The following is a 45,433-nucleotide window of genomic DNA, read 5'->3' as shown; positions in this document are numbered from 1 at the left end:
GCACCCAGTCGCAGCGCAACCACGACGCGCTCTCCGCAATTCTCAGGGCAGTCCTCGACGGCGGGCTGCTCGGCGCCAGTCATCGCGGACTTCCGCCACACCTCGTCGTACGCATCTCCGACACGCAGCTCCGTGAGTACGCGGGCTACGGACAGACCACTACCGGCGCCGACATCCCGATGCCCGACTTGATCCGGTTGGCCGCTCAATCGGTCATGCACCTGGCCGTGTTCTCCGAGCACACCGGCGCGCCTCTCTACTTCGGCACAGCCAACCGCCTCGCAAACGAGTCGCAGCGGTTCATGCTGTTCGCGCAGTACGGCGGATGCTCCATGCCCGACTGCCCCCGCCCCTTCAGTCACTCCGAAATCCATCACGCCGAACAGGATTGGGCAAAGGGCGGACGCACCGACATCGACGAGCTCGCACCGGCCTGCGGACCCCACAACCGCGCGGTCGGCGACGGCCCCGGGCAGTTCACCACAGAGAAGATCCCCGACGGCCCCGATCGCGGGAGATACGGTTGGCGATCCAACCCCGACCCGGCGTTCCCGGACAGAGAAAACACACTGCGCACCAACAACATTCACGATCTCGACGCGATCATCGACGAGAAACTCGAGCGATGGCGAGCCGAGCTGACGCCGCCAGTCGCGGTACCAAAATCCCCAACTCCACCGCCGGCAGACCCGCGACCCATCGACGACTACACCTACCCCGAGGACGTCGCCGACGAGATCGTGCGCATGCTGCACGACGGCAGCCTGATCACCGTCGGCGAACTCGAACCCGTCTGACGGCGGCGCCGATTGCGGCGCGGTTAAATCGCCGCGCTCCTGTTGCGGATTTCGAGCGAATCCCGCACATTTGTCGACAGTTGATCGTATGGTCAACTCGCACCGACAGATGACCAGGGGGATTCGTTGCGTCGAATGACTTTCGAGGACCGGCGGCAAGCGCTGGTCGATGCCGCAGTCCGCGTCATCGCACGAGATGGGCTTGCCGCTGCGACGACCAGGGCGATCGTCGGCGAGGCAGGGATGCCTCAGGGCGCGCTCTTCTACATCTTCTCCTCCCGCGATGCGCTGATCACCGAGGTCATCACGCACATCACCGAGCAGGAGCGCCTCACCGCGGTGTTGTCTGCCGACATGGTCGCCGAGGACGCGAGCCTCCACGAGGTGCTCAGCGAAGCCATGCTCGGCTACCTGCGCATGCTCGAAGAGGACCCAGCGCGTGAGCTCGCGCTCCTCGAGGTGGCGACACACGCGATCCGCCACGATCGCGCAGCCGTCAACAAGCAGTGGCAGACATACCGCAGCGCCGTCGCCGACGCACTGAGCTACCTGGCCGACCGCATGTCGATCACGTGGGAGCTACCGCTGACGCAGGTCGCCCATCTGGTGACCTCCGCGATCGACGGCCTGACGCTGTCGTGGCTGACCGACCGCGACACCGAGGCTGCGCGCCGCAATATCGACGTACTCGCCACCGCGATCGTCACGCTCGCCGCACCGACAGCGGGCTCCGCGGCGGCACCGGAAGCACAGTCGGAACCGGACACACATGCAGCACCGGAAGCACCGGAAGCACCCACAGCACCGGAGACCGACGCACGGTGACTCTCGATCACGACGCCCACCACAGTCCGACGACCCCGTGGCAACGCGTATCGTCGAAGTGGGTCGGCCTCTTCGGACTCTCCTGGCTCGGCATCTGGCTCGCGCAACTCGCGCCATTCCAGCTCACTCTTCCCAACCAGATCAACGACTGGCTCGATATCGGCACCAACGTCGACGAAAGCAATTGGCAGCGAAGCGTTCTCACATTCGGTGTGGTATCGGGTATCTCCGCGGTGTTCGCGCTCGTCGCATTCCCACTCACGGGTTCCCTATCAGATCGCACGACGAGCCGCTACGGACGACGTCGACCGTGGATCATCGGCGGCACCGCGTTGTTCGCAGCGGGGCTCATCGGACTTGGCTTCTCCGACAACATCATTGCGATAACCATCGGGTGGTGCGCGGCGCTGACCGGCTTCAGCGCCGTGTCGGCGGCCCTGACCGCTCTGATCAGCGACCAGGTTCCCGTCTTCCAACGCGGCGTCGTATCGAGTTGGGTGTCGGCCCCGCAGGCGATCGGCGTGATCATCGGTATCGCGCTGGTGTCGGCGTTCGGGCTCGGCTTCCTCCCGTCGTACGCGCTTTTCGCGGTCGTACTGATCGCCTGCGTCGCACCGTTCGTGATGTACCTCGACGATCCACCCATCCCGCGTCACGACAAAGGCAGGATCAGTCTGCGCGCCGTCGTATCCGAGCTGTGGGTCTCGCCACGCGAGCACCCCGATTTCGGGTGGACACTACTCGGCCGCGTGTTGGTGAATCTTGGTAACGCCCTTGGTACTTCGCTGCTCTTCTTCTTTCTGAAGTTCGGCATCCACTCCACCGACGCCGACAACGACATCCTGCTGGTGACAGCGGTCTACATGGTGTTCGTCGTCATCAGTGCGCTGGTGTCAGGCAAGCTGAGCGACATTGTCGGGAGACGAAAGCCGTTCGTCCTCGCCGCGGGCGTGTCGCAGGGTGCCGCGGCTGTCTGCATCGCAGTCGTCGCCGACCTCCCCATGACGATGGTCGCGGCCGCACTGCTCGGCGCTGGTTTCGGCGCGTTCCTCGGTGTCGACCAGGCGCTGGCAACACAGGTTCTCCCCGACGCCGAGCACAACGGTCAGGACCTGGGAATCATGAACATCGCGATGGCCGTTCCGCAGGCGCTCGGACCTCTGGTCGGCGCCGCAATCGTCGAGGTAACCGGCGGTTTCAGTGGATTGTTCGTCGCGTCAGCAGTTTTCGGAATCCTGGGCGGCGTGTCGGTTCTGCTGGTACGCAGCGTGCGATAGATCGCCCGGCGCCGCCGCCATACCCGTTGGCCCACAGCATTTCCCATTGGCCAACAGCATTTCCCATTCGCCCACACCACTCCGCACCCATTCACAACACTTAGCACTCATTCACAACGCATCCACGTCTCCACTCATCGACAACAGCCACTAATCCACAACGCATCCATCGTCCATGCAGTCGAACGTCCACATTTCACCAGGGGGTCGAGATGAGCACCAACGCATCCCGCGGAACGCCGCACCACACTTCACACGACGACGCCGCACCGAGCGAAGTGAGCCGCCGCGGATTCCTCGGCGCCTCCGCGGCGGCTGTCGGAGCAGGCGTGGTCGGGATCGCCGTGACAGGCTCACTCGGAGCCGGAACAGCAACGGCCGCACCGTCGTCGGGCTATCTCGTGGGGGCGGGCAAGGGCGATCTCACCGGCGCCATCGCAGGCCAGGGAATGATGGGCTACTCCGACCTCAGCCAGGTCGCCACCGGTCTGCTGCAACGCGTGTGGGCGCGCGCCTACATCATCGCCGACGCCGCGTCGGGCAAGCGCATAGTGTTCGTCAACGCCGATCTGGCCTGCCTGTTCGAGTCCCACCGCGTAGGCGTGATGGACGAACTGCGCCAACGATTCGGCAACCTCTACACCGAGGACAACGTCAATCTCAACGCCACTCACAACCACAACACGTGCGGCGGAACCGCCTGGGACTACGCGTATACGCTTGCAGCGTTGGGTCATCGGGAGAACTCCTACCGCGCTGAGGTGGCTGGCCTCGTCGACGCAATCGTGGCTGCCCACCACTCGCTCGCGCCGGGCACACTCGAACTCGGGCATTCCGAGCTACACGACGCCAGCGCCAACCGATCGCTGCAGGCGTTCGTCAACAATCCGACTCCCGATCGTCGACACTTCCCCGAGCACATCGATCCGCAGGTCACTTCGCTGCGACTTCGTCAGGGCGGCAACGTCATCGGCGAGATCACCTGGTTCGCCACACACGGCACGTCGTTGACCGACGCCAATACGTTGATCTCGATCGACAACAAGGGCTACGCGTCGTACCTCGCCGAGCAGAGCAACCCCGACGTCGTCGCATCGTTCCCGCAGACCAACGCAGGCGACATGACTCCGAATCTCGCTGTGCGCAAACTACATCCGTCCGGGCCGACCGAGGATCACCGCGCCAACTGCACGATCATCGGACAGCGACAGTTCAAGGCCGGCGAACGAGCATTCGCCGCGGCGCGCTCGCTGACCGGCGGGCTGTCCTACGCCTACCGTTTTCTGAACCTTTCCGACATCGCGATCGACGGCGCTTACACCCCTGATGGACGCGCGGCACGTACGAGCCCCGCCATCATGGGTGCCGCAGCGGCGGCGACGAGCACCGAAGACAACACGCGCAGCCAGCTCTCCTTCCTCAAGGAGGGCACCGTACTGCCCTTCGCCGCAGCGCTCGGCGCGACGTCGAAAGTCACTCCGCCCGAATGGGTTCAGCAGGTCCAAGCACCGAAGCTGCCGTTGTTCCCCCTCGGCTACATGCCGCCTCACCCGTGGATTCAGCAGATTCTGCCGATCCAGCTGATCCGCATCGGCGATCTGGTGCTCGCAGCAGCACCCGCCGAGTTCACCATCACCGCGGGGCTGCGCGTGCGTCGGATCGTGGCGGCGGCATTCTCGTTGCCACTGGAAAACGTTCTGCTGCAGGGATACTCGAACGGCTACAGCCAGTACGTCACCACTCCCGAGGAGTACCTCTCCCAGCAGTACGAGGGCGGCGAGACCCTCTTCGGTCGGTATACCCTGTGCGCATACATGCAGGAATTCGACAGGCTCGCACGCGAGATGGCAGCCGGGAAGCCGTCATCGCGCGGCCCGAAGCCGCCGGACCAGCGCGGACCTCAACCCGATCTGCTGACCCCGGTACCCGCCGATACCCCCATCAGTGGTCGACGCTTCGGCGACGTCGTGCGTGGACCGAAGACCTCATACCGGTCCGGTGAGACGGTGTCGGTCGAGTTCTGCGGCGCACACCCCTCCAACAAGGTGCACAGGGTGCGGCAGGGAAGCAGCGCGGCCAAGGACGGCTACTTCGTCGTCGAACGGTACGAGGCGGGTCGCTGGGTCGCGGCCGCCGACGACAACACCTGGGGCACCGAACTCGCCTGGAAGCGGCCGGCCGGCAGTTCGACGGCGTCGAGCGTGACCATCCGTTGGACGACCGGCTCCGGAGTTTCGGGGCGCCACCGCATCCGGTACTTCGGCGACGTCAAGCGGGCCGGCGGCGCGCTGTCGTCGTTCGTCGGGACGAGTCCCGCCTTTGACGTGAAGTGATGCCGTGGCCGCACAGCATGACCGGCCTGACTAGGTGACGGGCCTGACGAGATGACGGGTCCAGCGCGATGACAGGTCCGGCGCGATGACAGGTCCAGCGCGATGACAGGCCCGACGCGATGACAGGCCCGGCGCGATGACAGGCCCGGCGCGATGACAGGTCCGGCGCGATGACAGGTCCGGCGCGATGACGCACGGCCCGACAGGCCGAACCGTCGAACCTGTGGTTGGGTTGTGCGCGTGAATGCCCCCGACGTGACAGGCCCCGGCACGGCAGCGACTCCCGGTACCACAGCGACTCCCGGTACCGCAGCGAATCCCGGCACGGCACCGATTCGTGGCACGGCAGCACAACGTCGTGTCCATCGGGGACGCATCATGCACATCGCAGGCTCGCCGACGGTCTCCGACGCCGACTCTGCGCTCGTCGACATCCCCGACGGTGCGCTGGTCATCACCGCCGACGGGTTGATCGACTTCTGCGGCCCCTTCGACGAACTGTCCGCGCAGCCCGGGGACGTCGTCGTCGACCATGGCGATGCCTTCCTGCTTCCGGGATTCGTCGATGCCCACGTGCACTTTCCGCAGACCTACGAGCTCAACGCATACGGCGGCGGCCAGTTGCTGGAGTGGCTGAACAACTGCATCTTTCCCGCGGAGTCACGGCTGGCCGACCCCGTGTTCGCCCGCACGATCGCGCGCGACTTCACCCGCGCCAGGATCGCCGCGGGCACCACGGCCGCGATGGTGTTCGGTTCGGCCTTCCCCGTGGCGCAGGACGAACTATTCGAGGCGACCCGGCGCGCCGGGCTGCGCATCGTCAGCGGTCGCGGTATCCAGACCCAGGGTCCGGATTCGGCCGCCCCACTGATGACCTCGGAGTCAGACGCGATTGCACTGACCACCGCCGAGATCGAGCGGTGGCACGCGGCCGATACCGGAGACCCCGACACCGCTCGGCTACTGACCGCGATCGTGCCGCGCTTCACGCTGTCGGTGACAACGCAGACCCTCGCGGCGCTCGGCGAGCTGTACGCGCAGGTACGCGACCGCGGCGTCTACGTCCACACGCACCTCAACGAGAACAATCGGCCCGGCACCGGCGAGGTCGACCTGGTCAAGCAACTCTTCGACGTGGAGTGCTACCTCGACACCTACGACGGCAAATTCCTCCCCGGTTCGGCCGTCGGCGGCGAGAGCCTGCTCGGCAGGCGCACCATTCTGGCGCACTGCGTCCACTGCACCGACGCAGAGTTGGCCCGGATGGCAGAGACCGGCACGTCGATCGCGCATTGCCCGACGTCGCAGTTGTTCCTCGGCTCGGGCACCATGCCGTGGAACCGCACCGTCGACGCGGGCGTGACCATCGCGCTGGGCAGCGACTGCGGAGGTGGCGACGAATGGCTCATCTCGAAGGTCGCAGGCGACGCCTACAAGGTGCACATCTCCGAGCCCGGCGAGGCAAGCGTCGCAATGCATCCGGCGCAGATGTTGTTCAGCGGAACCCTCGCAGGCGCACGGGCCCTCGACGCCGAATCACGCTTCGGCAACTTCGACGTCGGCAAGGAGGCCGACTTCCTGGTGATCGACCCACAGCAATGGCCGCCGCTGGAACGGATGCTACGCAACGGAGTTCGCGACGACGACCCGCAAAGAGCGCGCGACCAAACACTTTTCGCGCTCCTGATGGGAATGCGCGAACCTGCGATCGCGGAGGTCTACGTCGGGGGCGACAAGGTCGACGCCGACGCAGTGTGACGGCTCAAGCGGTGTGAGTTTCTGCGCAGTGTGTGAGCTTTCGCGGCCCGGCGTAGCTCAGATCGGGTGGCCGTCCCATTCGTGGTCGTGCATGAAACCCTCGGCAAGACCGACGTGGTAGCGGCGGCAGTCACGCAGGATCGACGCGTAGGCGACCGGCAGCATGATTCCGGGTTTCATGTCTCCACGCTCGAAGATGACGTCCTCGTAGGAGTGAAAGTCCTTCCAGAACTGGCGCATCGACCGCCCCTGGCGTGATGCCTTTGTCCAGCCGTAGAGCAGCATGCCGAGGCCGATCATGCGGTCGACGTCGGAGTCGGGAACGATCAGGTCGTCGTTGTCGCCGAAGAACGCCGCGGGTACGTCGTTGTGGGGGCGGAACATCATGATCCCGCTCGTCGACCGCGGGTTGCACTCGATGCAGTAGATGCTGCCGTCGGCACCCTCGATGAAGTCGAACCCGGCCTGCCCGGTAAAGCTCTGCGCCGCAACGAATTCAGTGATCCAGTCGAGGATCGGTTGGTGTTCGATGGAGGTGAACGACAGACACGAGCTGCCGCCGATCGCGTAGCTGACGGGGTACGTGGCGTGCGCGTTGACCTTGCCATCGCGGCAGACCGAGTAGGTGCAGTAGCGCTTGCCTTCCATCCACTCCTGGGCCAGCCACGGATTCGTCGAATCGTATTCGACCCAATCGAGATTCTGTCCGGGAGTGATCTTGTGTACCTTCTGCGACCCGCGCGAGTAGCACTGCTTGAACGCGAACGGAACGTCGAAGTCGAGGGCTGCGGCGTCGTCGGGCCCCTCGACGACCGCGAACTTCAGTGTCGGGATGCCCAGGGAGACCAGCTCGCGCTGAAAGTCGTATTTGTTGTGCAGCTTGTTCTCGGTGTCGAAGTCGGACAGGAACACTTCGCACTCCGGGGGAAACAGTCCCACCATCATCGACAGGATGTCGGTTTCCTCGTGGATGGGAATGACCATGTCGACTTTCTCGTCGACGACGATGCGAGCGAGTTCGCGGCAGTAGTCGCGGGGCTCGAACTTCGGTGCGGGCACCTTGTGAAATGCGTCGACCGAGTTGGAGAAGCGGCTGACACCGATCGGAATGCTGTCGACGACGGTCACCCGATGACCTGCCGCCGACATCAGCCTCGCCAGGTTCAGCGTGAGGAAAGAGCGGCCGAAGGTGATCAGGACGTGCTTCTTCGGGGATGTCGCCACATCGCGAGTCTAGTCAGTTGTCCCAACCCTCCGACGCGGGCGGCATGACAGTCCTCGGATCGGCGGCGATAGACCTCGAGACGGGCGCCGATGGGATTGTCGGTACCTCAGTGGATACTGAGAGCGGAATAATAACTCGCTTGCCGACCGTTAACCGATGAGTTGTGGTTATCGGGGGAGTCTCTACTGCACGACCACTGGCGATCCACAACCGCTGTGATTACACGACCGCCAGCGATTGCACGAGCCTGTGCCAGACGACTCCTCAGCTCCCGTCCACGGGGCGCGAAGCGAGTGGACTGACCGGATAACGAATCGCGAACAGGACGAGAGGTAGGTCGCATGTTCCTCATCGGCGTCATCGCGGCGAGCCTCGCCGCGGTGGCTTACGGCATGTCGACGGTGCTGCGCGCCCTCGGGGCTCGTCGTGCCGCGCAGACCGAGCGTGATGAGGGGATCGAGACCACCAACGCCGCAGGTGGGCCGACACTTCGCTCCACGGCGTCGACCTTCGTCGACCCGGCGTTCATCCTCGGTACGGTCCTGGTGACTGTTGGATTCGCCGGCGGCGCTGTTGCGGCCCGCTACCTGCCGCTGTTCTTGTCGCAGACGATCGTCTCGGCCAACCTGGTGATCACCGCACTGCTGGGCACCATCATGCTCAACATTGCGCTGCACACCCGCGACTGGGTCGCCATCTGGCTCGTCGTGTTCTCGCTGTGCCTTCTCGGTATGTCGTCGTCGCATCAGACAGGCGATTCCGGGGGCTACTCATTCCACTGGCTGTTGTTCTTCGCCACCATCGTCCTGAGCGTGCTGGCGCTGCTGTCGGTGTACCGACTCGGCCGACACGGCGCTATCGCAGGCGGCGCTGCCGCAGGCCTGCTGTTCGGTGTCATCGCCATCGCGGTGCGCATCCTCGACGGCATCCACCCCTTCGACCCCGTCCGACTGCTCCTCGATCCCGCAGCGTGGACCATCGCGGTCGCGGGAGCCGTCGGATTCTTCGTGCAGACCGTCGCACTGCAGCTCGGCGCTGTCAATGGCGTCACCGCAGTGCTCGTGGTCGGCGAAACGGCAGGTCCGAGCCTTATCGGCGTCATGTTCCTCGGCGATCAGGCCAAGCCGGGCCTCGGTTGGCTTGCGCTGGTTGGTTTCGTCGGAGCTGTCGTGGGTGCGGTGCTTGTCGCCTGGTATGGGTCCGGAGATCCCGACCACTTCGGCGAGGCACCCCCGATGAAGGGCGGGTGGCGTCGCGGACGTGAAGACGATGAGTTCGACGACGAGTATGACGAGGGCGAGTTCGAAAGCGACCAGTTCGAGAGCGGCGAGCTGCGCTCAGATATGACCGCGTCCGATGAGATCGACTCCTTCGGATTCGCGCCCGCCGACTTCGACGACGATGACTTCGACGACCAGGACTTCGACGACGAGGACTTCGACGGCGCGGACTTCGACGACAAGGACCCCAGCGGTGACGAGGGCCGCAGCGTTACTCAGGGCCAGAGCATTGCCGCGGGCCGCAGCGCTACTCAGGATCACAGCGTCGGTGACAGCCAGAGCATCGACGGTGGCCGCGCTGGTGACGGCTCGGTCGCGAGGTCGGACATCGACTTCACCGATGTCGACCTCGACGATCGGCAGCACTCGCAGCGCTACTCGCGCTGATCGGTGTCCTCGACCTCCTGAACGTCTAGCTGCTTGCCGCCCGCCGCTTGGCCGTCTGTGTCCCGGGCGTCTGCCTCTTGGCCGTCGGCGTCCCGACCGCCCGCCTCCTGGCCGTCTGCGTCCCGAGCACCCGCCGCGAGAGCGATCTCGCCCGGCCCCCTGTCCCCCTGGCCGCTGTCCCCGTATCCCTGCCCGGTCTCGCCCTGGCCCGCCGCCACGCGCACGGCGGCCCGCAGATTGCGGATGGCGCCGAGTCGCCATGCGGTGGCGAACCACATGATGATCACGAACGGCGCGATGATCAGCATCGACCACAGGTAGCTGTTGTTGGGCATGACGTCGGAGATCACCTGCGCTCGTGACACGCCGTCGACCTCTGCGGGCAACCATGCCTCGAGGATGTTGCGCGTGAGTTTGACCGGCGCGAACGGGCCGGCACTCGACGCGATATAGAACGAGGTCAGCACGATCGCCAACGACCCGAGCCATCCGATAACCCTGACCTGGGAGCCCAGGATCTCCGCAGCCGTCCTGATCGACTCGACGGTGAAGCCCAACATCAGCACCAGGAGCAGACACGCGACCTGGGCGGAGAGCAGTTCCTCTATGACGGACGATTCGTCGTCGCTCGACGCCATGCTCGGCAATCCGATTGCCAACGAGATCAGCCCCGAGATCAGTGCGACGAGCGTGACAGAGCTGGCCGCGCCCTCGATCCGGGCGAATGAGCCGCGCATCGCACCCTCGGTCGCCGCGCTCGCCACCTTCGGACCGACGTCGTAGACGATCAGCACGACGAGTCCGGAGATCAGCGCGCTCAGCAGCCACGCAACCGTCGTGGTGCACACGGCCGCCAGCGCGAAGGAACCGATCAGTGGTCCGAACAGGCTGTCGGCGCTATCCGACAGACGTGTTCCGACGAGCGGCAGGACCCCGACGATCGCGATGACCAGTCCACCGGCGAGAAGCGGACCGGAGAACTCCGAAATCTCGACGGCGTCGAGGTCGGGATCGCGACCTCGGATGACATGCCATTCGGCGGCCGTCAGTTGTCGCAGTCCGCTTCCCCACCGCGTGCGGTCGCTCTCGGCTCCGGGCCGTGTGTTGCCCACGTCCACCAGATTAGGTACCGACCGCCCGCTGTTGGGTGAGGATCGCCGCGATGTCGGCGCGGTCGGTCACGTCGAGCTTCACGCAGGCAGGGTAGATGTGCCCCTCCACTGTGCGCACGGACACCACGAGACGCTCGGCGATCTGCTTGTTCGAGAGTCCGGCAGCCACGAGGTTGGCGATCTCGCGTTCGCGCGTGGTGAGCGGCAACGGTTGCGCCGCACGCTGCAGCGCAGGCGTTCGCAGGCCTCCGCACGACGCCGAGATACGATCGGCCATCGCTGCCGACGCGACCGTCGCGGAACGGTGTGAAGCGTTGTCGTGCAACACACTTGCCTGCGCGGCCGAGTCGGCTGCCGACAACAGGTAGCCCAGCTTCTCGAAATCCGCAGCACACAGATCGAGTTCGACGCCGTCTCCATCGGCACTTGCCCGCGCGTGCCGCGCGTAGAGACCGACGAGCGGACCGTCGACGATGTCGCCGAGTTCAGCGAGTCTGTCCGCCACGGACGTGTCACCGAAACGTGCAGCGGCATGCAGTGATTCGGCTTCGACCGCGAACTGCCCTGTCTCACGAGCCTGCTCGGCCGCATCATTGGCGAGGGTGATCGCGGTGGTGATCATCCCGGTGGATGCGGCTTGGCAGGCGGCAGCGACACCGAGCATCGGCCCGAACACCGCAACCTGCCTGCCGTATTGCTCGCGGGCTCGGGTGAGCGCGACGTCGGCGTCGTCGGGCAATCCCATTGCCGACAGCGACTCGATGAGGAACAGGTAGGCTGGGAAGTTCCAGGTTGCCGAGTATTCGTCGGTGTCGAGCGTCGCGAGGGTCTGCTCGATGCGTCGTGTGACGGCGGTGCACCTTCCGCGCGCGAGGTCGACAGCGGCGACGAGTTCTCCCGCCATCGCCCGCCGAGGTATTGCGCGGTGTCGGCGAACGTGGCGTACCGCTGTGCTGCGACCTGAGCGTCCTCGAGGCGGCCGGTGAGCGTGAGTGCGAGTACCTCGCCGATGCCCGCCGGAAAGCGCAGCATCCCATCGGTTTTCGCCTCAGCGTCACGTGCCCGGGCCGCAAGCGGCGCGACGTCGTCGCCGCGTCCCTGTAGCGCGCGGGCGAGCATGCCGCCGAACGCCGCCCACTCGACTGCCCAGGGCAGCGGAGATGACGCCGCGAGTACATCGTCGGAAAGCTCGACCGCCCGCGCGAGATTGTTCTCGAAAAGCGCACACGCCGACCCGATCGCGTCGACGATCGGCGTGAGTAGGGGTTCGGTGACGCGCGCACGGACTTCGTCCAGCAGTTCGTCGGCGCGTTTCGAATCGCCCATGGCCCAGAACATGTTTCCGACGCGCAGGACGCCGATGCGGGTGGCTCTGATCTCATCGAGATCGGCGAGTCGGTACTGCGCCAGTAGCTGCTCCGCTTTGTCGGGTTGGGCCTGCCACATCAACGCTCGGGCGAGCAGTTCCGCCTCGTCTGCACCGCCGCCGTCGGCGATTGCCGCACGCGCGAACCGCTCGCCCATCGGGACCTGTGCCAAGTTGAGCGCATCGCGGGCCGCCGAACCGAGCAGTGACAGGTCGATGGCACCGACGTCGCTTTCAAGGGCCAAGTCGGCGAGGCGAATCCGCGCCGCGGGCGTGTCCTTGGGACGCGAATCGAGTGCTCTGACGAGTGCACCGCGAAGTCGACGCGACGACGCGAGGCCGAGGCCGTGCCGGATGACCTCGCCGAACAGCGGATGGTGGAACGAGACATTGAGGCTGCGGCCGTCGCGCGTGATGCGGACGAGGCCGTCGATCTCGGCTTGTTCGACGGCCTCTTCGCTGGCAAGGTCGGACAGCACGTCGATGTCGAGCGGCTCGCACAGGCTCAGGTACTTCAGCGCGGCGAGGACGTCGGGCTGCAGTTGTTCGACGCGTCCGGCGAGGAGCGACGCGAGCTCGGAGGTGATCGCCGCACGTCCGCGAAGCTGCCACACACCATTGACCTGCCGTAGGGTCCGCGCAGCTCGCGCACCTTCGACGAGGTGTCGCAGGAACAGGGCGTTGCCGCCGGATGCCTCCCACATACGGTCTGCGGAATGCTCTTCGAGCTGGCCACCGAGGACGGACTCGATGAGTTCGACGCTCTGCTCTTTGGTGAACGGCGACAACGTGATTCGAATGAGGTGATTGTCTTTCCAGAGCGAGGTTACGGCGTCGGGTACGGCCTCACCGCTGCGCACGGTCGCGACGATCTGCACTGCGCGATCGATGGCGAGTTGATGGAGCAGCGTCGCCGACAACTCGTCGAGGAGGTGCGCGTCGTCGACTCCGATGATCGTATCGCCCTCTGCGAGAAGGGTTTCGCGCGCCGCTGACAGGTAGGTAACCGGGTCGCTCGACACCGCGGGACCGACTAGGTGTGCGAACACCCCCAGTGGAATCGAGCGGGCCGACTCGGTACCCGCAACCCAGCGCACCCCGGTTTCGGTGCCCGCCGTGACCAGCCGCGCGAGCGTCGTCTTACCGACTCCCGAATCGCCCGTCAGCACCACCCCACACACCGAACCCCCCGGATTCAGCGCGGACTGGATCGTGCGGAATTCCTGCTCCCGCTCGATCAGTGGCCAAGTGCCTTGCATGTGTCACGAGTTTAGTCACTGACCTGCGACTCTCCGACAAGACGAGACAAGGCTGTCCCCTGAACGGAGTACCCGACCGGTCTCGCTGGTCCAAAGAGTTTGGGTGGCCCAAAGGGTTTGGGTGGTCCAAAGGGTTTGGGTGGTCCAAAGGGTTCGGCTGGTCTGTCGGGTCTGCTACCCGGCGTCGCGTCGATTCACCAGAAGCACGCCGACTGCGAAGACGATCGCCGCGAAGACACCGAAGTAGATCAACGAAACCCACGAATTCCAGTGGTAGCCATCCCCGGGAAAGTCGCCGTCGAGAAATCGAGAGCCGTTGCGGAACGGGAGAAACGGTCCGATTCGACGTCCGACGACCGGCAGGGCCGCGGCAACGTTCTCGAGGACGAGCATCCACACCAGCACCACCGAGACCGCACCCGCGGTCTGCCGCACGATGGCACCGACACCGATCCCCACGATGACGCACAGTGCCGCCCAGACCGCTGTACCCCAGATCTGTCTGATCACGTGCTCGCTGCCGAGGTCTAGACCGGCGGAGCCGTTCAACGCCTTCACGAGCAGAACACTGCACAACGACAACGGCACGACGACGACAAACGTCAACGCGACGTACACCAGTGCCTTCGCGCACAACACATTCTGGCGACGAGGGGTTGCCAGGAACGACGTGCGGATGGTCCCGAAGCGGAACTCGGTGGTCACGCCGAGTACAGCCATGATCATCAGGATGACGACTCCGAAGAAGTTCACACCGATCAGATACACCGACGCCGCGCTGCTCTGGTCGAACGATCCGTCGGTGGCTGCGCCCTCGGGTTGATCGGCGACCCCGCCTGCACCGCGGGTCACGAGCGCGATCAGTCCCGCGATACCGAGACCGAGTACGACGACCGCCGCAATGCACCACCACGGCGCACGGGTACTGGTCAGCTTGATGCGTTCAGCCCGAACCGCGCCCATCAGTGCTGCCCTCCCCGATAGTCGATCGACTCGGCTGTGGCTGCCATGAAGACTTCTTCGAGCGACGGGGTGTCGGACACCAACTCGTGCAACCCGATTCCGGCAGCCGCCGCGACATCGCCGACCTGGTCGGTGGTGGCGTCGGCGACGGTGAGATACGTCCGGCCGTCCTGTCCGGCGACCGGGGTCACCGCGAGACCAGCGGCCTCGAGTGCCCGGTGGAGTTCCGCCGGTTGCGGGGTACGTACCCGGGCCACGGGGCGCGCCCGCGCAGTGAACTCCGAGATCGAGCAGTCGGCGATGAGCCTGCCCCGGCCGATGACGACCACGTGGTCGGCCGTCAACGACATCTCGGTGAGCAGATGGCTCGATACGAACACCGTCCTGCCCTCTGCGGCCAGCGCCCGCATGAAGTTGCGGACCCAGACGATGCCTTCCGGGTCGAGTCCGTTCACCGGCTCGTCGAAGACGAGAGTGTGCGGATCGCCGAGCAGCGCGCCCGCGAGCCCGAGTCGCTGCGACATACCGAGCGAGAATCCGCCCGCCCGCTGGTCTGCGACGGATGTCAGGCCGACCATCTCGAGCACCTCGTCGACCCTGCCCACCGGGATGTCGTTGCTCGCGGCCATCCACCGCAGATGATTGCGCGCGCTTCGGTTGGGGTGCACCCACTTGGCGTCGAGGAGCGCGCCCACTTGGCGCAATGGATGGTCGAGTTCGCGGTAGAGGCGGCCACCGACGGTCGCTGTTCCCGACGTCGGCCGGTCGAGACCGAGGATCATGCGCATCGTCGTGGATTTCCCCGCCCCATTGGGCCCGAGGAATCCAGTCACGCGCCCCGGCGCGACGGTGAAACTCAGGTGGTCGACGGCGGTCACGCCCCCGAAGGTCTTGGTCAGATCGGCCGCGGCAAGCATTGCCTCGACCATAGCAATCGAGGGCTACCCGCTGGCCCGGGTTGCCGCGCCGCTGGTGATTTCGACTCGGCAACTCGCTGCGCTCGCGGCCGGCTCAATCAGCGGGAAAGGGCAACTCGCTTCGCTCGCGGCCGGCTCAATCAGCGGAAAAGGGCTACATCCGCTCGTCGGGGTTGCCCCCACCGCTGGTCGAGCGCTATCCGCTGGTCGAGCCTGTCGAGACGGTGAGGATGGGAGTGCGGCTTGATCGAGTGTTCTGACTTTTGTCGAGACTGACCCCGGTTGGGTGTCTTGAAGTGGACCTGTCGATCCCGGTCGGGTCGTGGACACACCCTTGGTTCGACTGATGGAGCCGGGTGAGGCAGTGACTTCATAGGAACCTGTCGGCAGCGGTTATGGCCGACTCTTCACCGTCCTGTCCGCCTCACCCGGCGATGTCATCCCCGTGCCGTAGGACACGACTCAAGGAGACATAACCGCGATGACCAGCATGACCGTTACCCCGCCGCCGCTGCAACCGATGTACGGCGGAGTCGACACCCATAAAGACACCCACCACGCCGCGGTCGTCGATACCGATGGCCACCGCATCGCTGACCGCGAGTTCGCAACCGGCCAGCACGGTGATGATCAGATGTGTGCCTGGCTGACGCAATGGCCGATCGAGGCGATCGCCGTCGAGCAAACCGGCACCTACGGTGCCGGCCTGACACGTTCGCTGCACGCTGAGGGCTACCGCGTCAAAGAACTCAACCACCCCGATCCCACGGTGCGCGCGTGCGCAGGCAAATCCGATCCCATCGATGCCTACAGCGCAGCGCAGGCAGCCCGCACCGGGCGAGCCTCCATCACCCCGAAAGACCGGACCGGGATCATCGAGTCCATCCGAATGATCAAGGCCGCCAGAGCATCCGCGATCAAAGCACGCACCGCCGCGGTCAACCAGATCCGCGACTTCACGATCATCGCACCCCAGATCCGCGACAAGCTCACCGGCATGACCACCACCGGCATGATGGCCGTCATCATCACCTGGCGACCCCACCGCGACCACCTCGACGACCCCGTCCAAGCCGCCAAACTCGTGCTCCGTCAGGTCGCGATCCGAGTCCGTGAACTCGACGCCGAAATCACCGCCTACACCCGCCACCTCGACACGTTGACCGCCCAGATCGCGCCACGGCTGCGTGCACTGCCACAAGTGGGCACCCTCAGCGCTGCGCAACTGTTGATCACCGTCGGTCAATGCCCCACCCGAATCAAGACCGACGCCCAGTTCGCGCGGCTGTGTGGGATCGCCCCGATCCCGGCATCCTCGGGTAAAACCCACCGCACCCGCCTGCACCGTGGCGGCGACCGTCAAGCCAACTGCGCGATCCACCTCGTCACCATCGGCCGGCTCAACCGACACGAGAAAACCATCGCCTACCGCGACCGCCGAACAGCCGAAAACCTCTCCACCAAAGACATCATCCGCGCCGTGAAACGCTACGTCGCCCGCGAACTGTTCTACGCCCTCAAAGCAGACCTCACCGCCTGGGACACCAACCAAAACAACCACGCCCACACCACTTGACGGACTATAGGAACGTCCACCGGCCAGTGATTTCGACTCGGCAACTCGCTCCGCTCGCGGCCGGCTCAATCAGCGGAAAAGGCCCACCCGCTCGTCGAGCTGAACCCCGCTGGTCCAGCTGTCCCCGCTGGTCGAGCGCTATCCGCCGGTCGAGCTTGTCGAGACCCGCTGGTGATTTCGACTCGGCAGCTCGCTGCGCTCGCGGCCGGCTCAATCAGCGGAGAGGGACCACCCGGCCCGGCGAGGATGCCTGCGCCCAGAAACGCGTCGGAATGCGGCCCGCCCCGGCGGCGAGGTGGCCCGCGATCACCGCGTGGCGCATCGCGTTCGCCATGCGCTCTGGGTCGTCGGCGCGGGTCACGGCCGACGCGAGCAGCACGCCGTCGCAACCGAGTTCCATCGCCCGTGCGGCGTCGCTTGCGGTCCCGATTCCGGCGTCGAGGATGATCGGCACCTGCGCCGATTCGACGATCATCTCGATGTTGTGGGGATTGGAGATCCCGAGACCGGTTCCGATCGGCGACCCGAGCGGCATCACGGCGGCGACGCCGAGGTCGGCGAGTCGTGCCGCGAGCACCGGGTCGTCGTTGGTGTAGACGAGCACCGTGAAGCCGTCGTCCACGAGTCGTCGTGCGGCGTCGACGAGTTCGATGGGGTCGGGTAGCAACGTGCGGTCGTCGGCGACCACCTCGAGTTTCACCCACGACGTTTCGACGGCTTCGCGGGCGAGTTGCGCCGTCAGCACCGCCTCCGCAGCGGTGTGGCACCCGGCGGTGTTGGGTAGCACGTCGATCTTCAAGCGCCGCAACAGATCCAGCACCCCGGTCGTCGATCCCGCGTCGATCCGTCTCATCGCGACGGTCGTCAGTTCGGTGCCTGCGGCGACGAGTGCCCGCTCGAGTACCGCGAGGTTCGCCGCACCACCGGTACCCATGATGAGTCGGGAACCGAAGTAGCGGTCGGCAATTCGCAGTCCGCCCGAATCCTGTGTCGACGTGTCGGTTGCTGCTGAAACCATCTCAACCACCCTGCACAGCCGTGACGACTTCGATGACGGCGTCGGGCGGAACAACCGTGTCCCATCGTCCACGCGGTACCACTGCCCCGTCGACGGCGACCGCGACGCCACGGTCGGGCAGTCCGAGACCTCGGACGAGCGCGTCGACGGTCGGCTGCGCGTCCCACTCGTGACGCTCTCCGTTCACAGTGAAACTCACCGTGCCTCCTCGTATCCGTACACGTCATCTTCGCGACTGACTTCTTGCTGAACATCGTTGTGCTGCAACAGTTCCAGGACCCGATGCGCGGTGTATGGCGCGAGGACGATCCCGTTGCGGCCATGCCCCGCCGCAACCACCACTCGCTCGTCGATACGACGGATCAGCGGCAGCCCGTCTGCCGAGCACGGGCGATATCCCACACCGACTTCGGCGAGTGTGTAGCTCGCGAGTCCCGGCATCACCGTGAGCGCATCGTCGAGCAGGTCGCGAACGCCCGCAACCTCTGCGCCCGGCTCGTCGGATTCGTATTGTGTTGCGCCGACGACGATTCCGTCCGCCCGGGGCACCAGGTACACCGTGCGGCCGTCGACTCTGGCACGCACGACGTGACTCGGTGGCGGCACCGACCAGCGTGTGCGAGACAACCGCAGGATCTCGCCCTTCGCGACGTGTATGCGCGCGCCGGACCAGAGCTGCGGCACGCCGGCCCCGGCCGCCAGCAGCACCTGCCGACCCGCGACGTCGTCGAGGTCGGTGATCGTGTCGTTCCGCAGGTGCGCGCCGGCATCCCGCAGTGCACCGCGGAGCCGGGCGAGCAGCAGGCGATTGTCGACGGCACCCTCGCCCAGTGCGACGAACCCGCCGCGCAGTCTCGAGGTCAGCGCGCCCTCCAACTCGCGGATGGCCGCGGGGCCGATCGCTCGGATCTCACGCCCGGCACCCAGCGCCGGCGCCCAGACCTTTTCGGCCAGACGCGTGAGGTCTTCGAGATCGGTTGCCGTCGTCGCAACGAACAGGGAGTCGGCAGCCGTCGCGATCGTCTCGCGGGTGTCTTCTACACCGGAACCCTCTACGGCGTCGTCGCCGAGGCGTGCCAGCAGCGACGGCCACTGCGCGACCGATGTCGACGTCGCGGCAAGCAGCGCTTCCTCGCCCGGCAGCCCCTCGCCGAGCGAGCCGAGCATGCCGCCCGCGACGTGTGAGGCCCGCTGCTGAGGTCCGGCGTCGTAAACCACCACTCGCATGCCCGCGTCCGCCGCTGCGAGTGCGCTGGTCAGTCCGATGACTCCGCCGCCGACGACAGCGAGGTCGGGGGTGTCGATTGCAACAGTCAACTTCTCGAGATCCTTCCTTCGCCGGCATGACCCGGATCAGGTACGACGGTCAGCGGGGGCGTCCCGCACTCTCAGCTCGCCGATCCGCGGGCTCCCGTGTCTGTCGAATCCACCTTACTGCTGCGCCTGCTTCCCCCTGACCCCTGCTTCCCCCCTTGCCCCTGCTTCCGCCACAGCACGCATGGCTACGCTGGCGATCGTGACCGCCCACCACGCACGCGCCAAGCGACTGGAGTCCGCGACCCTCTATCTCTGCACCGACGCCCGACGCGAACGCGGCGACCTGGCCGAGTTCGTCGACGCTGCGCTCGCAGGCGGCGTCGACATCGTGCAGTTGCGCGACAAGGGATCTGCGGGCGAAAACCGCTTCGGAGCACTCGAGGCGCGTGAGGAATTGGAGATCCTCGCCGTGCTGCGCGAGATCACTCAGTCGCGCGGTGCCCTGCTCGCCGTCAACGACCGCGCCGACATCGCGACGCTCGCCGGGGCCGACGTCCTGCATGTGGGTCAGGATGACCTTCCGCCTGCCGCGGCGCGTCGGATCGTCGGCAAGAATGTGCTCGTCGGTAAGTCGACCCACGATGTCGATCAGGCCGCCGCGGCCGAAGCCGACCCCGACGTCGACTATTTCTGTGTCGGCCCGTGCTGGCCCACGCCGACCAAGCCGGGGCGTCCGGCACCCGGTCTCGACCTGGTGCGTGACGTCGCGGCGAACGAATCCGCCGAGAACCCGCACCGCCGCAAGCCGTGGTTTGCGATCGGCGGCGTCGACGCCGAACGACTCCCGCAGGTCACCGAGGCCGGCGCGCGGCGGATTGTCGTCGTGCGTGCGATCACGTCGGCGTCGGACCCGTCTGCCGCAGCCTCTCAGTTGCGAGCCGGACTCACCTGACACGCCCCTGGGAGTACACGCAGGCGAAACCCACTTGCGTCACCTGGGGTGCGCAGCGATAAAGTGAACGTCACCATGTTGTGCGCACCGAGCCTCCTCGTAGTTCGCCGCAGCGGGGTCTAGCTTCGACCGACCCCCCGCTGCGGGGTCGTCGTGCGCTCGTCGGTCATCGAATCTTCGACCGAAATGACCTTCAGCGATGCACAACCTTCACTTTTCTGCACCATGCTGTGACAGCAATGGCGCAGATCCTCTCTGGCAGCGGACCGGCCATGCACTCCCCAACGGAATCCGTCAGGAGGCAGCCGGCATGACCTGGCAGCAATTCGTCGACGAGTACACAACCAACGGTGCGATCCGACTCGGGTCGTGGACCGTCGCCCCAGCACCCGGCGACATGGTCGAATGCCGAGCAACCATCGCCTACGACGACCGGATCATGTCGATGACCGCGACGGCGGCCGGACCGGTCGGCGCGATGACCTCAATCCTCCACGACCTGGGAGTTTCTGTTCAGATCGTTCGGCTGCACCAGCGTCGACTCGATGATCGAAACGTCTCGTTCCTGCTGTGCGAACACGATCGTCGGCAGTGCTGGGCGACGGGCGACGGCGACACCACTGCCGACGCGAACATCAACGCACTCATCGCGGGGGCCAACCGGCTGCTCGCGGGCAGCGACCTGTACTCCTGAAACCCCGGATCTCTCAGACTCCTGAGTTCAATTCGTGGAGTCCAGCGTCGCGATGCGCTCACGAAGTCCCGGCCACGCGCTGCCGAAGGCGGGATGCAGTGGCAGCGTCGCCACATGCGCCTCGGGTACCCACCGCAGTTCCGCTGATTCTCCGTTGGCCGTGGTGATGACCGGGTGTTGCGCGTCGGCGATCACCGTCGTGTAGGTCCAGCCGCCGACCGTCCGGTGCGTGACCAGCGCGGCCACCACGGACACATCGTCGGGGGCGATGCCCGCCTCCTCGCCCGCTTCGCGGATCGCGGTGTCGACGGCACTCTCGTGCGAGTCGCGTGCGCCGCCGGGCAGACCCCAGGTGCCACCCTGATGCGACCATGCCGCGCGGTGTTGGAGAAGTATCCCGATCTCACCGTCGGGAAGCGGCGCCCGCAGCAGCAACCCTGCCGCGCCATGCAGCCCCCAGTACCTCGCACCGTCGTCGAGAACCCAACCGTCACCGTCGCCGCGCACTGCGCCTCCTGCTCGTACCCACACCCTGGAATGCTCTCCGAAAGCCCCGTGCCTCCAACTTAGGTGAACTCCGATCGCGGTGACACTCGCTCACCCCGACTCGCACTCGCTGCACCCCCGCACCATGAGCGTCGCGGACTAGGGTGGAAACGGACTCGACGTGGCGTGCGACATACCCAGAGAGAGCAGGTAACACTCGCTACAGACCGATGCAGAGGGGAGTGAGACGGTGACCGGCGATGCATCCCCCGTGCGGGCTGTGCTGACCCGCGCAGGGCGGACCGTACGCCCGGCCACGACGTCGCCCCCGCTTCGAGAGGTACTCAGCGATCGACGTGAATTGGTCGCGTCGGCACGTGCGGCGGCGCAATCACCGTTCTCCTCGGTGCGGCACTATGCCAAGACGACACCCGGGAAGCTGATCCTGCTGTGCTTCGTCGTCGCGGTCACCGCACTCGGAACCGGATGGTATGCGTCGACGACGCTGAACAACCGCACTCACCAGTTGCAGACGATCATCGACCGCTCCGAACCGTTGTCGGAGGCGGCTCAGGTTCTCTACAGTTCGCTCTCGATCGCCGACGCCGCGGCCAACTCGGCGTTCATCTCCGGCGGGCCCGAGAACCCGCAACTGCGGCAGCGATACTCCGACGCGTTGGCGACGGCGTCGTCGTCACTGCTGGTGACCGCGGGTAGCGACACCGGTCCCGGCGCGGATGCGACTGCGGAAGCCAGGGCACTGAATTCCGACCTCGAGGTTCTCACCACGACCATCCCCGTCTACAGCGGATTGGTCGAGACCGCGCGCACCAACAATCGGTTGGGTAATCCGGTCGGATCGGCGTATCTCGGTCAGGCGTCGGCGCTCATGCAGGACCGGATTCTGCCCGCGGCGCAGCGGGTGTACGAGCGTCGTTCGCTTGCCATCGCCGATCCGCAGAGCGCACTGACAACGCCGCCGTGGGGGGTGTACGCCGCGCTGCTGATCCTGGCGATCATGCTGATCGGGACGTCGCGCTACCTCGCACGACGCACCCGACGCCGCTTCAACATCGGGATCGTGGCAGCACTGGTCGCGATCATCGGCGGGCTGATCTGGCTGCTCACGTCGGGGTTGTTGTCGGTGGCGGCGACCAGTTCCGCCAAGGATGACGGCGCGACACCCCTACGTGAACTGACCGAGGCCCGCATCCTCACCCAGCAGGCACGTTCGGCCGAGACCCTGTCGTTACTACGACGCGGCGATCAGTCCGGGCTGCAGGACTCGTTCGAGCAGGCGACCACCCGGATCGGCATGGTGTTGGACACCCTCGACAGAGACGGCGGGTCGTCGGGGTCGTTGAGCAGCGACCAGATCACGTCGCTGCGTGCCGCGCTCGACCAATGGAAGAAGACCGACGCGCAGGTGCGTGACGCGATGACATCCGGAGACTTCACGCAGGCGCGGGCCATGACCGTTGGTTCGTCGCCGCAAAGCTCCGAGACCAGCTACAAAGCCGTCGACTCCGCCCTGGTGAACGCGATCACGACCACACGAACATCGTTCCGCGACGACATCAACACCGCGCAGCGGGTTTTGGGCTTCACCGGTAACGGCATTCTCGCGTTGTCGATCTTCGCGACGGTCGCGCTGATCCTGGGGATGATCCCGCGTATCCGGGAGTACCGATGACAGCGCGCACCATGGCCTCGGCGCGGACAGCCATCGCGTTCGTCGCGATCGCGCTGGGCGTCGTGGTGCTCGCGGGGTGCGTCAGCTTTCCCGCACCCGAGTCGCCGGGACCGAGTGCGACCGCGCAGACACCCGAGCCGCTCGGGGCGAGCTTCGACGTCGCCAAGGAAGCGCCACCGAACTCGTCGTCGTGTGACGCTACGCAGAGCTTGCGACCGGCGGCAGAACAACCTCAACCCGCACAGATGCCGCCGGGCAGCACCATGGACGCGATCTTCCGTCGCGGCAGGCTGATCGTCGGCACCGACATCGGTTCCAATCTGTTCAGTTTCCGCGACCCGATCACGGGCGACATCCAGGGATTCGATGTCGATCTCGCACACGAGATCTCCCGCGCGATCTTCAACGACCCCAACCGCATCGAGTTCCGGGTATTGAGTTCGGGCGAGCGCATAGACGCGCTGCGCAATCAAGAGGTCGACGTCGTCGTGAAGACGATGAGCATCACGTGTGATCGCCTACGCGAGATCAGCTTCTCGTCGCCGTATTACGTTGCATCCCAACGCATTCTGTCACTACGCGGATCAGGCATCACCGGGCCGGGACAACTCGCCGACAAGCGGGTGTGCGCGGCGCGGGGCACCACGTCGATCGGCCGCATGCAGCAGATCGAACCCCGTGCGAAGATGGTGACCACCACGACCTGGGCCGATTGCCTTGTCATGCTGCAGCAGTCACAGGTCGACGCCGTGAGCACCGACGACGCTGTTCTCGCCGGTCTGGCGACTCAGGATCCGTGGGCACAGGTCGTGGGGCCGAGCCTCGGTCAGGAGAACTACGGAGTCGGCATGCCCGTCGGACACGACGACATGGTGCGCTTCGTCAACGGCACCATCGCCGAGATTCGCGCGACCGGCCGGTGGCAGGAGATGTACGACAAGTGGCTGTCCATCCTCGGGCCCGGATACGGACCGCCCCAACCCACGTACCGCGATTGAGGCGACGCGAGATGCCACGAAGTGACAAGCACAGCGCAACGCCGGCCGCGGAAGTCGAGCGTGACGCCACCACCGACGCGACCAACGGCAGCGCCGACCGTGCCGACCTCGACGTCGGAACCCAACGTGCCGATCTCGCCGACCTCGACGTCGGAACCCAGCGTGCCGACCTTGCCGACCTCGACGTCGGGACCCAGCGTGCCGACCTCGCGGCACTCGACGTCGGCACGCAGCGGGCGGATTTCGCTGCGACGCAGGCGACTCCGAGCATCGGGATGCGCGACGAGTCGACGGGTCCGATCACTCCTGCGCGTGCACTCGATCCCAACGAAGCGCTGGTCTCGGTCGGGCAGACGCGCAGACTCGTGCCGCGTCGTCGGCCGCGAGTGCACGACCGTCGACTCGGCTCGGGGCTCGTCGAACTGCCCAAGGTCACCGACATCGAGCCGCAGGACGCGGTGCTCGATTCTCCGGTCATCGCCGAGGGCAAGCGCAACTGCTGGCGCTGCGGGCGCCCCGTCGGGCGCTCGTCGGGGGCCGGTGCAGGCGCACTGACCGGGGAGTGTCCCCACTGTGGTGCGCGCTATTCGTTCGTTCCGGGACTCGCGAAGGGCACGCTCGTCGCGGGCCAGTACGAGATCGCCGGCGCCATCGCGCACGGTGGACTCGGCTGGATCTACCTCGCGATCGACCGCAACGTCTCCGACCGACCCGTCGTCCTCAAGGGTCTGCTCAACTCGTCGGACTCCGAAGCGCAGCAGGTCGCTCTGGCCGAGCGACAGTTCCTCGCCTCGGTGAACCATCCCGGCATCGTCAAGATCTACAACTTCGTCGAGCACGTCACCGACTTCGGCGAGCGGTTCGGCTACATCGTGATGGAGTACATCGGCGGCCGGACACTCAAGCAGATCACCGGCGAGGGTGATGAGGGCGACGGGGCCGGCTCCGACCACCTGCTGACCGTCGAACAGGCCATCGCGTACATGCTCGAGGTGCTTCCCGCTGTCGGGTATCTGCACTCGGTGGGTCTGGTCTACAACGACGTCAAACCCGACAACATCATGGTCGGCAGCGATGAGGTGAAGCTCATCGACCTCGGCGCCGTCTCACCGGTCAACGGCTACGGACACCTCTACGGGACACCGGGTTTCCAGGCCCCGGAGATCGTGCAGACCGGTCCACAAGTCGTCACAGACATCTACAGCATCGGACGCACCCTGGCGGCGCTGACCGTCGACATGCCGATGAGCGACGGCCGGTATGTCGACGGTCTACCCGACCCCGACGACACCCCCGTGTTCCGCGACAATCCGTCGTTCTACAAGCTCTTGCAGCGTGCGACGGCACCCGATCCCGACGACCGCTTCTCTTCCGCGGAGGAGATGACGACGCAGTTGCTCAACGTGCTGCGCGAGACCGTCGCCGTGCACACCGGTGTGCCACGGCCATCACTGTCGACGGTGTTCACGCCGCAGCGCTCGACATTCGGCACCGAGTTGATGCTCGCCCCCGTCGACGGCTTCTTCGATCCCGATCTCGCGGCCTTCTACGACCCGGTCGACATGGCACGCGCACTGCCGGTGCCACTCGTCGATCCGACCGATCCCGCTGCGGGACTACTCAATTCGGCAGCGCTGAGCGATCCGAGGCAGACACTCGACTCCATCCACGCGGCGCGGGCGGAGGGTTTCCGCTCGCTGCTCGGACAGCCGACGTCTGCGGCGCATCCGTCACTGGAGATCGATCTCGCGGAGGCGCGAGCGCACCTCGAACTCGACGACGTCGACACAGCGCTCGAGTTGCTGCGTGATGTGTCTGTGCAACACGGGGATTCGTGGCGCGTGCAGTGGTACATGGGAATCTGCTCGCTGATGAACGACGAGCCCGAACTGGCGTACGGCTGGTTCGACGCCGTGCTGCAGGCGATGCCGGGCGAGGTGGCCCCGAAGCTCGCCGTCGCGGGTACCGCCGAGCTCATCGGGCGTTGGCTCTCGGACGGATCGGATTCGTCCGAGGGGTCCGTCGACCGCATCACCGACATGTATCACGTTGCGGCACAGAACTATCACGACCTGTGGCTGACCGACCACAGCATCGTCACGGCAGCGTTCGGAATGGCGCGCCTCGCCGTCGCTCGCGGCGATTATGACGCAGCAATCGAACCCCTCGACGAGGTACCTGCGACGAGCCGACATTTCAACACCGCACGCGCGACGGCGGTCATCGCCCTCGTACACGGACGCGACCCGTCGCAGGTGAGCAAGGATCAGCTCGTCGAGGCGGCCAAGCGTATGGAAGCCATGCCCGACAGCGAGCCGCGCAAGCAGCGGCTACAACTGATCGTTCTCGGCACCGCGCTCGGCTGGGTGCACAACCACCCCGACGACACGGGAGAACCCGCGTGGCTCTTGGGTTTTCCGTTCACCGAGCAGGGCCTGCGCACCGGAACCGAGAGGTCGCTTCGCCACCTCGCGCGGCAGACGCGCACCAACCGCGACCACCGGTTCCTTCTCGTCGACCTCGCGAACTACGTGCGGCCCTGGTCGCTGTTTTGAGGGGTGGTCTCGACAAGCTCGACCAGCGGATCGGGCTCGACCAGCGAACCAGCTGCTACTCGGGCTGCTCGCCGCGGGCGACGGCTGCGGCCTGGCGGGCGATGGCCAGCTCTTCGTTGGTCGGTACGACAAGCACGTCGATCGCGCTCGAGTCGGCCGAGATGCGTCGAGCCTGCTTGTTACGCACAGAGTTTCGCTCGTCGTCGAGAACAATCCCGTAAGTCTCCAGACCGGCCAGCGCGTCGCGTCGCACGTTGTCGGCGTTCTCGCCGACACCCGCGGTGAAGGTGATCGCGTCGACCTTGCCCAGTTCGATCATGTAGGCCCCGATGTAGCGGCGCAGGCGGTGGATATAGACCTTGTACGCACGCTTGGCGTTGTCATCGCCGCTGTCCATCCGCGAGGTGATGGTGCGAAAGTCGTTGTCGCCGCACAGACCCTTGAGTCCGGAGTTCTTGTTGAGCAGGGTGTCGAGTTGATCGTTGGACAGCTTGGCGACGCGGCTCAGGTGCAGCAGTACGCCGGGGTCGATGTCGCCGCTTCTGGTGCCCATCACCAGACCTTCAAGGGGCGTCATACCCATGCTGGTGTCGATCGGTTCGCCGTGTGCGATCGCCGACGCCGACGCACCGTTACCCAGGTGCAGCACGATCTGGTTCAGATCCGCGTAGTCGCGACCGAGGAACTCCGCAGCCTTGCCCGAGACGTACTGATGACTCGTACCGTGAAAGCCGTAGCGCCGCACCGCATGTAGGTGTGCGACCCCACGGTCGATGGCGTACGTTGCGGCCTCGTCGGGCAGGTCGTGGAAGAAGGCGGTGTCGAACACGGCGACCGACGGGACGTCGGGAAGTTTCTTTCGTGCCACCTCGATACCCGCGAGGTTCGCGTTGTTGTGCAGGGGTGCGAGGGTGGAGATCCGCGAGATCTCCGACACCACCTCATCGGTGACGAGCGTGGGGTGGAAGAAGCTACGGCCACCGTGCACGACGCGATGTCCGACGGCGCTCAGTCCCGCCGTCGCGAGATCGGTTCCCGACTGCGCGAACATCTCCGACGCCGCGTCGAGCGCGGCCGAGATGTCGTGCAGCGGTTCGGTGCGCGTCGAGGACTCGCCGTTCTGCTCGTGCGTGATCGACGACTCGTCCTCACCGATCCGCTCGGCTATCCCCTCGGCGATGACCTCTGCCGTGTCCGGGTGTAGCAGTTGATATTTCAACGACGACGACCCGGCGTTGAGCACCAGCACGGCACCCTCGGTGGATGAACTCATCGGCCTGACTCCTGTGCGTCGATGTTCTGGGCCTGGATGGCGGTGATGGCAACGGTGTTCACGATGTCGGAGACCAGCGCGCCACGGGAGAGATCGTTGATGGGGCGTCGAAGTCCCTGCAGCACAGGGCCGATCGCGACAGCACCCGCACTGCGCTGCACGGCCTTGTAGGTGTTGTTGCCGGTGTTGAGGTCGGGGAAGATCAGTACCGTGGCCCGGCCGGCGACCTCGGAGTCGGGCATCTTGGTCGCCGCGACGCTCGGCTCCACCGCGGCGTCGTACTGGATGGGGCCCTCGACGGAGAGCTCCGGAGCCCGTTCGTGGACGAGATCTGTTGCGACGCGCACCTTGTCGACGTCGGCGCCGGTTCCCGAGCGCCCCGTCGAGTAGGAGAGCATCGCAACGCGCGGGGAGATACCGAACGCGGATGCCGTTGCGGCGGAGGAGATCGCGATGTCGGCGAGCTCGGTGGCGGTCGGATCGGGAACGATGGCGCAGTCACCGTAGGTGAGCACCTTGTCGGGTAGACACATGAAGAAGACGCTCGAGACCGTCGAGACCCCCGGAACCGTCTTGATGATCTCGAACGCCGGTCGGATCGTGTGTGCGGTGGTATGCGCTGCGCCGGAGACCATTCCGTCGGCGCGGCCAGTGTGCACGAGCATCGTGCCGAAGTACGAGACGTCGCGCATCCGCTCCTGGGCGTGCTCGAAATCCATGCCCTTGTGCTTGCGGAGTTCTGCGTAGGTGTGCGCGAATTCGTCTGTCAGCTCGGAGTTGTCGGGATCGATGAGTTCGACGCCGTCGAGGTCGACCCCGAGGTCGCTCGCGCGGGCCGTCACCGACTCGGGGTTGCCGAGGATGATCAGTTCCACGACTCCGCGACGCAGCAATTGTCCTGCGGCACGCAGGATTCGGTCGTCGCTGCCCTCGGGAAGCACGATGCGCTTGAGGTCCGACCGCGCGCGGGTGATCAACCCGTACTCGAACATCTGCGGGGTGACGACCTCAGACGGCTTGACGTCGAGCACCTTGATCAGCTCCTCGGGCTCCACGTACTGCTCCATGAGTCCGAGCGCCGCGTCGATCTTGCGAGCCGATCCGATCGCGATGCGACCGCGGGTGTCGGCGGCGATGCGTGCGGTGTCGTAGGTGCCCTGTTCACAGGTGATGACCGGAAGCTTGGACTTCAATCCGCCGACGAGAGCGTCGATCATCGGATGCGGTTTGAGACCGCCGTTGAGGATGATGCCGGTCAGTCGCGGAAAGCCCTGCGCGGCATTGGCATTCACCAACGAAAGCAAGACGTCGGAGCGATCGGCCGGGGTGATCACCACCATGCCCTCGGTGAGTCGCTCGAGGATGTGCTCCGCGGTCATGCCGCCGACCATCACCCGAAGCGCCTCACGATCGAGGAGTTCCGGGTCGCCGCTGTACATCTCGGCGCCCAACGACCTCTTGAGCTCGGCCATCGTCGGCGCGAAGAGCACGGGCAGCTCCGGCAGACACCAGCACGGAACGTCGAGTTTGGCCAGTGCGGCACCGATATCGTTCATGTGCTCGGGATCGCAGCGGTTGGCGACGATGGCGGCGGTGGTCGCGTGCATCGCGGCGATCTCGGTGCGCAGGTGCTCGGCGAGGTCGCGCACCTCGGTGGGTGTGCGGTCGAGTGCCTTGAGCGCCAGGATGATCGGCGCCGAGAGGTTGGCCGCGATACGTGCGTTGTACGTGAGCTCCGACGGGTTGCCGACGTCGGTGTAGTCCGAACCGACGATGACGACGGCGTCGCACTGCGATTCGACGGCGTGGAAGCGCGCGACGATGTCGGCGATGGAGCCGCTCGGGTCTGCGTGTACCTGGTCGTAGGTGACGCCGATGGCTTCGTCGTAGCTGATGTCCGCCGAGGTGTGTTCGAGCAGGAGGTCGAGGAGGTAGTCACGCTCGCCGTGAGCGGCCCGAGAGATGGGTCGGAACACGCCGACCCTGCCGCCGGTTGCCGTCAGGAGCGACAGCACACCGAGCGCCACCGCCGATTTTCCGGTCTCCGCTTCCGCGGACACGATGTAGATCTTCGTTGCGCTCACAGCGTCGGGCGACATAGTGGTCAGCGTAGTTGGTGCCACCACTGAGCGTCGCGGGTGAGGTGGCCCGGTCAGGTGACGATTGCCCGAACGATCAGGTCGGCGATCTGTTCATCGGTGAGGCTGCTGTCGGGAACCAGCATCAGCGAGTAGATGATGCGGACCATGAACTCGGCGGCGCCGCGCGCATCGGGCGACAGTTCGGCCTGCACCTGGGGCGCGACGTCGGGCAGCGTGGCGTCGACGATCTTCTCGATCAGGTCGGGTCCGTTGTCGTCGTTGGTCGCGACCAGCGCGCGCACGATCTCCTCCGGTTCCTGACGGAGGACGTACTGCAGCGCCTCATGCTCGCGGATGTGGGGCAGCACGCCGAGCACCTGTGCCCGCACCTTGCCCGCGGCGTCGGGGGCGGTGTCGGACCATTCGCGTAGTTTCACGCGCAGCAGCGCGATCTCGCGGTCGAGCATGGCAGCGACGAGCGCGTCACGTCCGCCGAACATGCGGTAAGCCGTCGCCCTAGCCACGCCGGCGTGACGGGCCACAGACGTCAGGCTGAGCGCCTTCGCGCCGAAGCGCGACACCAGCCCGACGCCCACATCGACAAGACGATCCGATTCCATGCTTGAAAGTTAGCGAATCGGGCAGACGTCGGCGCAGGGTACCGGTCACTTTCGCTGCGCGGTGAAGTGCGCGAGGTCGTATGCGTACTCACGCGGACCCATGCCCTAGGCTCGGCGCCCATGGAGATTCGTGACGCGCGCGCAGGCGACGTCCCCGGCATCACGCCCATCTACAACGACGCCGTCGAGAACACCACCGCGATCTGGAACGAACAGATCGTCGACGACGCGAACCGGCTGGCGTGGCTGACGCAGCGCCAGGATGCAGGGTTTCCGGTGCTGGTCGCGGTCGAGGACTCGTCGACGGATGGGCAGGTCGTCGGCTACGCCACCTACGGGCCGTGGCGGCCGCACGACGGGTATCGGCACACCGTCGAACATTCGGTGTACGTGCGATCGGATCAGCGCGGAAAAGGCACCGGGCAGGCGCTGATGCACGCGCTGATCGACCGTGCACGTGCCGACGGATTCCACGTGATGGTCGCTGCCATCGACGCCGCCAACGAAGGATCGATCCGGATTCACGAGCGGTTGGGCTTCACACGCGTCGGATTGTTGCCACAGGTCGGGACGAAGTTCGGATCATGGCTCGACCTTGCATTCCTGCAACTGACTCTCGACGGGCCCACTCGAGACGGCGGGTCCGCGCGATACTCTCAGGGCTGAGGCGCGCGCTCTGCGCATCGGCAGAAGGATCAACCCGCGTGTCATCGCCACGCCCGCGAGGCAGAGCACGCCTCCGACGATCCGCAGCGGGGTCGGAACCTCGCCGAGTAGCAGCCACGACAGCACGATCACCAGGGCGGGCACGACGAGCGTTGTCGCTGCCATTGCGCCCGCGCTCGTGCGTGACAGCGCGTACGCCCAGGTGGTGAACGCGATCGCGGTCGGTCCGACGCCGAGGAAAACCATCGCGGTGATGTCGGAGGCGGGTGCCGCGGCAACCTCCCGCACCGCGGCGGGAGCGAACGGCAGGGTCGCGAGCGCGCCGACCATGACTCCCCAGAATGTTGCCGACAGGCCGTCGATGTGCGTCAGTGCGACCTTCTGCACCAGCACGCCACTCGCGTAGAGAACGGCTGCGGCCAGTCCGAGCGCGATGCCCAGCCAATCCGCGTGTGGGCCCGACCCTCCGACTGTGATCAGCACGACGCCTGCGAATGCCACCCCGATGCCGATGAGGAGTCGGCGCGAGAACCCCTCGCCGAGGAACAGTCCTGCGAACACCGCGACGAGGATCGGCGCGAAGTTGACCAGCAGAGCCGCCGTGCCGGCGTCGAGATGCTGTTCGGCCCAGTTGAGCGTCACGGTGTAGAGCGCGAACCACGCGACGCCGTACACGATCACCAGCACCAGGCCACGGCCGCGCGGCAGCGGCGGGAGTCCGCGCCCGAGGCCGTTGCGGCGTCGCATGATCACCACGATCGGCACGAGTGCGACCACAGCTGTCGCCAGTCGGCCGAATGCCAGCGCACCGGGCGAGAACGATGCACCCGCCGACCGGATGGCGATGAAGGCCGACGCCCACAGGAGCACGGTGACCGTGGCTGCGATGGTGGCGAGATCGGGGGTTCGACGCGTCATGCCATCAATGATCTGCCCGAGGACAATTCAGGACAAGTTCATATTTCTACACGACTCTTGAGTACCGCTGTATATTCACGGGCGTGATCGATCCACATCGTCTGCGAGTGTTCCGAGCTGTCGTTGCGGAGGGTTCCGTCGGTGGCGCAGCGTCGGCTCTCGGGTACACGCCTTCCGCGGTGAGCCAGCACCTGGCGACGCTGCAGCGCGAGACCGGACTCGCGCTGGTCGAGCGCGACGGCCGGGGCATCGTCGCCACCGAGGCGGGACGAACGTTGGCGGCGGAGTCCGAGGGCATCTTCGACCACTTCGCGCGGCTCGAGGGGCTCGTCGCCGATCTACGGCAGGGGCGGGCGGGCACGCTGCGCGTCACCTACTTCGGGTCCGCGGGTGCGGAATGGATGCCGACGGTCGTCGCGCAGATCCGCCGAGAATTCCCTGCGCTGCGACTCGACCTTCGACTCCTCGAGATCACCGACCCCCTCGTCGCGCCGCCGGATGTGGAGATCGGCATCGACGACGTCACAGCCGTGATCGGCAGCTCGTCGTCGAACGATTTCGACGTCATGCCACTCGTCTCGGATGCCTACCACGCGGTGGTCACACCCGACTCCCCTTATGCAACAAGGGATCACGTGTTGCTGCGCGAGTTGGCCGACGAGGTCTGGATCGACAACGACATCGCGCGCGGCCCCTGCCGCGAAGCACTACTTCGTGCCTGCACCGCAGCGGGTTTCAGCCCGTGCTTCGGTGTGGAGACGCACGACTACCTGACCGCGATCAACTTCGTCGCCGCCGGGGTCGGGCTCACCGTGGTGCCGGCGCTGGCGCTTGTCGACGTTCCGGACTCGGTCCGCGTGGTGCCGATCGCCGAACCGACTCCGCGCCGGGCGATTTCGATTCGACGCCGCCACAGTATTCGCGAGCACCGCGCCGCCGACCGCGTCGTCGAACTGGTGCGGAAGCAGGCTCGGCGCACACACGGCACGCTGGTCGGGGCGTGAGGCGCGGGCCCCGGGGGTCCGCAGAAAAGTACACGCCCTGGGCAGTCGACGTGTACCGGTACAGGTCAACAGCCCAGGGCGCGTGGTTTTCTGCGCTGGGTTCGCTGGGCTCGACTCAGTCGGCGACGGACAACTTGCGCAGCCGCGGGGCGAGATCCTTCTCGAAGTTGTCGAGGAAGCGCTGCTGATCGTGGCCCGGCGCGTGGAAGACCAGGTGGTTGAGTCCGGCGTCGGTGTAGAACCTGACCTTTTCGACGGCCTCGTCGGGGTCGGATGCGACGATCCACCGCTTGGCGACCTGCTCGATGGGCAGTTCGTCGGCAAGGCGTTCCATCTCGGTCGAGCTGTTGACGCTGTTCTTCTGGTCGGCGGTCAGCGACAGCGGCGCCCAGAAGCGGCAATTCTCCAGTGCGAGTTGCGGATCGGGGTCGTACGAAATCTTGATCTCGATCATGCGGTCGATCTCGGCGAAGTTCCGGTCGACCTTCTCCGCACCCTCACGAACGGCCGGAATGAGCTTCTCGGTGTAGAGCTCGGGACCCTTGCCGGACGTGCAGATGAAGCCGTCGCCAGAGCGGCCCGCATACCGTGCGACGACCGGTCCGCCCGCGGCCACGTAGACCGGGATCTGATGCTCGGGCAGGTCGTACATGTAGGCGCCCTTGGTGTGGTAGTACTCCCCCTCGAAGGTCACCTCCTCACCGGTCCACAGCTCGCGCATGAGCTTGATGGCCTCACGGAGACGAGCGAAGCGCTCCTTGAAGTCGGGCCATTCGCCCTGGAATCCGGTGGCGTACTCGTTGAGCGCCTCGCCGGTGCCGACGCCGAGCATGATGCGGTCGGGATAGAGGCAGCCCATCGTCGCGAACGCCTGCGCGATGACGGCGGGGTTGTAGCGGAAGGTCGGGGTCAGGACCGACGTGCCGATCTGTACGCGCTTGGTGCGCTCGCCGACCGCAGCCATCCACGACAAGGAGAACGGCGCGTGGCCGCCGTTGTGGCGCCACGGCTGGAAATGGTCGCTGACGGCGACCGAGTCCATGCCGTGTTCCTCGGCCGCCACGGCGATCTCCACCAGCTCGCGGGGCGCGAACTGCTCCGCCGAGGCCTTGTATCCGAGCTTGAGTTGCTGTGCCATGCCTTCACCTCACTGCCGACGACCGTCTATGTGATCCAACGTACTCAGGGAACAGGTCCGACAGTTGCGTGGGATCCAGGGGTACATTTTTGTACCCGTGGATCCCACACAACTCGACCCGCGCCGCACGAAGCGTGGGCCCCAGAGCGACGTCGAGGTTCATCGGCTTCGCGAGCAGCGCGCGGCGCATCCTGCACCGCGCGACCCGGAAGCCGTCGACCTCATCGCCGAATTCGCGGGACAGTCGGTGCCGGTGCGAGTGATCACGCCGACCGAGCCGCCGCGCGGAGCGATCCTGAGTCTGCACGGCGGAGGCTTCTACTTCGGAGCGGCTGCCTACGACGACATGTGGAATCGTGAGCTTGCCGATGCCCTCGGCGTCGCGGTCATCGGCGTCGACTACCGCCTTGCTCCCGAAACCCCTTGGCCCGCAGCGCCCGATGGTTGTGAAATCGCCGCTCAGTGGCTGATCGATCACGCGCCAGAGAAATTCGGCACTGACCGACTGGCACTCATGGGCTTCTCGGCGGGCTCGACACTGGCGATGACCACTCTGCTTCGCCTGCGTGACGCCGGACTTGCACATCGATTCTGCGGCGCTGCACTGCAGTTCGGCACCTACGACCTGAGCGCGACGACGCGCGCGGGCAGACTGATCGCCGACGAGTACTTCCTCGGCGCCTACCTCGGCCACGTCGACGATCGGACGCCACCCGACATCTCGCCGATCTTCGGCGACCTCCACGACCTACCGCCGGCGTTGCTCGTCGTCGGCTCCGACGACATCCTCGTCGACGACAACCGCGCCATGGCGACGCGGCTCGCGGATGCGGGAAACGAGGTCGAGCTACGTGTGTACCCCGCGTCGCCACACGGCTTCACGCACCACTCGACGTCGACGGCCGCGGTGGCGCGCAGTGACGTCGCGGGCTGGCTCAGCACGCGGCTCACGGGGTGATCGCGTCGGCGGATCGCCCGCGGGGAAGTTCGACGGCGTAGCTGTAGTGACAGCCGAGGTCGGCCCGATCAGGCGCCTCGTAGTTGTCACGGAACCAACTGATGCACGCCTCTGCGGCGAGTAGCCGGTCGCGGGTGTAGAGGTAGCCGTCGGTGCAATCGTCGAACGGATCGTCGTCCTGCCAGATGTCGATGGGCATCGTCGACGCGTCGTGGTCGACGAAGCGCAGTGTCCGCAGCGCGGTGCGTGACCTCCGCACCAGAAAGATGCCGTCAGTCAGGACGTAGACCTGCACACAGACGGCGTCTGGCGCGGCGAAGTCGACCTCGTCGTCGATGTCGAGATCGTCCTCTTCGACTTCAGCCTCCAACTCGTCCCAGTCATCGGCCAACCGGACATCTTTGGGCCCGAGACTGAACTCGAGACCGGGCGGCTGATCGTCGAGGGACTCGGCGACCCACGCGAGCATCGAGTCCCAGTCGTCGATCGGATAAATCTTGGCCATGACTCACATTCTCGCGTGTGGGTATGACATCGCTGTGGGTATGAGTCCAGAGGCTCGGGTCATGCGGATGCCGGGGCTCGTCCGCTATGAGCGCAACGCTCGGCTGGACTTAAACCTAACTTGAGCTTCTACTCTGGACGTCATGAGTATGCAGTCCGTCGCCTGGGACATGATGTACAAGTCGTCGAACTCGCCGTCGCGCAAGCGGCTGCGCGGTGACCGACGCAGCACCTTGCGCCGCATCATGACCTTCGCGCGCCCACACCGCGCCCGTATCGGCGTGTTCCTCGCGCTGTCGGTGTGCACCGCGGTGCTGACCGTCGTGACCCCGATTCTGGCCGGGCGCGTGGTCAACCTCATCAGCGAGGGCGGGTCGGGCGGAACGATCGTCGGACTCGCGGTGTTGATCGCGCTGATCGCCGTCGCCGAGGCGGCCGCGGGAATCGGCACGCGCTGGTTGTCGGCGCACATCGGCGAGGGGCTGATCCTGGATCTGCGCCGCTCGGTCTTCGACCACGTCCAGAAGATGCCCGTCGCGTTCTTCACTCGTACCCGAACCGGCGCGCTGGTGAGTCGACTCAACAACGACGTCATCGGCGCGCAACGTGCGTTCAGCGACACTCTTTCGGGTGTGGTGTCCAATATTGTGACGTTGGCGTTGACGCTCGGCGTGATGTTCGCGATCAGCTGGCAGATCACACTGTTGGCGTTGGTTCTGTTGCCTGTCTTCGTGATTCCCGCACGACGCATGGCTCGACGGATGGCCACCCTGTCCCATGAGGCCGCCGAGCACAACGCGCGGATGTCGACGCAGATGACGGAACGCTTCTCGGCACCGGGCGCGACGCTGGTGAAGCTATTCGGCAGTCCGACGTTGGAGAGTCGTGAATTCGCCACGCGCGCCGACAGAGTCCGTGACATCGGTGTGCGACGAGCCATGCTGCAGGGTGTGTTCATCACCGCACTGACATTGGTGTCGGCGTTGGCTCTCGCGCTCGTCTACGGACTCGGTGGCTGGCTTGCGGTGCATCAACATCTCTCCGCGGGAGCCGTTGTGGCACTGGCACTTTTGTTGACCCGCATGTATGCGCCACTCACGGCGCTGGCCAACGCGCGAGTCGAAATCATGAGTGCGCTGGTCAGTTTTGAGCGGGTGTTCGAGGTACTCGACCTCGCACCCCTGATCGACGACAAGCCCGACGCCACCGACGTCCCCGACTGCGACGACGGTGTGAGCGTGCGATTCGACCACGTCTCCTTCGGCTATCCCTCGGCCGACAAGGTCTCGCTGGCCTCGCTGGAAGAGGTTGCGCAATTGGACAGTCGGGGTGGGACCCAGGTGCTGCACGACGTCGACATCGACGTCCCGGCGGGCTCGATGGTCGCGCTGGTGGGGAGTTCCGGCGCGGGCAAGTCGACGATCGCGAGTCTGGCCACCCGCCTGTATGACGTCGACGAGGGCGCCATCCGCCTCAACGGCGTCGACGTGCGAGATCTGCGCAGCGAATCGGTGCACCGGAGTGTCGGATTGGTGACCCAAGACGGACATCTGTTCCATGACACCGTCCGCGCGAATCTCGTTCTGGCTCAACCCGATGCATCCGACGATGCGATCTGGGACGCACTGCGACGCGCACGCCTCGACGAACTGGTCGCGAGTCTGCCCGACGGCCTCGACACGATCGTCGGCGAACGCGGGTATCGACTGTCGGGCGGCGAACGTCAACGCATGACCATCGCCCGACTTCTGTTGGCGCAACCCGCCGTGGTGATCCTCGACGAAGCGACCGCACACCTGGACTCGACGTCGGAAGCCGCAGTTCAGGAAGCCTTGGCAGAGGCACTGGAGGGGCGCACGTCGATCGTCATTGCGCACCGGTTGTCGACGATCCGCGCCGCCGACCAGATCGTGGTGATCGAAGCGGGGCGCGTCGTCGAACGTGGTGATCACCGAACACTGTTGGCGGCCAACGGAAGATACGCGCAGCTCTACCGCACGCAGTTCGCCGACGGGAGCTCCGAGCAGCAGGCGGAGTGCTGCCCGGAGACGTTGAGCGCGTAGTGGTTTCGACGCGGCTGCTCGCTACGCTCGCGGGCTGCTCAACCAGCGGGGTGGGCGGGCTGCTCGACCAGCGGAATCGGCGGACCTTCAGCGGAAGGGGCGGACCTACTCAACTAGCGGGGTGAGCGGGGGCGGAGCCGGGCTGATCGGCGGCTAGTCCTCGTCGTCGTCGCGGTCCGGAATGGGCGGGGCGAGTTTGGCTTTGCGGAACGTCAACCCAACCATCGCGATGTTCACGACGATGATCGCGATACCGAGTACCACCCACAGCCACTGGTGGTTGCTCCACCAGTTGACGACGAGCAGCGCGACGCACACCATCAGCACGACGGAGCCGAAGATCACCATGCCGCGCGAGAAACCCTGTGCGGCGCGCTGGAACTGGGGATTGGTCACCGGAAGGCGTCCTGTCCGGTCAGCGCTTTGCCGATCATCAGTTGGTGCATTTCGCTCGTGCCTTCGTAGGTGAGCACGGATTCGAGGTTGTTGGCGTGCCGCATCACCGGGTACTCGAGTGTGATGCCGTTGGCGCCCAACAGGGTTCGACATTCGCGGGCGACAGCGATGGCTTCGCGGACGTTGTTGAGTTTGCCGAGGCTGATCTGCTCGGGTGCGATCTTGCTCTCGTCCTTGATGCGCCCCAGCTGGATGGCGAGCAGGAATGCCTTGCCCACCTCGAGCGCCATGTCTGCGATCTTGGTCTGGCTGATCTGGTATCCCGACAACGGCTTGTCGAAGACCTCGCGGTCGGCAGTGTAAGAGAGCGCGCTCTCCAGACAGTCGCGCGCGGCGCCGACCGCACCGAAGACAATGCCGAACCGCGCCTCGTTCAAACAACTCAGCGGACCCTTGAGGCCGGTCACGCCCGGGAGCATCGCCGACGCGGGCAACCGCATGTCCTCGAAGGACAGTTCGGCCGTGATCGACGCCCGCAGCGACAGCTTGTGCTTGACCACCATCGACCGGAATCCGCGGGTATCCGTCGGGACGACGAATCCACGCACTCCGCGCGAGCCCTCTTCGAGATCGGTGCGCGCCCAGACGATCGCGACGTCGGCGACGCTGCCGTTGGTGATCCACATCTTGGAGCCGTTGATGACCCAGTCGTCTCCGTCGCGCTTCGCTACGGTCCGCATGCCCGCCGGGTTGGAGCCGAAGTCGGGCTCGGTCAGGCCGAAGCAGCCGATTGCCTCGCCCGCAGCCATCTTGGGCAGCCATTCTTCGCGCTGTTCGTCGCTGCCGAAGGCACGGATTGCGTACATCGCGAGCGATCCCTGCACCGACATGAAGCTACGCAGACCGGAGTCGACGGCCTCGACCTCCAGGCACGCGAGTCCGTACTCGGTTGCCGACGTTCCAGCGCAGCCGTAGCCCTCGAGGTGCATCCCGAACAGGCCGAGCTTGCCGAACTCACGGGCGAGGTCTCGAACAGGGAGGGTGCCGTCCTCGAACCACTGGCCGACGTGGGGGCGCAGACGTTTGGTGCCGAAGTAGCGGACGGTGTCGACGATCGCCCGCTCCTGGTCGTCGATCAGTCTGTCAAAGCCGAAGAGCTCTCCGACCGTCTTGGTCCTACTTGCCCCAGTCGAATGTGACCCAGTCGCACTCACCGTTGTCCACCACCTGTTTGTCGACGCCGCGCGGGATGTCTGCCGCGCCACTCCACTATGGCAGTTCGACGCCGCGCCATGTCGACGACCACGAGGTTGGGCGCTCGACGTGGGGCGGAGTGGTTTCGACTCCGGTGCTCGCTTCGCTCGCGCCGGGCTCAACCGGCGACGAGTGGCTCAACCGGCGGCGAGCGATTCAACCAGCCGCGGCGAGTGGCTCAACCGGCGGCAAGCGGTTCAACCAGCGGGCTCAGCTCGACCAGCGGGCTCAGCTCGACCAGCCGGGCTCGGCTCAGCCGGCCGCCTTGGCGTCGCGGTCGTCGGCGGCCTTGGCGTCGCGGACCGCCTGCGTGGTGAAGGCGGCGGTCGTCTCGACGGCGTGCAGCGTCTCGGCGTGACGGGCGTTCATGACCGGAAACGCGTGCACCTGCCACGCATAACTGTGCGCGACGGCGTCGACACCGGCCTCATCGAGCCGTTCCACCAGCTCGATCACGTCGGTTTCGAGCATCTCGTTCTCAGCCGTGATCATCACGGTCGGTGGGAACGCCTCGGCGTCGATGTCGGCGGCGCGACGAGCACCGCGCAGTGGAATCGGCCCCCTGTTGAGCAGCGGGACGAGCCGCGCCATCTTGCCCATCGGCAGATAGGCGTCGGAGCGGCTGCTGCGATCGGGGTTGGTGCCCAGATCGAGGTCGAGCAGCGGAGAGAACCCGATGAGGGCAGCAGGCGTCGGAAGACCGGCAGTGTGCGCGCCCTCGGCGACCTTCATGGCGAGGAACCCACCCGCGGAGTCGCCCGCGACGATCAACCGTCGATATCCCCACTCACTGAGCAGTTCGCGGTAGGCGGCCACGGCGTCGTCGACCGACGTCCCGACACCCACCTTCGGTAGCTGGCGGTACTCGAGCGAGAAGACCGGCAGTGCGCACGCCTTCGCGAGTCGACCGACGATAGAGCGATGCGTACCGAGACCACCGACGACGAATGCGCCGCCGTGCAGATAGAGGATGGCGGTGTCGGCGTCGCGTCGTGACGGTCCGCTCGGCATGACCACCTCGGTGGGACGGCCCGCGAGTTCCATCCGCTCGCGAACGACGTGCCGCGGTTCGGGCGCGCCGGCGAACAGGCGGTCGATCAAGAAGAGCCCCGCCATCCCCGGCCGGTTCAGCGGCCACAGCGCGAGCGTCGGTTTCAAGAGTGCGCGAGTCGCAAACCACAGTGGGTACGAGAGCGCACTCGCCTTTCGGTGATGCACAATTGGCATGCTGTTTCTCCTCACCCCAACCCAACCGCGAGAAAGTGATGCGCGATCAGAATCGTGTGGCGGCGTCGACGGCAACCACGGCCCGGAATCCCCTGGCTAGTATTCCTGCACAGAGTCTTCCCACGAGGGGCTTTCCCACAGTGCGACCACCTACAGTGCCAATACCTACCCGGCAATTACCTACAGTGTGTTCGGAACCGATGAATGTGAAGCTACACCCGTTTCGGAAGACCGACAGTCTCGCGCCGCGAGTTCCGAGCGCCATTTCACCAGCCGCGCGAATCAGAGAGCTAGGACACTCCACAGCAGCCATGTCAGCGACACCATGTGATGCGCACGCATCCGCATCAGGGTCAACATTCGCTCTCGCGTATCGGCGGTACCCGGCGTGATCGAGACGGATCCGAGTCCACTCGGGTTGCCACACTCCATCCCCGCCGAGTTTCTGCTGTCGGCCAAGGCGGCGCCTGCGCGCACGCTGTGCGACATCCTCGATGCCACCACCGCACGGCATCCCGACGCTCCCGCCATCGACGACGGCGACCAAATCCTGACATATTCGCAGCTCAGTGCGGTAGTACGACGCGGCGCGGCGCGGTTGGCGCAACTCGGGGTACGCCGTGGTTCGCGGGTCGGCATCCGGATGCCGTCCGGTTCACGCGATCTCTACACCGCGATCCTGTCGGTGCTCTACGCCGGAGCCGCCTACGTTCCGGTCGACGCCGACGACCCGGAAGAACGCGCAACTCTCGTGTTCGGCGAAGCGAAGGTCGACGCGATCGCCGACGCCGACGGGATACACGTCACTGACGGCGCATCGCCCGACCCAGCCGCCACGTCCCTCACCGTTTCCTCCCCGGACGCAAGTACTCCCGACTCGACTACTCCCGACTCGGTATCCACCGGCGCAACATCGACAGCCGACTCGCCGGACGCCAACCGCCCGACCCCAGGCGACGACGCGTGGATCATCTTCACGTCGGGATCGACCGGAACTCCCAAAGGCGTCGCGGTCACGCATCGCAACGCCGCCGCATTCGTCGACGCCGAGGCGACGATGTTCTGCCGCGACGAACCACTCGGCCCGGGCGACCGCGTACTCGCGGGCCTGTCGGTGGCCTTCGACGCCTCGTGCGAGGAGATGTGGCTCGCGTGGCGACACGGTGCGTGTCTCGTTCCCGCGCCTCGGTCGCTGGTGCGCAGCGGCATGGACCTCGGGCCGTGGCTCGTCGCCCGCGACATCACCGTCGTGTCGACGGTGCCGACCCTCGCATCACTCTGGCCACCGGAGGCGCTCGAAGCCGTCCGGCTGTTGATCTTCGGTGGCGAGGCGTGTCCGCCCGAACTCGCCGACAGACTCGCCGTCGAGGGCCGCGAGGTGTGGAACACCTACGGCCCCACCGAGGCGACGGTCGTCGCGTGTGCAGCGTTGCTTGGCGGACCGGGTCCGGTCCGCATCGGTCTGCCCCTACCCGGATGGGATCTCGCCGTCGTCGGAGCAGACGGACTGCCCGTTGCCGAAGGCGAAACCGGTGAGCTGATCATCGGCGGCGTCGGGCTCGCCCACTATCTCGACCCGGCCAAGGATGCCGAAAAGTACGCTCCCATGCCCACTCTCGGCTGGGAGCGCGCCTATCGCAGTGGCGATCTGGTACGCCTCGACCGTGAGGGTCTGGTATTCGGCGGCCGCGCCGACGATCAGGTCAAGGTCGGCGGCAGGCGGATCGAGTTGGGCGAGATCGACAACGCACTGCAGCACCTTCCCGGCGTGAGCGGCGCGGCAACCGCGGTGCGAAAGACGGCCGCGGGCAACAGTCTGCTCGTCGGATACCTCGTCTCCCCCGAGCCCGAGTTCGACGTAGCGAACGCGCATCGCCTTCTCGCAGAACAACTTCCCGCACCGATGGTCCCGAGACTCGCGCTCGTCGACGAACTGGCGACCAGAACGTCAGGCAAGGTCGACCGCGACGCCCTACCGTGGCCGCTACCGGGCGCCGACAACTCCGACGAGGAGGACGCGAGCGACCTCAGCGGCACCGAAGCATGGCTGGCCGCGCGGTGGACCGATGTCCTCGGCGCAACCGTGACAAGTGCCGAGACCGACTTCTTTGCCGAGGGCGGCGGCTCGCTCGCCGCTGCGCAATTGGTGACGGCCGTGCGCGAGCGCTACCCGGAAATCACTGTCGCCGACCTCTACGACCATCCGCGGCTGGGCTCACTCGCGGAGTTCCTCGGCGAGACCGCGGCCGCGGAGGTCGTCGACCCGCGTGAGGTGAAACCGACACCCGCTGCCACCGGTTTCGCGCAGCTGCTCCTGTCGGTGCCGCTGTCGACGCTGACCGGATTGCAGTGGGCGACGTGGCTCGGCGTCGTCAACAACGTCGGTGCGTGGACCGCTTGCCGACTCGACGTCTCGGTGCCCTGGCTCGTCGAGGTCAACTGGTGGGTCGTGCTCGTCGCGTTCCTGGTGTTCATCACTCCGCCCGGTCGGATGGTCATCGCCGCGATCGGATCGCGCATCCTGCTCGGGGGCGTCGAGTCGGGTACCTATCCCCGCGGCGGCAACGTGCATATCCGCCTCTGGGTCGCCGAGCGACTCCTTGTCGCCAGTGGCGCCGCCAATCTGTCGGGTGCGCCGTGGATGATTTATCTGGCACGCGCGCTGGGCTCGTCCGTGGGGCGCGGCGTCGACCTGCACACGATCCCGCCGGTCACCGGAAAACTGACCATCGGCGACGGCGCGTCCGTCGAACCCGAGGTCGACGTTGCTGGCTGGTGGATCGACGGCGACCTCGTCCACATCGGCGAGATCGTCATCAAACGCGGTGCGACAATCGGTGCGCGATCGACGCTGGCTCCTGGCGCCGTCATCGGCAAAGACGCCGAGGTGGGTCCGGGTTCCGCGGTGTTCGGTCGGGTCAAGGCCGGGCAGCACTGGGCCGGGTCGCCCGCTGTGAAGATCGGTAAGGCGACGCATTCGTGGCCCGATCACCGTCCCCGTCGCGCAAGCTTCTGGGTGCCCGTCTACGGACTGTCCTCGATGGTTCTCGCCGCCATCCCCCTGATCTCGCTGGGAGTCGGCCTACTCGTCATCGGGACATGGGCGCTGCACGCCGACCGGCTCCGCGACGTCGCGATCCGTTCGCTGATCCTGTTACCCGCCGCGGCCATCGTGAGCCTCGCGGTATTCGCCGCGATCACCGCGGTCCTCGTGCGCGCGATGTCACTCGGTCTGGAAAAGGGCTATTACCCCGTGCGTTCCCGCGCGGGGTGGCAGGTGTGGATGACCGAGCGGCTGCTCGACTCCGCCCGCACCTACCTGTTCCCCCTCTATGCCGGGCTGCTGACACCGTGGTGGTTCCGCATCCTCGGCGCGAAAGTCGGTAAGGGAACCGAGATTTCGACCGCCCTGGTGCTGCCTAAATTCACGACCATCGCCGACGGCGCGTTCCTCGCCGACGACACCATGGTCGCCTCGTACGAACTCGGCGGCGGCTGGATGCACATCGACGACGTCAAGATCGGCAAACGCTCGTTCCTCGGCAACTCCGGAATGGCCGCGCCCGGCCGCAAGGTGCCCAAGAACGGTCTCGTCGCAGTGCTGTCCGCCGCTCCCGACCGAGCGAAGTCGGGGTCGAGTTGGCTTGGTAGTCCGCCGATTCGACTTCGACGCACCGCCGCGGAAACCGACACGTCGAGGACGTTCGATCCGCCCATGCGCCTCAAAGTGGCACGCGCAGTGATCGAGACGCTGCGATTGATCCCGGTGATGATCTCGTTCGGGCTCGGCATCTTCATGCTGTTGAGCCTGCAATACATCGCCCAGCAGTCGAACTACGTAATCGCCGGTCTGGTCAGCGGCCTGCTGTTGGTGTTGTGCGGCGCCATCGCGTGTTGCATTGCGGCAGCGGCGAAGTGGGCCGTCGTCGGACGTATCGAGGTCTCCCAACATCCGCTGTGGAGTTCTTTCGTGTGGCGCAACGAGCTTTCCGATGCCTTCGTCGAAACGGTTGCAGCGCCGTGGTTTGCCAACGCCGCGACCGGAACCCCCATCCTCAATCTGTGGCTCCGGCTCCTCGGCGCACAGATCGGCAAGGGCGTGTGGTGCGAAACCTATTGGCTCCCTGAGGCCGACCTCGTGTCGCTGGGTGCGGGCGCAACCGTCGAGCGCGGCTGTGTCGTACAGACGCACCTGTTCCACGATCGGGTCATGGCCATCGACCGCGTAGTCCTCGCCGACGGTGCGACGCTCGGACCCCACTGCGTCGCGCTACCGGCGTCAGGACTCGGCGAATCTGCGACCGTCGGCCCGGCGTCGTTGGTCATGCGTGGCGACGTGGTGCCCGCGCACACCCGTTGGCAGGGCAACCCGATCGCGCCCTGGCACGACTGAGTGGCAGCACGACTAGTGGCTGCACGACAGTGGCTGCACGACAGTGGCTGCACAACTCAGAAGTGGACCGGCCGTCCAACGAAAAGCGGGGGGGGGGGGGGGGGGGGGGGGGGGGCCGCGGGCGGGGGGGGGGGGGGGTGGGGCGCGCGTGGCGGGGGAGGGCGGGGGGCGGGGGGGGGGGGGAGGGGGGGAGAGCCGGGAGGCGGGGAA

At 66.0% G+C, this 45,433-nt stretch carries 34 protein-coding genes and 1 pseudogene; 17 read left to right on the top strand and 18 right to left on the bottom strand.

The features are described from left to right. From A5777_RS03490 to A5777_RS03470, 5 genes are all read left to right on the top strand, one after another. Positions 1-797, top strand: a 797-nt coding sequence (locus tag A5777_RS03490; RefSeq protein WP_156529270.1) for a DUF222 domain-containing protein, incomplete at its 5' end; no start/stop codon positions are given. 135 nt (positions 798-932) lie between these two features. Beyond that, positions 933-1,622: a TetR/AcrR family transcriptional regulator gene (locus A5777_RS03485; RefSeq protein WP_005201979.1), complete on the top strand. Its 690-nt coding sequence runs from the start codon at positions 933-935 to the stop codon at positions 1,620-1,622. Further along, positions 1,619-2,899: an MFS transporter gene (locus tag A5777_RS03480; protein WP_064861635.1), complete on the top strand. Its 1,281-nt coding sequence runs from the start codon at positions 1,619-1,621 to the stop codon at positions 2,897-2,899. Before A5777_RS03485 ends, A5777_RS03480 begins: the two co-directional genes overlap by 4 nt. Positions 2,900-3,111: 212 nt before the next feature. Continuing rightward, positions 3,112-5,232 carry a neutral/alkaline ceramidase gene (locus A5777_RS03475; protein ID WP_231894927.1) on the top strand — a complete coding sequence of 707 codons (2,121 nt, stop codon included), beginning with the start codon at positions 3,112-3,114 and terminating at the stop codon, positions 5,230-5,232. Positions 5,233-5,565: 333 nt separating this feature from the next. Next, positions 5,566-6,990 carry a guanine deaminase gene (locus A5777_RS03470; protein ID WP_269446982.1) on the top strand — a complete coding sequence of 475 codons (1,425 nt, stop codon included), beginning with the start codon at positions 5,566-5,568 and terminating at the stop codon, positions 6,988-6,990. 57 nt (positions 6,991-7,047) lie between these two features. On the opposite strand, the gene A5777_RS03465 is transcribed toward A5777_RS03470, so the two are convergent. Continuing rightward, on the bottom strand, positions 7,048-8,214 hold the full coding sequence (locus A5777_RS03465; RefSeq protein ID WP_039854190.1) for a carboxylate--amine ligase: 1,167 nt from the start codon (positions 8,212-8,214) through the stop codon (positions 7,048-7,050). A gap of 342 nt (positions 8,215-8,556) precedes the next feature. Here A5777_RS03465 and A5777_RS03460 point away from each other — a divergent pair, with 342 nt between their 5' ends. Continuing rightward, positions 8,557-9,882: a hypothetical protein gene (locus A5777_RS03460; RefSeq protein ID WP_064861634.1), complete on the top strand. Its 1,326-nt coding sequence runs from the start codon at positions 8,557-8,559 to the stop codon at positions 9,880-9,882. Here the strand turns inward: A5777_RS03460 and A5777_RS03455 are convergent. The 4 genes and pseudogenes from A5777_RS03455 to A5777_RS03440 form a co-directional block, all read right to left on the bottom strand. Then, positions 9,870-10,994: a hypothetical protein gene (locus A5777_RS03455; RefSeq protein ID WP_231894926.1), complete on the bottom strand. Its 1,125-nt coding sequence runs from the start codon at positions 10,992-10,994 to the stop codon at positions 9,870-9,872. The genes A5777_RS03460 and A5777_RS03455 overlap by 13 nt on opposite strands. A 10-nt stretch (positions 10,995-11,004) precedes the next feature. Next, positions 11,005-13,619 (bottom strand): annotated as a pseudogene (locus A5777_RS03450) (LuxR C-terminal-related transcriptional regulator). 174 nt (positions 13,620-13,793) lie between these two features. Then, positions 13,794-14,582 carry an ABC transporter permease subunit gene (locus A5777_RS03445; RefSeq protein ID WP_005201992.1) on the bottom strand — a complete coding sequence of 263 codons (789 nt, stop codon included), beginning with the start codon at positions 14,580-14,582 and terminating at the stop codon, positions 13,794-13,796. After that, the gene (locus tag A5777_RS03440; protein ID WP_064861639.1) at positions 14,582-15,499 is read right to left on the bottom strand and encodes an ABC transporter ATP-binding protein; all 918 of its coding nucleotides are present in this window, start codon (positions 15,497-15,499) and stop codon (positions 14,582-14,584) included. The genes A5777_RS03445 and A5777_RS03440 overlap by 1 nt, the downstream gene beginning before the upstream one ends. 481 nt (positions 15,500-15,980) lie before the next feature. Between A5777_RS03440 and A5777_RS03435 the strand changes: the two genes are divergently transcribed. Next, positions 15,981-17,075 (top strand): IS110 family transposase, encoded by a 1,095-nt coding sequence (locus A5777_RS03435; protein ID WP_064861632.1) that lies wholly within the window; start codon positions 15,981-15,983, stop codon positions 17,073-17,075. A gap of 214 nt (positions 17,076-17,289) precedes the next feature. Here the strand turns inward: A5777_RS03435 and A5777_RS03430 are convergent, their stop codons facing one another. From A5777_RS03430 to A5777_RS03420, 3 genes are read right to left on the bottom strand one after another with little or no spacing between them, the layout of a single operon-like run. Then, on the bottom strand, positions 17,290-18,093 hold the full coding sequence (locus tag A5777_RS03430; RefSeq protein WP_064861631.1) for a thiazole synthase: 804 nt from the start codon (positions 18,091-18,093) through the stop codon (positions 17,290-17,292). Between the two features lies 1 nt (position 18,094). Continuing rightward, entirely contained in the window at positions 18,095-18,292 is a 198-nt protein-coding gene (gene thiS, locus A5777_RS03425) for a sulfur carrier protein ThiS (RefSeq protein ID WP_064861630.1), read from the bottom strand. Further along, on the bottom strand, positions 18,289-19,410 hold the full coding sequence (locus A5777_RS03420) for an FAD-dependent oxidoreductase (protein ID WP_064861638.1): 1,122 nt from the start codon (positions 19,408-19,410) through the stop codon (positions 18,289-18,291). The genes thiS and A5777_RS03420 overlap by 4 nt, the downstream gene beginning before the upstream one ends. Positions 19,411-19,591: 181 nt before the next feature. On the opposite strand from A5777_RS03420, the gene thiE reads away from it, so the two are divergent. Together thiE and A5777_RS03410 are read left to right on the top strand one after the other, a co-directional pair. Next, on the top strand, positions 19,592-20,302 hold the full coding sequence (gene thiE, locus A5777_RS03415; RefSeq protein WP_064861629.1) for a thiamine phosphate synthase: 711 nt from the start codon (positions 19,592-19,594) through the stop codon (positions 20,300-20,302). Positions 20,303-20,612: 310 nt separating this feature from the next. Continuing rightward, on the top strand, positions 20,613-20,996 hold the full coding sequence (locus A5777_RS03410) for a hypothetical protein (protein ID WP_064861637.1): 384 nt from the start codon (positions 20,613-20,615) through the stop codon (positions 20,994-20,996). 27 nt (positions 20,997-21,023) lie between these two features. Here the strand turns inward: A5777_RS03410 and A5777_RS03405 are convergent, their stop codons facing one another. Beyond that, entirely contained in the window at positions 21,024-21,503 is a 480-nt protein-coding gene (locus A5777_RS03405; RefSeq protein ID WP_064861628.1) for an NUDIX hydrolase, read from the bottom strand. Between the two features lie 229 nt (positions 21,504-21,732). Between A5777_RS03405 and A5777_RS03400 the strand changes: the two genes are divergently transcribed. From A5777_RS03400 to A5777_RS03390, 3 genes are read left to right on the top strand one after another with little or no spacing between them, the layout of a single operon-like run. After that, positions 21,733-23,175, top strand: a complete 1,443-nt coding sequence (locus A5777_RS03400; RefSeq protein ID WP_064861627.1) for a hypothetical protein — start codon at positions 21,733-21,735, stop codon at positions 23,173-23,175. Next, complete coding sequence (locus tag A5777_RS03395; RefSeq protein WP_064861626.1) at positions 23,172-24,173, top strand: glutamate ABC transporter substrate-binding protein; 1,002 nt, start codon at positions 23,172-23,174, stop codon at positions 24,171-24,173. Before A5777_RS03400 ends, A5777_RS03395 begins: the two co-directional genes overlap by 4 nt. 11 nt (positions 24,174-24,184) lie before the next feature. Continuing rightward, positions 24,185-26,728, top strand: coding sequence for a serine/threonine-protein kinase (locus tag A5777_RS03390; protein ID WP_064861625.1), 2,544 nt, complete (start codon positions 24,185-24,187; stop codon positions 26,726-26,728). Positions 26,729-26,783: 55 nt separating this feature from the next. Here the strand turns inward: A5777_RS03390 and A5777_RS03385 are convergent, their stop codons facing one another. The 3 genes from A5777_RS03385 to A5777_RS03375 are packed head-to-tail and all read right to left on the bottom strand — an operon-like array spanning position 26,784 to position 30,702. Beyond that, on the bottom strand, positions 26,784-28,001 hold the full coding sequence (locus A5777_RS03385) for an acetate kinase (RefSeq protein ID WP_064861624.1): 1,218 nt from the start codon (positions 27,999-28,001) through the stop codon (positions 26,784-26,786). Continuing rightward, positions 27,998-30,100 carry a phosphate acetyltransferase gene (gene pta, locus A5777_RS03380; RefSeq protein ID WP_156529269.1) on the bottom strand — a complete coding sequence of 701 codons (2,103 nt, stop codon included), beginning with the start codon at positions 30,098-30,100 and terminating at the stop codon, positions 27,998-28,000. The genes A5777_RS03385 and pta overlap by 4 nt, the downstream gene beginning before the upstream one ends. A gap of 53 nt (positions 30,101-30,153) precedes the next feature. Beyond that, the gene (locus A5777_RS03375; RefSeq protein ID WP_064861622.1) at positions 30,154-30,702 is read right to left on the bottom strand and encodes a TetR/AcrR family transcriptional regulator; all 549 of its coding nucleotides are present in this window, start codon (positions 30,700-30,702) and stop codon (positions 30,154-30,156) included. A 120-nt stretch (positions 30,703-30,822) separates the two neighbouring features. On the opposite strand from A5777_RS03375, the gene A5777_RS03370 reads away from it, so the two are divergent. Next, the gene (locus A5777_RS03370; protein ID WP_064861621.1) at positions 30,823-31,368 is read left to right on the top strand and encodes a GNAT family N-acetyltransferase; all 546 of its coding nucleotides are present in this window, start codon (positions 30,823-30,825) and stop codon (positions 31,366-31,368) included. Here A5777_RS03370 and A5777_RS03365 read toward each other — a convergent pair. Next, a complete protein-coding gene (locus A5777_RS03365) occupies positions 31,285-32,286 on the bottom strand; it encodes a DMT family transporter (RefSeq protein WP_197502279.1) in 1,002 nt (333 codons plus the stop codon). The two genes, A5777_RS03370 and A5777_RS03365, sit on opposite strands and share 84 nt — an antisense overlap. A gap of 83 nt (positions 32,287-32,369) precedes the next feature. Between A5777_RS03365 and A5777_RS03360 the strand changes: the two genes are divergently transcribed. Next, entirely contained in the window at positions 32,370-33,290 is a 921-nt protein-coding gene (locus A5777_RS03360; protein ID WP_064861619.1) for a LysR family transcriptional regulator, read from the top strand. Between the two features lie 115 nt (positions 33,291-33,405). Here A5777_RS03360 and fgd read toward each other — a convergent pair whose 3' ends face one another. Continuing rightward, positions 33,406-34,428 carry a glucose-6-phosphate dehydrogenase (coenzyme-F420) gene (gene fgd / locus A5777_RS03355; RefSeq protein WP_064861618.1) on the bottom strand — a complete coding sequence of 341 codons (1,023 nt, stop codon included), beginning with the start codon at positions 34,426-34,428 and terminating at the stop codon, positions 33,406-33,408. A gap of 97 nt (positions 34,429-34,525) precedes the next feature. On the opposite strand from fgd, the gene A5777_RS03350 reads away from it, so the two are divergent. Next, a complete protein-coding gene (locus A5777_RS03350) occupies positions 34,526-35,386 on the top strand; it encodes an alpha/beta hydrolase (RefSeq protein ID WP_082933528.1) in 861 nt (286 codons plus the stop codon). On the opposite strand, the gene A5777_RS03345 is transcribed toward A5777_RS03350, so the two are convergent. Then, positions 35,376-35,891 (bottom strand): hypothetical protein, encoded by a 516-nt coding sequence (locus A5777_RS03345; RefSeq protein WP_064861616.1) that lies wholly within the window; start codon positions 35,889-35,891, stop codon positions 35,376-35,378. The two genes, A5777_RS03350 and A5777_RS03345, sit on opposite strands and share 11 nt — an antisense overlap. A 142-nt stretch (positions 35,892-36,033) precedes the next feature. Here A5777_RS03345 and A5777_RS03340 point away from each other — a divergent pair, with 142 nt between their 5' ends. Continuing rightward, positions 36,034-37,953: an ABC transporter ATP-binding protein gene (locus A5777_RS03340; RefSeq protein ID WP_064861615.1), complete on the top strand. Its 1,920-nt coding sequence runs from the start codon at positions 36,034-36,036 to the stop codon at positions 37,951-37,953. A gap of 153 nt (positions 37,954-38,106) precedes the next feature. On the opposite strand, the gene A5777_RS03335 is transcribed toward A5777_RS03340, so the two are convergent. The 3 genes from A5777_RS03335 to A5777_RS03325 form a co-directional block, all read right to left on the bottom strand. Further along, positions 38,107-38,349, bottom strand: coding sequence for a hypothetical protein (locus tag A5777_RS03335; RefSeq protein WP_005209066.1), 243 nt, complete (start codon positions 38,347-38,349; stop codon positions 38,107-38,109). Further along, positions 38,346-39,563, bottom strand: coding sequence for an acyl-CoA dehydrogenase family protein (locus tag A5777_RS03330; RefSeq protein ID WP_064861614.1), 1,218 nt, complete (start codon positions 39,561-39,563; stop codon positions 38,346-38,348). Before A5777_RS03330 ends, A5777_RS03335 begins: the two co-directional genes overlap by 4 nt. 292 nt (positions 39,564-39,855) lie before the next feature. Then, positions 39,856-40,830 carry an alpha/beta hydrolase gene (locus A5777_RS03325; protein WP_064861613.1) on the bottom strand — a complete coding sequence of 325 codons (975 nt, stop codon included), beginning with the start codon at positions 40,828-40,830 and terminating at the stop codon, positions 39,856-39,858. 388 nt (positions 40,831-41,218) lie between these two features. Between A5777_RS03325 and A5777_RS03320 the strand changes: the two genes are divergently transcribed. Beyond that, entirely contained in the window at positions 41,219-45,223 is a 4,005-nt protein-coding gene (locus A5777_RS03320) for a Pls/PosA family non-ribosomal peptide synthetase (protein ID WP_197502278.1), read from the top strand. Positions 45,224-45,433 lie beyond the last annotated feature (210 nt).

It is taken from the genome of Gordonia sp. 852002-10350_SCH5691597, assembly GCF_001665715.1.
Taxonomy (GTDB): Bacteria; Actinomycetota; Actinomycetes; order Mycobacteriales; family Mycobacteriaceae; genus Gordonia; species Gordonia sputi.
Note: the sequence above shows the minus strand (reverse complement) of the source record. Positions and strands in the feature narration are given on the sequence as shown.

Bases quoted from the DNA above. Each gene is read 5' to 3' on its own strand.
- A5777_RS03485 (WP_005201979.1), top strand. From the start codon at position 933: ATGACTTTCGAGGACCGGCGGCAAGCGCTGGTCGATGCCGCAGTCCGC.
- A5777_RS03475 (WP_231894927.1), top strand. From the start codon at position 3,112: ATGAGCACCAACGCATCCCGCGGAACGCCGCACCACACTTCACACGAC.
- A5777_RS03460 (WP_064861634.1), top strand. From the start codon at position 8,557: ATGTTCCTCATCGGCGTCATCGCGGCGAGCCTCGCCGCGGTGGCTTAC.
- A5777_RS03445 (WP_005201992.1), bottom strand. From the start codon at position 14,582: ATGGGCGCGGTTCGGGCTGAACGCATCAAGCTGACCAGTACCCGTGCG.
- A5777_RS03440 (WP_064861639.1), bottom strand. From the start codon at position 15,499: ATGCTTGCCGCGGCCGATCTGACCAAGACCTTCGGGGGCGTGACCGCC.
- A5777_RS03435 (WP_064861632.1), top strand. From the start codon at position 15,981: ATGACCAGCATGACCGTTACCCCGCCGCCGCTGCAACCGATGTACGGC.
- A5777_RS03430 (WP_064861631.1), bottom strand. From the start codon at position 18,093: ATGGTTTCAGCAGCAACCGACACGTCGACACAGGATTCGGGCGGACTG.
- thiE (WP_064861629.1), top strand. From the start codon at position 19,592: ATGGCTACGCTGGCGATCGTGACCGCCCACCACGCACGCGCCAAGCGA.
- A5777_RS03410 (WP_064861637.1), top strand. From the start codon at position 20,613: ATGACCTGGCAGCAATTCGTCGACGAGTACACAACCAACGGTGCGATC.
- A5777_RS03395 (WP_064861626.1), top strand. From the start codon at position 23,172: ATGACAGCGCGCACCATGGCCTCGGCGCGGACAGCCATCGCGTTCGTC.
- A5777_RS03390 (WP_064861625.1), top strand. From the start codon at position 24,185: ATGCCACGAAGTGACAAGCACAGCGCAACGCCGGCCGCGGAAGTCGAG.
- A5777_RS03385 (WP_064861624.1), bottom strand. From the start codon at position 28,001: ATGAGTTCATCCACCGAGGGTGCCGTGCTGGTGCTCAACGCCGGGTCG.
- pta (WP_156529269.1), bottom strand. From the start codon at position 30,100: ATGTCGCCCGACGCTGTGAGCGCAACGAAGATCTACATCGTGTCCGCG.
- A5777_RS03375 (WP_064861622.1), bottom strand. From the start codon at position 30,702: ATGGAATCGGATCGTCTTGTCGATGTGGGCGTCGGGCTGGTGTCGCGC.
- A5777_RS03370 (WP_064861621.1), top strand. From the start codon at position 30,823: ATGGAGATTCGTGACGCGCGCGCAGGCGACGTCCCCGGCATCACGCCC.
- A5777_RS03365 (WP_197502279.1), bottom strand. From the start codon at position 32,286: ATGACGCGTCGAACCCCCGATCTCGCCACCATCGCAGCCACGGTCACC.
- fgd (WP_064861618.1), bottom strand. From the start codon at position 34,428: ATGGCACAGCAACTCAAGCTCGGATACAAGGCCTCGGCGGAGCAGTTC.
- A5777_RS03345 (WP_064861616.1), bottom strand. From the start codon at position 35,891: ATGGCCAAGATTTATCCGATCGACGACTGGGACTCGATGCTCGCGTGG.
- A5777_RS03340 (WP_064861615.1), top strand. From the start codon at position 36,034: ATGAGTATGCAGTCCGTCGCCTGGGACATGATGTACAAGTCGTCGAAC.
- A5777_RS03325 (WP_064861613.1), bottom strand. From the start codon at position 40,830: ATGCCAATTGTGCATCACCGAAAGGCGAGTGCGCTCTCGTACCCACTG.